The following is a 50,563-nucleotide window of genomic DNA, read 5'->3' on the forward strand; positions in this document are numbered from 1 at the left end:
TGTCTGCCGGTCTGCAGCGCTGAGGACTGCCGATGGCGTGGTGCTGCGGTCACGGTTGTGGCATCCAAGCGGCGAAGGCCCCTGGCCTGCCCTGCTGATGCGGCAGCCCTACGGGAGCCGCATCGCCTCAACCGTGACCTACGCCCACCCCAGTTGGTGGGCGTCCCATGGCTTCCTGGTGGTTGTTCAGGACGTCCGAGGACAAGGCGAGTCGGAGGGACGTTTCCGGGGGTTTGGTCAGGAAGCAGCCGACACCCCCGCCACCCATGCCTGGCTGCGGCAGCTGCCGGAATGCAATGGACGCCTGGGGGTCTACGGGTTTTCTTATCAGGGCCTGACCCAGCTCACCGCAGCTGAATCGGCCCCACCGCCGGAGTGCACAGCTCCGGCGATGACCGGCCTGGACGAACGACGCCATTGGAGTTGTGAAGGCGGTGCCCACTGGTGGCACCTCGGCCTGGGATGGGGGCTGCAGCTAGCGGCCCTCCAGGCCCAGCGACGCGGAGATGCAACGGCCTGGCTGGAGATCCGCCGAAGCCTTGAAGACAACCGCTATCTGCGGGACGGACCAACCCTGCTGGAGCGCCATGACCCCGAAGGCATGACCTGGAGCTGGTTGAACAACGACCCCAGCAACGATCAGCAGTGGACGGTTCATCACGCCCCGGAGAGCTGGCTCCAGCGGCCGATGCTGTTGATCGGTGGATGGTGGGATCCGCATCTGGTGGGTCTGCTGGACCTCTGGCATCGCAGCCAAGCGGCCGGCGGGCAGCCCTCCCTGCACATCGGGCCGGCCTCCCATCTGCAGTGGTGGCCGGAAACCCAGCAGCTGATGCTTCAGTTCTTCCAACAACATCTGCAGGATCGCCCCCCGCAGGAACCGCAGCCCAGTCACCAGCTCTGGAACATCACCCAGCATCAGTGGAACGCGATCCCCGCACCCGCCACGGGCAGGTCAGCGTCATGGGGACTGCGGAGCCATGGACTGGCCTGCATCGACCCAAGTGAAGGCGCCCTTGTGGCGGATGGAGAAGGAGAAGGAAGCGTGGTCATCGTTCACGACCCCTGGCGACCGGTTCCGGCCATCGGAGGACACCTCGGAACAAACCCTGGCCCCGCTGAGCGCACGGCCGTGGATCAACGCAGCGACGTCGCGACATTCACCACCGCACCCCTGGTCGATGAGCTGCTGCTGTCAGGTCAACCGCACCTCCTGTTGGACGCCGAAGCGGACCAGCCCGGGTTTGATCTCTGCATCAGCCTCTCGCGCCTGCCCGCGGAAACCAACAGCGTTGATCAACTGAGCACGGGAGTCGTCCGGATTCGCGGAGAGGAGGCGTTGCAGCCAGCCAGGCGCAGCGTGATCCTCCAGCCGCTGCACGCGAGCCTGGCTTGTGGCGATCGACTGAGGATCTCCGTTGCCGCAGCAGCGTGGCCCGCCATTGGCGTCAACCCTGGCCACGATGCCGTTGCCTGCGGAGCACCAAGCCCAGAGCATCGTGTGGTGACGCTGACACTGAAACTTGCTGGCTCCACCCTGCAGCTGAACCCCTTTGATTCCGGCAGGCTGAAGCTCGACTGACGTTTGTGCTTTGAAGCTCTCCGCTGCCCTGCTGGCCATCGCTCTGTCGGCTCCCATGGGGTTGATCAGTCCCGCAGCAGCGGAGCAACTCACCAGAACCGAACTCACCCCAGCCCAGGCAACGGCGGCGGCTGAACTGCTGCTGGAGGCGCTCAAAAATCGCCAGGAGACGTCATGCATGACGCTCTCGCAGCCCCGGTTCAGACCAGCGTTGATATGAACACCGTCCAGGCACGCCTGAACCAACGCGCGGCCATTGATGCAAGCCGCGTTGTCAGCGTGACCCCTGGCTACAACACAACAACCATCGATGCGGTGGTGACCACTGCATCCGGTGACGAAGGGGTGCTGATGGTGCTGGATGAGGACGGCAAACTGCTCGCCTGGAAGTGGAGCGACCGGATCCAGCCGATCGAGACAACGGCCCTCGACTTCACCCGCGACCTGGCAGCAGGACGCTGGATTGCCGCACGATCCAAGATGTCCCTCCAACTCCAGGAGGAGCTGGCCCCGGGAGATCTGGAACGCAAATGGACCAAGCTCAGCCAGGTGTCAGGTGGGTTCCGCAAGGTCAAGGACGCTGTGATCGCCCATCAAGGCGGCGATCAGCAGCTCGTGCTGGTGGCTGTCGCCTTCGGTCTGGCCACCACCAACCTGTTCGTGATCTTTGACGCAAACGGTCGGATCATCAACGTCGACATTTCCCAAGACTTCATCTGATCAACAGCGGATCTGTTTCGTAAATCGGGCTTAACATCTCGCCCAATTCACAGATCTCCCATGGGTGTCGCCGCAGTCCTCGACTGGATGGTGCAGGACGGCGAACGGTTGGCGAATTGTCGCCATGACCACCCGTTTGCGGTGCTTGGTCCTCAACCCTCGGATCAGGGTTGGACCGTGCGGATCTGGATGCCGGAAGCCCAAACAGTCACCCTGTTGCAGGCTGGCGACGAGATCGCCATGACAACGCCGAACCACCCCTGGGTGTTCGAGGCACAGCTCAACAGAGACCCCGGCTGCACTTACCGGGTCAGGGTTGAGCGGGGCGGGATCGTGCACGAACAACACGACCCCTGGGCCTTCCGCGGCGAATGGATGGGCGAAATGGATCGCCACCTGTTTGCTGAAGGCAACCATCACCACATCTGGCAAAAGATGGGTGCCCACCTCACCGAGCGTGACGGGGTCAGGGGTGTGATGTTCTGCCTGTGGGCGCCCAGCGCTCTCACGGTCTCCGTGATTGGAGATCTGAATTCATGGGATGGACGTGACCACCCCATGCAGCAGCGCGTCGGGGGCATCTGGGAACTATTCATCCCCGGCCTCGAGGAGGGACATCTCTACAAGTACGAAATCCGTACTCAAGAAGGCCACTGCTACCAAAAGGCTGATCCTTACGGCTTCCAGCACGAGGTTCGCCCGGACAACAGCTCCGTTGTGGCTCGCCTGGGCGGATACCAATGGTCCGATCAGGGCTGGATGCAGAAGCGCGACAGCAGCGACGCGCTCGATCAACCGATCTCGGTGTATGAAATGCACCTTGGCAGCTGGATCCACGCCTCAGCGGATGAGCCCTGGATTCAACCCGACGGCACCCCTCGGACGCCCGTTCCTGCCGCGGAGATGAAACCCGGCGCTCGCCTGCTCACCTACGCCGAACTCGCCGATCGCCTTATTCCCTACGTCAAGGAGAGGGGCTTCACCCACATCGAGGTGATGCCGATCACCGAGCATCCCTTCGACGGCTCCTGGGGCTATCAGGTGACGGGTTGGTATGCCCCCACCAGCCGTTACGGAACGCCCGATGAATTCCGGGCCTTCGTGGATCGCTGTCACGCCGAAGGCATCGGCGTGATCATCGACTGGGTTCCGGGCCACTTCCCGAAGGATGCCCACGGCCTGGCCTTCTTTGATGGAACCCATCTCTATGAACACAGTGATCCCCGGATCGGGGAACACAAGGAATGGGGAACGCTGATCTTCAACTACAGCCGAAACGAGGTTCGTAATTTCCTCGTCGCCAACCTGGTGTTCTGGTTCGAGCAGTTCCACATCGATGGCATTCGCGTGGATGCTGTGGCCTCGATGCTTTATCGCGACTACCTGCGTCCCGACGGGGAATGGCTCCCCAATGAGAACGGCGGTCGGGAGAACACCGAAGCCGTTCGCTTCCTGCAGCAGGCCAACCATGTGCTGTTCCAGCACTTCCCAGGGGCCCTTTCGATCGCGGAGGAATCAACCACCTGGCCGATGGTGACGCAGCCAACGGACAGCGGCGGGCTTGGATTCAACCTCAAATGGAACATGGGTTGGATGCACGACATGCTCGATTACTTCGAGCTGGACCCGTGGTTCCGCCAGTTCCACCAGAACAACATCACCTTCTCGATCTGGTACACCTACACCGAGAACTTCATGCTGGCCCTGAGCCACGATGAAGTGGTGCACGGGAAGAGCCATCTCCTGCACAAGATGCCGGGAGATGACTGGCAGAAGTACGCCAACACCCGGGCGTTGCTCTCCTACATGTGGACGCACCCCGGCAAGAAGACGATCTTCATGGGGATGGAATTCGGCCAGCGGGCTGAATGGAATGTGTGGGGCGATCTCCAGTGGGATCTGCTCAACTACGAACCCCACAAGGGCATCCAGCGGTTGGTGGATGACCTCAACGTTCTCTACAAGGCAGAACCGGCCCTCTGGCGGGACGACTTCGACCAGTTCGGCTTCCAGTGGATCGATTGCAACGACAACCGCCACTCCGTGATCAGCTTCATGCGTCGGGAAAGTGCCAGCGGCACCTGGCTGGTGGTGGTGGCGAACTTCACGCCCCAAAGTCACTCCCACTACCGCGTGGGCGTTCCTCTCTCTGGGTTCTACGAAGAGATCTTCAACTCTGATGCAGCCAAGTACGGCGGCAGCAACCTCGGCAACATGGGCGGCAAACCAACAGACGAATGGGGCATCCACGGCTACGAGAACTCCTTGGATCTCTGCCTGCCGCCGCTGAGCCTGATGGTGTTCAAGCACGACCCGAAACGCAGCCTGAGCAGCAGCGAGCCGGACAACATCGTGTGACGAACGTGATGACAAAGAGGGGGTAAAGCTCTAGCCAAGGCCTCGATTCGGGTAGGTTTCCGACTGACCTGACCGGGCTTGATGAGCGACTCTTTACCCCTGCTCCTGCGTGCTGCGCGCGGTGAATCGGTGGAGCGTCCTCCGGTGTGGATGATGCGCCAAGCCGGTCGCTACATGAAGATCTACCGGGACCTGCGGGACAAGTACCCCAGCTTCCGTGAGCGTTCCGAAAACCCTGATCTCTCCTATGAGATCTCGATGCAGCCGTTTCACGCCTTCAAGCCCGATGGCGTGATCCTGTTCTCCGACATCCTCACGCCCCTGCCGGGGATGGGAATCGATTTCGACATCATCGAGAGCAAAGGCCCCCAGATCGGCGATCCAATCCGGAGCATGGCCCAGGTGGATGCCCTGCGCCCCCTCAACCCCGCCGAGTCGATGCCCTTTGTGGGTGAAGTGCTGGGTCGTCTGCGCCAAAGCGTCGGCAACGAAGCAGCTGTTCTCGGCTTCGTTGGTGCCCCCTGGACCCTGGCCGCCTACGTGGTGGAGGGCAAGAGCAGCAAGAACTACGCGGTGATCAAGGCCATGGCCTTCCGCGAGCCCGAGATCCTGCACAAGCTGCTCGACCACTTCGCTGAGTCGATCGCCAATTACCTGCGCTATCAGATTGATTCCGGCGCCCAGGTGGTGCAGATGTTTGATTCCTGGGCGGGCCAGTTGAGCCCAGCGGACTACGACACCTTCGCTGCGCCTTATCAGAAGAAGGTGGTGGATCTGGTCAAGCAGACGCACCCCGACACCCCCTTCATCCTCTACATCTCTGGCAGCGCCGGCGTGATCGAGCGGATGGCCAACACCGGAGTTGACATCGTTTCGCTCGACTGGACGGTGGACATGGCCGAAGCCCTGGCACGCCTGCCGGAGCACGTTGGTGTTCAGGGCAACGTGGATCCCGGCCTGCTGTTCGGCACCCCGGAGGCAATTGAGGCCCGCATCGATGACTGCGTGCGCAAGGCCCGCGGCCGCAAGCACATCCTCAACCTCGGCCATGGAATCCTGCCGGGTACACCGGAAGAAAACGGTGAGGCCTTCTTCCAGGCCGGCAAGAGCGTGATGGACCGTCTCGGGGCTGTCGTTTGACCCGCATCCTGGTGACCGGCGCCAGCGGATGCGTCGGTCAGTACATCTCCCGCTGGCTTCTGGACCACTCAGATGCCGAGCTGCTGCTCTGGCTGAGGGACCCGGCCAAACTCACCGCTGTTCCAACAGACCATCCCCGCATCCGCCTCTTGGTGGGGGACCTGCGGGACACCGACCGTTTTGCCAAAGAACTGGCCTCGGTGAACCGGGTAATTCACACCGCCACGGCCTGGGGTGACCCCGAGCGGGCCGAACAGGTGAATGTGGTGGCGGTGAAACGGATGCTGACGCTTCTTGATCCCAGCAAGCTGGAGCAGATCATTTACTTCTCCACGGCCAGCGTGCTCGACCGGCACCTGCGTCCCCTGCCGGAAGCTCTGGCCTACGGCACGGAATACATCCAAACCAAGGCTCGCTGCCTCAGGGATTTGGAGCAGCACCCCCTGGCCAGCAAAATCGTGGCGGTGTTTCCCACCTTGGTGTTCGGTGGACGGGTCGACGGCACCAGTCCCTTCCCCACCAGCTACCTCACCGAAGGTTTGGCTGAAGTCAGCCGTTGGCTCTGGCTGGCCCGTTGGCTTCGGGTGGATGCGAGCTTCCACTTCATCCATGCGGAAGACATCGCCCGCATCTGTGGCCTGTTGGCCACACGCCCCCATGAACCGAACCGAGAACCAGGGCAAGGCGCCCTGCGTCGGTTGGTGATGGGACAAGCGGCCATCTCGGTGAACGACACCGTGAAAACCCTCTGCCGCTGGCGCGGTGTGGCCCGAACGCCCGGCATTCCGCTCTGGCCATGGCTGATAGAGACCCTGATCCGCGTTCTGCCGATCGAAGTGAATGCCTGGGACCGGTTCAGCATTCGCCAGCGCCACTTCATTCATGACCCGGTGACGCAGCCGGAACGTTTCGGTGGCAGCAGCCATGCCCCTGACTTGGCAACAGTTCTTAGCGATTCCGGCCTACCCAACCGCGGAACCCCCAGACCCGCGCGTAAGGTCAATGCATCGACCTAGCACTTTCATGCGCTCCGTCATCCGCACCATTGCAGCCGCCTGCTGCGCCTTCCTGATGCTGATCGGCCTCAACGTCGGCAGCGCTCAAGCCGCCACTGTTGAAGTGAAGCTCGGCACCGACGGCGGCATGCTCGCCTTCGAGCCCGCCACCGTGAACATCAAGGCCGGCGACACCGTCAAGTTCGTCAACAACAAACTGGCTCCTCACAACGCTGTTTTCGAAGGCCACGACGAGTACAGCCACTCTGACCTCGCCTTCAACCCCGGCGAATCCTGGGAGGAAACCTTCGCCACCGCTGGCACCTACGACTTCTACTGCGAGCCCCACCGCGGTGCTGGCATGGTCGGCAAGGTTATCGTTGAGTGATTCCTGGATTTCTGAGGAAATCTCCGAACATCTCAACCTGAACTGAAAGCCTCGGGCTGTGTATCAACCACAGCCCGGGGTTCTTTTTTTTGCCGGCAACGATGGATAGCTTGGGGCATTGAGGGGGGTTGCGATGGCACGCTTATCAGGCCTGATCCTGACGTTGCTGTTGATCGTTGGCGCAACAGGTCTGCTGTCTGCTCCGGCGATAGCGATCGACACGATCGAAAGCTCCGCCTTGGAGCGAGGTGAGCAGATTTTCAACAGCAACTGTGCGGCCTGTCACATGGGTGGCGGCAATGTGATCCGCGCCAACCGAACGCTGAAGATCAGCGACTTGAACGACCATGTGGAGGCCTACTCCAGCTCCCCGCTGGAGGCCCTGGAGCATGAGATCGAGGATGGGCTGAATGCCATGCCCAGCTATGCCGACAAACTGAGTGAAGAGGAGATCATGGCGGTGGCCACCTACGTGGAACAACGGGCCGAATTGGGCTGGTCCAGGCGATGAGTCGTGAAGCTCTTCGCGATTTTTTGCGGGCTGTGGAGCACCACCAGGGCTTGCGGCGTGATGCGGCCCAATGCCGTGATGACGATCAACTGTTGGCCCTGGCACGCCGCCACGGCTTCAATGTGATCCAGCGGGATCTCTGCGACGACGCCCGCGAATCAGCCATCACCTGTTGGTTCGAAACCAGCCGGATCCAGCGCTCGTTTCAATCCAATTCCTCCCAATCAAATCCCTCGCAATCACCACCCTCCCAATCAACAGCCCCACAACCACCAAAGACCTAATGGCCGTTGTCACCCTGCTCAGTGATTTCATCGACGGCACCAGCATGGCCCTGGCGGAAGACACCGACGCCGCGGATCTGAACGCCTTCATGACCGCCAATCAAGGCAGGCTCTGGGCGAGCGTGCAGCAGCGCCGCCGACAGCGGCAGCAAACCATCGAGCGGCGAGGTCCGGGAACGGTATATTTCGCTGCGGATGCCCCAGGGGCTGCGGCCGTGGAGCGCTACCTCGGCAGTGACACGGGCTCAGCCGAGGAAGCGGCAGCGCTGCAGGCCATGCGGAGCGCTGGGGTGGAGATCGCACCCCATGTGGGGGCAGACCGTGAACGCGATGTTCTGCTCAACGGCCGGTTGAAAGACCTGACGGCCCAGGCCAAGGCCAAGGGTTTTGGTTGAAGCCCATGGGCGATGCAGCGATGACACTTCCTGAGAACCCGCTTGGCCTGCAGAGTTTTGACGAGCTGGTGGAGTGGACCGTGTCTTACCTCCACTTCAAACACGCCCTGGAGGTGATTGCCTTCACCCCAGAGGCCGCAAGGTCGTATCTCGATCGCTTCAGCGCGTTCAGCAGCCGCTATGCCACGGAGATGAAAAAACAGGACATCCTTGAGGCCCGCCTGCCCAAAGAGATGCGGGAGAGCATCGAAGCCGAAAACGCTCACCGCGCGCTCCTACGGGAGCTGCTCAACGGCTGATCAAGCGGCGGACTGGGCCTGCTTGGCCGCCTGCAACACAGCCAGATAGAGATCCTCGTCGATTTCCCGGATGTCGTACTCCGTGGGTTTCACACCGTGGTGGTGCTCATGCACCACCATCCAACAGCTGCGTTCCAGCTCACCGCCAGCCGTTGCTGCGAGCGCCAGGCCCTGCTGCACGAGGGAGTCCACCAGCGGCTGATCGGGCATTGGCATCCAAGGGTTCGGCAAACTCTAAAAAGACACCCCGGTTTGCCGCTACCTGGCGTGGGGACCGATCCAAAGGCTTCGGTTTGCCCCCACTGAAAACGGAACAAGCCCCATACGGTGAACCCAGTTGAAACGCATCCGAGATGCAACCCACGGCGGAACAGTTCACCGAACAAGCCTGGGCCGCCATCGTCGCCGCCCAGCAACTGGCGCAGAGCGCCAGGCATCAGCAACTTGAAACGGAGCATCTGCTGCTTGCGCTGTTGCAGCAGAACGGTCTGGCTGGACGCATTCTCAGCAAAGCAGGGGTCGACGTTGGCACGTTCCAGACGGCCGTCGACAGCCATCTCAGGCAGCAGCCCAGTCTTGGCTCTCCACCGGAATCGGTGTTTCTTGGGCGCTCCCTCAACAGCTGCCTGGATCGCGCCGAAACAGCCCGCGATGGATTCAGTGACAGCTACATCGCCATCGAACATCTGTTGCTGGCCCTGGCCGACGATGAACGCTGCGGCAGGCAACTGCTCAGCCAAGCGGGCGTTGACACCAGCAAACTCAAAGAAGCCATTACAGCCGTGCGAGGCAACCAGACGGTGACCGATCAAAACCCGGAAGGGACCTATGAATCGCTTGAGAAGTACGGACGGGACCTGACGGCCGCCGCCCGTGACGGAAAGCTGGACCCGGTGATCGGCCGCGACGAGGAGATCCGGCGCACCATCCAGATCCTCAGCCGGCGGACCAAAAACAACCCCGTGCTGATCGGCGAACCCGGGGTCGGCAAGACCGCCATTGTTGAGGGATTGGCGCAGCGCATCGTGAATGGCGATGTGCCCCAGGCCTTGCAGAACCGTCAGCTCATCGCCCTCGACATGGGAGCCCTGATCGCCGGTGCGAAATACCGCGGTGAGTTCGAGGAACGGCTCAAAGCTGTGCTCAAGGAGGTCACCGCTTCAGAAGGCCAGATCGTGCTGTTCATCGATGAAATCCACACGGTGGTGGGCGCTGGCGCCACCGGTGGAGCCATGGATGCCAGCAATCTGCTCAAACCGATGCTGGCCCGGGGGGAACTGCGCTGCATTGGCGCCACCACCCTCGACGAGCACCGCCAGCACATCGAAAAGGACCCCGCCTTGGAGCGTCGCTTCCAGCAGGTGCTGGTGGATCAACCCAGCGTGGAAGACACCATCTCCATCCTGCGTGGTCTGAAGGAGCGCTATGAGGTGCACCATGGCGTCCGTATCGCCGACAGTGCCCTGGTGGCTGCTGCTGTGTTGAGCAGCCGCTACATCGCCGACCGCTTCCTGCCCGACAAGGCCATCGATCTGGTGGATGAGTCGGCCGCCCGCCTCAAGATGGAGATCACCTCCAAACCGGAGGAGATCGATGAAATCGATCGCAAGATCCTGCAGCTGGAGATGGAGAAGCTCTCCCTCGGCCGTGAATCCGACAGCGCCAGCCAGGAACGCTTGCAACGGATTGAACGAGAACTGGCGGAACTGGGCGAACAGCAAAGTTCCCTGAATGCCCAGTGGCAGCAGGAGAAAGGCGCGATCGATGAGCTGTCGTCGCTCAAGGAGGAGATCGAACGGGTGCAGCTGCAGGTGGAACAGGCCAAACGCAGCTACGACCTGAACAAAGCAGCGGAACTGGAATACGGCACCCTGGCCTCGCTGCAGAAGCAGTTGCTCGAACAGGAAGCCCAGATCGCCTCAGAGGAGCCTGACGAGAAAGGCTTGCTGCGGGAGGAGGTGAGTGAAGACGACATCGCCGAGGTGATCGCCAAGTGGACCGGAATCCCTGTGGCGCGGCTGGTGCAGAGCGAAATGGAGAAGCTGCTGCAACTCGAAGATGATCTGCATCAGCGGGTGATCGGCCAGCACCAAGCCGTCACCGCCGTCGCCGATGCGATTCAACGGTCCAGGGCGGGGCTGAGCGATCCGAACCGCCCCATCGCCAGCTTCCTGTTCCTCGGCCCCACGGGTGTGGGCAAGACGGAACTCTCCAAAGCCCTCGCCAACCGGCTGTTCGACAGCGATGACGCCATGGTTCGCATCGACATGTCGGAGTACATGGAGAAGCACACCGTGAGCCGTTTGATCGGGGCACCTCCCGGCTACGTGGGCTATGAGGCAGGTGGCCAGCTAACCGAAGCGGTGCGTCGTCGGCCTTACGCCGTGATCCTGTTCGACGAGGTGGAGAAAGCCCACCCGGATGTGTTCAACGTGATGCTGCAGATCCTCGATGATGGCCGTGTCACCGACGGGCAGGGCCGCACCGTGGACTTCACCAACACCGTGCTGATTCTCACCAGCAACATCGGCAGCCAGTCGATCCTGGAGCTGGCCGGCGATCCCGAGCAACATGAAGCGATGGAAAGCCGGGTGAATGAGGCTCTGCGGGCCCATTTCCGGCCGGAATTCCTCAATCGCCTCGATGATCAGATCATCTTCCACAGCCTCAGGCGGGAGGAACTGCGCCAGATCGTCACCCTTCAGGTGGAACGTCTGCGCCAGCGGCTGGCTGAGCGCAAGCTGGAGCTCAGCCTGAGCGATGGGGCCGCCGACTGGCTCGCCAATGCCGGATATGACCCCGTCTACGGGGCACGACCGCTGAAACGCGCTGTGCAGCGGGAACTGGAGACACCCATTGCCAAAGCGATCCTGGCGGGTCGTTACAGCGAGGGGCAGGCGATCAGCGTGGAGCTGGAAGCGGACGCGTTAGCCCTGCGCTGAAAACCAGGCGGGAACTGCGCTGTAGGTGGCGGCATTGCGGCTGTTCTCCCGCGCCTCCACGCCAAAGCAACAGGTGCGACCGCCGTCTCGCTCCCGCAGCAGCTCATTGGCCCAGGTCCAGATCAAGGCCGCCGTTGCCTCCATGCCCACGTTCTCCATCACGCGGAGATCAAGGGCCTGGAGGTCATGCAACCGCTGCCATTCCGCCAGCAGTGGATCGTCGGCATTGACCAGAAAGGTGTGGTCAAACTGCTGCCTCAGGCGTTCTTCGAAGGGGCGAAGGCTGGAAAAATCAACAACAAACCCGCAGGCATCCAGCTCCGTTGCGGCGAACCAGAGGTTGAAACTGCGGCTGTAGCCATGCACGAAGCGGCAATGGCCCTGGTGGCGCCACTGCCGGTGACAGCAGGGATAGCCGCTGAAAGCTTTGCTGCAGCTGTAGGGGGTCGGAGAAACGAGCAAGGGGTGAAAACGCGGAATGGAGCACGCTGCGGGAAGATTCAGGCGTTGCCCGAATGTCCGAGGCCTGATGCAGCCCCTCAGCCCCGCCTTCATTGACCAACTCCGTTTTAACGAAGCGGGGCTGATTCCAGCTGTGGCCCAGGACTGGCTGGACGGGGCGGTGCTGATGGTGGCCTGGATGAACCGGGACGCCATCGAAGCCACCCTGCGCAGCGGTGAAGTGCATTACTGGAGCCGCTCACGCCAGGAGCTTTGGCACAAGGGGGCCACCAGCGGTCACGTTCAGACGATGCGGGAGATCCGCTACGACTGCGATGCCGACGTGCTGCTGGTGACCGTGGAGCAGGCTGGGGATGTGGCCTGCCACACGGGCTCCCGCAGCTGTTTCTACGAAAACAGTGACGCGCGAACCACAGGTGGCGCCGAGGCCCTAGCGCCACCAACGGATGCTTGCACCGAACTGTTCCGGGTGATCGAAGGGCGACGCGAGAAACCGGAAGAGGGCAGCTACACCAACAAGCTGCTGGCGGGGGGAGACAACAGCATCCTCAAGAAAATCGGCGAGGAGAGTGCTGAATTCGTGATGGCCTGCAAAGACGACAATGCCGCCGAGATCTCCGGCGAAGCGGCGGACATCATCTTCCACATGCAGGTGGCCCTGGCCCATCACGGCGTGAGCTGGCGGCAGGTGCAGGAAGTGCTGGCCGCACGTCGTGGTGCCCCGCGCCGGCACTAAGGCAGACAGGGGCTGTCGCTGCTGATCACAACTTCATCGCCAAGCTCCACGGTGTCCAACAACACCCCCATGGCGAGCTTTCCTGCGTTGATGCAACCGCCAGTCACCGCCTTGCCGATCCGGGACTCGTCATTGGTGCCGTGAATGGCGAAGCTGTACCAGCGGAAGACGCCGTCGTAGGTGTTGAAACGGAAGGGCTGCTCTGAGGCAGGCACAGGAGCCAGGCTGATGTAGCCGACGCCGTATTCCCCGGTTTCCCCATCACCTTTGAAGTCGATGGAGTTCATGTTGGTGAAGAGGCTCTCGCGCAGCTCCTCTTCTGATTTGCCGGATTGCTCCACCAGTGCGGGATCCATCTCGAAGCGATCGTTGCTGAGGATGGCGTTGACCTGAAAGGTTCCAAGCGGAGTGATGCCCTCTTCAAAGGTGCTGCCTTCACAGGCAATGCCATGGCGACCATGGCCAACGGTGAAACGCAACGGCCCCTCAGCACGATCCAACACACCTTCACTGGCAGCTGGATTGCTGCCGTCCAGCTGAATCCGAATCGGAGCTCGAACCTCTGGGTTCTGCTGGGGCAGTCTGTTGTTGGAACGACAACCCACCAGACTCAGCAGCAGACCAGCCAGCGCCAGAGAACGGACCAGGTGCATCGATCAAGCACGACTGCCGGCAGCATGCCGCGCCCGCATGGTGACGTCACTCAAGTGATTCGGATTCGGCCGGTTCGATGGGCTTCCGAAGCGTTGAACCGAAACGGGTGGTCTGCTGCATGACCCAAGCCAGCGTGAGGCGATCCCGCTGCGATGGCACCAACACCGGACGCTCGCCCTGACTGATCGCCAGAACATCAGTGGGAACCGAACTGTGGCCCCAGAGGCCGAAGGCGTGACCCAGTTCATGCAGAGCGGTGGCCTGCAGTGCTTCAGATCGCAGCCCTGGTGACACCATCACCTTCACCAAGGGTTCAAGCCTTCGGCGGCCCTGGCGCTGCACGTCCACAACCTGAAGCTGTGTGCGTCCGTTGCTGGCGCGCCACACCCCAGCCACCTGCCGGCGGGCCGGACGCTGCCGATGAATCAACACGTTCGCCTGGTCCGGATTGTCCACCAACGTGAGCGGAACCAGTGCACCCCAGGTTGTCAGCGCCGATGACACCTGATCAAGCCAGCGTTGGTCCCAGCGGTTGACCGGCGTGGCGGCGGCGGGCTGAACCCACACGCACCAGTGCTTCAACACCGGAGGGCCCAGGGAGGTGGTGGCGATGGAGGAGGCATAGCCGGGCCTTTGGCCTGGAGGCTGGCGTTCCAAAGCCACCTGCAGGGTTCGAACCTGCTGTTGTGGAGGACAGAGCTCGGGCTGCATCAGGCGGCGGGAAGACCCACACCGCGGGCCATCAGGGTCGCCATCAACGGAATGCTGGCGAAGCCGACCAGTTCAATGTTGATGATCCAGGCCAGACGCTTGGCGAGGGCTTCGCTCACCTTCGGCAGCTCACCCTTGCGCAGGGGAATCGCCCAGAGGATGTAGGTGATCGTGGGATACAGCGACAGGCCTCCCACGGAGAGGTACAGACCAACCTTCCACCAGAACAGCGGGTTCTGGGTGTAGAACTCAGCCCCTTGGCCGAAGTGGATCACCCGCAGGATTCCACTGACAAGAAGAGCCAGGGCAGCGATGCCATAAACGATGTCGGTGATCACCATCGCCGTGGCTTCCTGGCGATTCGGATCCGCTTTGATCAGCTTCCGCTCCAGCACCAGAGCGCCAAAACAGAGCATGAAGCTGAGGTAGTGAACGTAGGCAACGCCGGCGTTTTTGGCGATGTCGGACGTGAGAGCGACGGCCAGGGGCATGGGCGTGGCGGCGGAAGGTGCGGCGACCTTAGCCACCCAATTGAATTAACAATGAAAGATTCACTTCAGTAACAGGAAGAAAGAGTGAAATAGCGCACAAAGCATTAATTCGGGAGTCTTTATTATGACCGCCAGAAAAGAACACTTTGGTTCTAGGTTCAATTCAGCCGTATCGTCATGATGACGAGTTCTCTGAGTGCTTTTCTCGGCGAAATTGGTCGCCATCAACTGCTCACTCCAGAGCAGGAACTCATGATGGGGAGGAAGGTTCAGGCGATGGTCGCCATCACAGAACGCTGTCATCTGGCTGGCGGGAGTGGCCCAGCCTGTGAGTACAGCGATGAAGAAAAAGGCGTGATTCGCCGTGGCGAACGGGCCAAGAATCAGATGATTACCTCCAACCTTCGTCTTGTCGTCAATCTGGCCAAGCGTTATCAGGGCAAGGGGCTGGATCTTCTCGATCTGATTCAAGAGGGCACCCTTGGCCTCACCCGTGCCGTCGAGAAATACGACCCCACCCGCGGCCATCGTTTCTCCACCTATGCCTACTGGTGGATTCGGCAGGGGCTGAATCGAGCGCTCTCCACCCAAAGCCGCACGATTCGCATTCCCGTGAATGTGAACGAAAAGCTCACCAAATTGCGGGCTGCCAAGGCACGCTTGATGCAGCGCAATGGCCTCAGCCCCAGCGGAGAGCAACTCGCAGAGTTCATGGAGATCCCCATCGCTGAGGTGGAAGATCTGCTGGCCTGTGAACTGCGCAGCGTCACCGTGAGCCTGCAGGGGGTTGTGAAATCGAAATCGGATCCTTCCGAGCTGGTGGATGTGCTGCCAAGCGAGGAGCTCCCGCCGCTGGAAAGGGCCGAGATCGCTGAACGCACCGCGTCCGTGTGGTCTTTGCTGGCCAAAGCCAATCTCACCCCGAAAGAACACACCGTTGTGACCCTGCGCTTTGGGCTGGATGGCACCAACGAATGGCGCACCCTTGCCGAGGTGGCACGCCACATGAACTGTTCACGGGAGTATTGCCGTCAGGTGGTGCAGCGGGCCCTGCGCAAACTGCGCAAGACGGGCATTCAAAGCGGACTCGTGGAATCCACACCCTGAAGATCGGCACGCCCCGCTGGCGTCTTGCGGAGGAACTGGGGAGAGTGGATCCAACCGGTTCCCTCCGCATGACTGACCAGGCTGCGCGAACCACCCTTGAAGCGGACGTGCTTGAACGGGAGGTGATCGACGAAAACCTGCTGCGGCGCCTGTTGCAGCGGGCCGGCAGAGGTCTTGCCGCCCCAGCCCTGGAAGCCCTGGAGTTGATGCTTGACCCCGGAACCCCCTCAGCCGCGCGGCTGACGATGCTCGCTGCCCTGAGTTATCTACTGATGCCCGCCGACCTGATTCCAGACCTGCTGCCGGTGGCCGGTTTCAGTGATGATCTGGTGGCACTTACGGCCATGGTGGGTCTGTGGAGCAATCACTTCACTCCAGCCATCCGGATGCGAGCTCGCCGCAAACTGGACCGCTGGTTTCCCCTGGCGCACTGAATCGCTGATCAATGTCTGGCTGGACCCCTGAATTTGAAGCGGATCTCACTCTGCTGCTGAAGGACTGGTTGAAGCAGCAAGGGCGCACCCAGGCCGACCTGCGTCGAAACCTGCGCGCTGTGTCGACCCGAATGCCCGCCCTGCTTGAGGTGCTGGAGCGCGAACACAACATGCGTGGACTGGCTGGACTGGCTGATCGGCTCTGCAGCGTTGAAGCCGAATGGCACGGCCAGCCTTCCAGCGAACCTGCCGGTGTGGCAACGGCCGACGACGATCCGTTCGGGCAACTTGATCTGCTTTTGCAGGAAATTCGAGACGACTGCACCGATTAACGGCCGACAAGGGCAAAGTGGTGGCTCAGACATCACACCGATGACGCGAAATCACCTCCTCAGCGCCTCCGTTCTGTTGATGATGTCGGCGGCGCCGCCGCCTCGGCCCATGCGCAAACCGAGGGGTGGCTGCGGGGACCGGGTAGCGCCACGGGCAAAGACAGCAAGATTGAAGCCGATTGCATCAAGGCAGAGGACGGCTCCGTCACCTGCGACACCAAGGTGGTCAACCCAGCCAGCGATACCAAGGCTCGCCCTTATTACAACCCCTTCAACGACTGAAGCCCGTGAGTGAACCCACGCGTTCCAAGAGAAGTTTTCTCGGTTTCGTTGATGCAGGTGAGCGCGAGGTCGCCCGACTGCTCACCCTGATCACGGCCGTGGTGATCAGCGCCGCCATCATCCAGCTGATTGTTTCCTTGGGCTCCAAATTGCTGACTGGGTCAGCGGCGACATGGTTGGGCGATGACCTGATCAAGATCCTTGGCGATCTGCTCACCGTGTTGATCGCGCTGGAGGTGCTGCAAAACATCACCAGTTACCTAAGGCGCCACGTGGTGCAGATCGAACTGGTTCTGGTCACCGCACTAACGGCGGTGGCTCGAAAGGTGATCGTGCTGCCCTCCGGTGCTGAAAACAAACCCCAGCTGCTGGTGGGCCTCGGGATCGCTGTCGTCTCACTTTCAGCGGCTTACTGGTTGGTGAAGCGTGCGAACGCCACTCCCTCCCGCACACGACTGGGCCGCGGAGGATCAGCCAACAAGCTTGATTTCCAGGACTGAGGCTTCACGAACAAAAGGAAGGCCGCCCTTCCCGATGGAAAGACGGCCTAACTCGCTCGTTTGCGCATGTCAATCGACCTCAACTTCAGTGTCTGATGCCTTGGAAAAACTCCTCCAGCAATGGAACTGAGACAGGAAGGTCGAAGCGTCTGGCTCAAGGCACCCTGGGGCCATCGGGTCCAGGTGTGAAGCGGCTCTCCTGCGGGGCACCTACGAACGATGCAGAGGGGAGTCGACTGGCTTGACGCTCTTCGTTGTCGCGCCAGACGAATCGCTTACGAATGGGTGGAAACTGTTGGAGCAGGGGCCAGAAAGTCAGTCTGCTTCTGGGGTTTGCTCAGGTGGAGTGTCGGCCGTCATGGGCTCCTCCGATCTCGATGCACTTACTCTCGTCAGAGATGCCACCGACGGCAATCAGCTGTCGTGCTCATTGCCTTTTGGGGGCTGCACGACCCATCGTGGAAGTGGCGTGCCTCGCCGGGCTTAAGCAGCATCCCAGTGCAAGGCGAGCCACAGGGTTCCTGGATCGGGATCGGTGCGCTCCACCCGGTGGCGTTGATGGGGCGAAAGCAGTAAATGATCTCCTGGACTGAGATCCACAATCCGATCGGGGTTCTGCAGCGCAACACAGGCACTCCCCCGCAGCACAAGCACCCACTCGTGATCGGACTGATCCATCCATTCGTCACGGGGGGAGCTGAAGCCGTTGGAGGCGATCAACAGCAATCTCCATGTTTCGGCAGACGCCACCACCTGGGTTGATTCCTCACCCGGTGGAGGGCATGGGGTCGCCAACAGGTTGGCCTCTCCCCCCGGCCGATGGTCACGCTCACCCCAGCGCCGACCGATGTCGAACCCCCAGGATCGGGCCAACTGAACAACCTGGTTGTGGTCCGCACAAGCCGCCAGCTGTTCGCGGCTGCTGGAGTCGTTCCGCACACGCTCCGCAAGGGCCTGAAGTTGGGAGATCTTGCTGAGGAAACGGATCAGATCCTGTTCCGCCACGGAGACCACCGCACAGCTTCAACAGTGATCCTGACAACAGACCAATCAGGGGATCGACGCAAAAGTCAGAAGATCCTGACCTTCTGTTTCATGCCGTCCGCAACCAAGGCACTCACCATCGGAGATCTGGAGGCTGGATTCTCGACCTACTGCCAGGCCCTGCGTCGCCTTGTGGCCGATGGACGCGACCTCAACGCCATTCGCCGGACGGTGTGCTGGGACTACCTCAACCGATTGCACACCTCGCTTCCGAAGGATTACCGCTCTCCCGATGAACTGATCCAGCGGTTCCAGAAGGAGGCATCGCCTGCTCAAGCAGACTGATCCAAGCCACATCATCCCTGTGCTGAGCCACCTCCTGCGCTGCTGCATTGGTGCGTTTCTTGTTCTGCTGCTGAGCCTTGGTTCAGCCGGCGCTTCGCTGGCTGCCGGGTCTGACGCCAGCCCCGGCGCCCTGTTGTTCGAACAGCACTGCGCGGGATGCCACATCAACGGCGGCAACATCATTCGCCGGGGGAAAAACCTGAAGCTGAAGACCCTCGAGCGTGAGCAGATCGCAACGGTGAACGCCATCGCAGCCATCGCCCGGGAAGGGCGAGGCCAGATGAGTGGTTACGCCGATGTTCTCGGGAGCGATGGAGATCAGCTCGTGGCTGAATGGGTGCTTATGCAGGCTCAGAACGCCTGGACCCAGGGATAAACCTCGAGCGCCGTCCAGATCCCCTGCTTCCAATAGATGTCGTCCTCAACCAGCCTGCGGACGACGTCGATGCCGTCGGCCTCGAAGATCCCGAAAACATGGGTGCTTCCCTCGGTGGGTCCGAGCGTGACCAGCGTTCCCTGCTCTTTCAGACTTTGGAGACGAGCAAGGTGCTCATCCCGATAGGGAGCACGCTTCTCAAGAGCATCCGCGCAGTAAGTGCCCCACAAAACGAAACGTGCCATAGCGAAGGATGAAATAACTGCGAACTTTTCAGTAGAAAATGATGGCATAGCCGCTTGAACCATGGCTATGTTGTGAAGGTTGATATCTCTCGAAAGCGATGCTCACTGGGGGCGACCTTCTCAATAAAGTCAAAGACCTGGGTGACATCAGCAAGTCTGACCTTGTTCGTGCCTGTGGCTATGTCTCCACGAAAAAAGATGGTGGAGAACGTCTGAATTTCACCGCTTTTTATGAAGCACTGCTGGAGGCCAAAGGCGTCAGTCTTGGCGTGGGTGGAGTTGGCGGCGTGGGCAAAGGCGGCCGCAAACTCAGCTATGTGGCCACTGTGCAAGGCAACGGCAATCTTCTCATCGGCAAGGCCTATACAGCGCTGCTTGATCTGAAACCTGGAGATGAATTTGAAATCAAACTTGGTCGCAAACAGATTCGTCTGACACCGGTGGGTGCCACCGACGAAGACGACGAGTGATTCAAAATCAAAAAGCAGTGCAACCCCGGCCAATGCCGGGGTTTTTGATGGCTTGAGCGGGATGGCAGCCCCTAGGGCTGATCGGCAGCGGCACGCAACTCAGCGCAAAAACGACCAGCTTCCTGAGCAATGTCCCCAGGCGATGCTGCCGCCATCCGTTTCACAAGTGCACTGCCCACAATCGCTCCATCGGCACCCCAACCCCGAACCTGACGCACCTGCTCTGCACCGGAGATCCCAAAACCAACTGCAACAGGAACCGGTGAGGTTTGTTTGAGTTGCTGCACCAAACCTTCAACCCTGCTTTCCATCTGAGCTCGCTCACCGGTGACACCGGTGACACTCACCAAGTAGGTGAAACCTCGGCTGCATGTAGCAATCCGACCCATCCGATCTTGGGGAGTGGTGGGTGCAACCAAGAGCACCAAATCCAAGCCATGACGCTCTGCGATTGTCGACAGCCGCTCCGCTTCCTCAAGGGGTAGATCAGGGACCACCAAACCCGCCGCACCAGCCTCCGCTGCGGACTGGCAAAACGCCTCCATCCCCACATTGAGCAGTGGATTGGAATACGTGAACAGGATCACGGGAATCTGCAGCTGGCCTTTCAACGAGCGCAGCATGTCCAGAACACCCTTTGGCGTGGTTCCGGCGGCGAGGGCCCGGGACGCAGCAGCCTGAATGACCGGCCCATCAGCGAGGGGGTCGCTGTAAGGCATTCCCAGTTCGACCATGTCAGCCCCTGCACGTTGCAGGCTGAGCAGCACATCAGCGGTGACAGAGAGATCCGGATCGCCGGCCATCAGGAATGGCATCAAGGCGAGGCGACCGTCCTGCTTCAGCTGCTCAAAGCGCTTGGCGATGGAAGAGGACTGCTGATTGGGCATCTCGGTCAACCGACCAGGAACAAACTTCGAAAGCCTATGAGTCGACGGGGGCATCGCCGTCCGCGGGAACCGAGGCATCCGCTCCAATCTTGCGCAACAGCGCCTGTTGCTCCTCCTCGGGGAGAGCATCAAAACGGGCTTGAAGCGCTTCAGCTTCCTGTTTGTCGTAAACCTCGCGGTAGCGACGCCGCTGGTCCATGTAGGTCATCTGGCCGGTGACCACACGGAACAGGTAAGAGCTTGTCCACACCACCACAATCACAACCAGCAGGGCCTCCGCAGCAATCCCTGCCGAAAACCCCTCAAAGCCTGCAGCCTGAAAGCCGACTTGCCCAAGCCCGCCCAGCAGGAGGACTGCAAGTCCGATCAGAAGAACCTTGCCACGCGTCAATTCAGACGTCTCCTTGCCCGCTCAGCCGGAAATTGAGGAAGGGGGCAAACAGAATCATCCCCGGGAAAAAGAGGAAGACCAGGCCATAGATCCCCAGACGCTCCAGCTTGCCCATGCGATGCCAACGCTGGTTCATCCACGCGTACAGGGCGAGGGGAACCACAACGAGATACAGGCCGCCCAGAACGGTGTAGGCCAACAGAACCAACAACGTGTCCTGTGGGACTTGAGAAAGCAGGGACGAAAGGTCCAAGGCCTGAGGACATCTGGGGGAAATCTAAGATGTCCGGGCGGGGGCATGGCGGAATCGGTAGACGCACGCGACTTAAAATCGCTTGGGCCGTAAGGCCTGTGGGGGTTCAAGTCCCCCTGCCCCCACCACCTGAGCTCAAGATGGCAACAACTCAGCCAGCTTGGTGCGGAAATCTCCCTTGGGCATGCCGCCCTTCAGTTCTCCCTCGATCGAAAAATCTCCATCGGGATCGTTCACCAGGAGGTAGGTGGGCCAACCCATCCCCTCCTTGTTGGGGTACTGCTTGAGCAGGATCTTCCGGTATTTCCGATACATCTCCGTGTCCTGCAGCATCACGGAGATGAAGCTGCAGCCGAGTTCCTCGGCCACCTTGCCGTCGTAGTGACTCATGCGGTGACAGGTGCCGCAGTCTTCAGAGCTGAACTTGATCAGGTGCATCGGCAACGGCCCAGGACAGGATCTCTCCAGCATGGAAAGGAACCAGTCCATTCACAAGTTCCGGCACGAGATGGTCACGGCGTTGCAACGTGATGCGACGCGTGTTGGCTGGACGGTTGTAGAAGGCCGGCCCATTCAGGCTGGTGAAGGCCTCGAGATGCTCCAGGGCGCCCTCCTCATCAAAAACCTGGGCGTAGCTCTCCAGGGCGAAGGGCGCATTGAAGATGCCGGCGCATCCGCAGGCACTTTCCTTGGATGCCCGTTCGTGCGGTGCCGTGTCGGTGCCGAGAAAGAAGCGTGGGTCACCGCTGGTGGCCGCCCGGCGCAGGGCCTGACGGTGACATTCCCGCTTGGCCACGGGGAGGCAATAAAAATCACTGCGCAACCCGCCGGCAAACATCGCGTTGCGGTTGATGTGCAGATGGTGGGGGGTGATGGTGGCGGCGAGATGACGATCCGCTGAGCTGACGTATTGCACCGCTTGCTCTGTGGTGATGTGCTCGAACACAACCTTCAGCTCGGGATGGCGGTCCCGCAGTGGTGCCAGATGGCGTTCGATGAACACCGCCTCTCGGTCGAAGATATCGATCTCGCTGTCCGTGACTTCACCATGGATCAGCAAGGGCATGCCGATCCGGGCCATCGTTTCCAGCACGGGATCGATCTGCAGCAGATCCGTCACCCCTGCGGCGGAATTGGTGGTGGCGTTGGCGGGATAAAGCTTGGCGGCAGCAAAAACGCCCTCTCGAAATCCTGTCTCCAACTCGGCAGGAGCGATCGAATCCGTGAGGTACGCCGTCATCAGGGGCGTGAACTCCAGATCAACGGGGCACGCCGCATGGATACGGTCGCGGTATGCCCGTGCAGCAGCCACCGTGGTCACCGGGGGACGCAGGTTGGGCATCACGATGGCCCGCTGAAAACGGCGGGCGGTATGGGCCACAACCTGGTTGAGCATCTCCCCGTCGCGGAGATGCACGTGCCAATCATCTGGGGCGATGATCGAGATCTGATCAGACATTCAGCTGCAGACCGTTCACGGCTAGGCGCAAGGCATCGAGGCGATCGCCAGTGATGTGGCTTTGGGGGAGCCGATCCAACAGCTTCAGCTTCTGCAGGCGCTTCTCCGTGCTGCCCGTTGCACCGACCAGGAACACCTGACGACTCTCTTCAATCGCTTCCTTGACGGCATTCTCGAGGGCGATCGCTGCGGTGACCCCCAGGTGGGACACCTCGGAGAGGTCGAAGACCACCGCCTGACAATTGCCGATGGCGTTGTGCTCACGCGAGATGGCCTTGGCCACGCCGAAGATCATCGGCCCAGCGAGCTGGAACAACAGAACCTTGCCGGAGGCCTGATCGAGCAACACCTGCTCTTCATCGGTCAGCTCCACATCGTCATCGGCGGTGCTGATCGTTTTCACTTTTCTGGACTGCAACGCGCTCATCCGATCAATGGTGAGCACGTTGGCCACGAAAACTCCGATGCCCACTGCAGTGATGAGATCCACCAGCACCGTGAGCGCAATCACGCCGTAGGTGATCACCGCAGCTTTCACCGAGAGGTGGTGGGCCCGTTGGAGGAAATCCCAATCGATGATGTCGATGCCCACCTTCAGGGCGATGCCCGCCAGCACAGCGAGGGGAATCGTGGACGCAAGGGGCGCGGCAGCCAGAACGACCACCATCAGAATCAGCGCACGGACAATGCCCGACAGGGCTGAACGTCCGCCGGCCTGAATGTTCACGACGGTGCCCATCGTGGCTCCCGCCCCAGGCAGTCCGCCAAAGACGCCCGACGCGATGTTGGCAAGTCCCTGACCCACCAATTCCTTGTTGGAGTTGTGCTCCGTGCGGGTGAGGCTGTCAGCCACAACGGAGGTGAGCAGCGCATCGATGCAGCCGAGCATGCCCAGCACTGCGGCATCCACGAACATCAAACGCAGCTGTCCGCCCGAAAAGGTGGGCACATGCAGGCTGGGGAGCTCAGCATTGAACGGAGGAATGGTCTTGAGACCGGCGTCGTGGAACAGGGTCATCGACAGCACCGTTCCCAGCACCAGCGCCAGCAGCTGCGGCGGGCAGAAACGCTTCAGGCTGGCTGGGGTGAACCAGAGGATCGCAACGGTGATCAACGCCAGCGCCAGCTCCATCGGCTGAATTCCGGCAATCAAACCCGGCAGGTTCGACAGGGTTCCCATCACCCCGCCCGATGCGGTCTGCCCCAGGAAAGCGGGCAGCTGGAGAATCACCAGGATGGCTCCAATCCCCGACATGAAGCCAGAGATCACGGTGTAAGGCATCTGGGTGACGTATCGACCCAGACGGAAGACGCCAAAAAGGATCTGAAACAGACCCGCCAGGATGACCACGGTGAAGGCCATGGCCATGGCCGTTTCCTTGTCCGGAGCTGTGGCGGTGAAGCTCAGGATCACTGACGTGAACACCACGGTCATGGGACCGGTGGGTTCAGAGATCAAGGTGGGCGTTCCGCCGAAGAGAGACGCCACCAAGCCGATGATCACGGCGCCCCAAAGCCCAGGGGCAGGGTCACCCGTTGCGGCGACCCCGAATGCCAGGGCCATCGGCAGAGCAATCACCGCGGCGGTCACGCCACCAAAGGCGTCACCCCGGAGGTTGCTGGTGCTGATCCGGTTCAACAAGGTTTCTTATCTATTACCCAGGTGAGTGACCTTAGGTTGATTCGCTTCAAAGCAGAATCCCCGTACAGCTGAGCTCGCCCCATGCCTGAATTTCTGCAGGCCTCGATCCAAGTGCTCCTGGGCATCGGACTGCTGTTCGGTGGCGGGGAACTGTTCGTTCAGGGGTCCGTCGCCATGGCGGTGATCTTCGGCATTCCCCAGCTCGTGATCGGCCTCACGGTGGTGTCGCTGGGCACCAGCGCCCCGGAACTGTTCGTGAGTCTGAGTTCGGTGCTGCAGGGAGCTGACGCCCTCGCAGTGAGCAATGTGGTGGGCAGCAACATCTTCAACGTGATGGTGGTGCTGGGCAGCAGCGCCCTTGTGCTGCCGCTGCGGGTTGAAAGCCGCCTGGTGAGGCGAGATGTGCCTCTGATGATTGCCATCTCGGCGGCGGTCTGGGGCATGGCCTCCGCAGGACGGGTGACCTGGCAAGCGGGCCTGGCCTTGCTGTTGGGGCTGGTGATCAACACCATCTGGGAGATCCGCACCGCCCGTGAAGAACCGGACGACAGCGGCAGCGCTGAACCCGAAATCAGTGACGAAGCAAACAAAGGTGGATTGATCCCAGCTTCGGTGCGATTGATTGCCGGCATCAGCGTTCTCTCGATCGGATCCAGGGTTCTGGTGAATGGCGCGGTCAGCGCCGCAACCCTTCTGGGGGTTAGTGAGGCAGTGATCGGTCTGACAATCGTTTCAGCCGGAACGTCGATGCCCGAATTGATCACGTCCCTGGTGGCAGCCCTGCGCGGGCGCACCGATCTGGCGATCGGCAACGTGGTGGGCAGCTGCCTGTTGAACCTGATGCTGGTGCTGGGCGGCGGAGCCATAGCGGCAGCTGGCAACGGACTTGAAGTCAGCCCGGAACTGATTCAGGACGACTTGCCGGTAATGCTGCTCACCAGCCTGGCCTGTATGCCAATTTTTTGGACGAAAGGTCGAATATCCCGCTTGGAAGGAGGGCTACTTCTCGGCCTCTATGTTCTGTATCTGGTCGACAATGTTTTGCCCCGAACGGCTATGGCCACCTGGGCCGATGAATTTCGCCTTGTGATGCTTTGCGCTGTAATTCCAATCGTGATGATTGTGATTTTCACCCAGGCAGTTTTTTATTGGCGGGACAACCAGAACAGTCCAACCACTTAAATCAATGACTAAAAAGCGATTGCCTTTTGGCTATTAGCAGCCACGTGGTCCAACTCATCTCTGGCAATTAATTCGATTACATCTCGAAGAGTTTTTGGCTCACATTCATCACGGGCAGCCCACATATTTCCCTCTTTTCTCCAATAGGCTGTTGCAATGGGAGTTACGGGCTGCTGCAACCATGCTTCTGGCTGCTCCAGAAGCATGCGCCGGTAAGTTTTGACAGCTTCGGCCTCAACAGCTTCTCCAAGCAAAGAGGCCAACTCGTGATCCAACAAGGTAGTAAAAGCAAATACCCAATAAACAAGGACAGCTACATGCCTTGCCACAAAGCGATCTACCCATAAAGACAATCCACCAAGATCACGAGAAAAAATGTCTTCATGCGTCTGCTCATTACTATCCTGCCGACGTGCCAGCTCCAGAGTTTTACGAATAGCACCGCTCTGATCGAGGCCAATCGTCTCAAGGTAATGACAAGCACTTTCCTCAGCTGTATAGGCCGTGCGAGCAATAATCTCTAAAGATGCTGCCCTGCGAGCGTCAGCTGCAGGCCAAAAAAGGCTGAGCAACTGCTCCCCTGATTCAATCAAAAAATGAGCAAAATCAGCCTTATGACCTCGAGTCTGCATGAATGATTCCACGTCATATATATCGATCTAAACGTAGTCTAGTTCGCCATATATGCATTGTCTTGCACCTTTCATACTGTCGAAAGGATTGCCGGATCACTACATCGTCACAAACTCCTCTGAAACAGAGGGGTGCAGTGCCATGGTGCGATCGAAATCGGCCTTGGTGGCGCCCATCCCCACGGCAATCGCCGCCATCTGAATGATCTCCGCGGCATGCTCGCCCACCATGTGGCAGCCCAACACCCGATCGGTGGCCTTCTCCACCACCAACTTGAGCAGACAACGGGGACCGGAGGCGGGCAGGGCCCGCGCCATGGATCGGAAGCGGGCGCGATGCACAACAACACCATCCACGCCACGGCGTTCGATGGCCTGTTCTTCCGATAGGCCCACGGTCGCCAGCTCTGGATCGCTGAACACGGCACTGGCCACCAGGTCGTGGTTCACCTGCCGCTGACGCGACCCGAAGACGCTGTCGGCGAAGGCACGACCTTCATCAATGGCCACAGGCGTGAGGTTGACCCGATCGGTGACATCACCGACGGCATGGATGTGGGGAACCGAGGTGCAAGAGTTGGCATCGACCCTGATGCGGCCGTTCTCGGTCGATACGCCGGCAGCATCCAGCCCAAGATCCGCAAGCCAGGGGCGACGCCCGGTGGCCATCAACACACCGCCGCAAGCCAAAGACTCACCATTGCCCAGCCGCGCCGTCAGCGCCCCGAACTCTCCCTCCACGGCCACCACCGTTTGCTCCAACAGCACCTCGATGCCCTGCTCACGCATGCCACCCAGCACGGCATCGGCCAACTCAGCATCAAAACCGCGCAACAAGCGCGGACCACGCACCACCTGGGTGACCGCAACACCAAGGCCCCGCAGGATGCAGGCAAACTCGCAGGCAATGAAGCCTGCGCCCACCACGACCACGGCTGAGGGGACATCCTCCAGAAGGAACATGTCGTCGCTGACCCAGGTGTGTTCAACCCCAGGGATCTCCGGCCGGGCCGGCCGGCCACCAACCGCCACCAGAAAGCGCGGGGCCGAGAGTTCCTCTCGCACGGGCCCACCGCGTTGATCGGAAATGCCAATGCGATCTGCTGCCGTGAAGCGTCCCCAACCGGAGATCAACTGAACGCCGGCCTTCTCCAGAAATCCGAGATGGAGGGCATTGAGCCGATCCACCTCGGCGCGCACCCGACGCAGGAGATCAGGCACATCCGAACGCACCGAACCGATCTCAAGGCCGTAGGCCGAGGCATCCGCCAATTGATGGCGGGCCTGGGCGCCGTACACCAAAAGCTTCTTGGGAACACAGCCGCGGATCACGCAGGTGCCGCCGACGCGATCACCCTCCACGATGGCAACGCGGGCTCCATGACGGGCCGCGCGTTTCGCAGCGGCCAGACCACCGGAGCCTGCTCCGAGCACAACCAGATCCAGATCAGCGCCCATAACAGAAGGGTGCTCGAGACGACGGGCGTCATCGTAAAGATGGCGTTATGGTCCGGGGAAGGAGGCCATAAAGGCCCAAGACGAGTCGGTCGGATTTCAACCGCGTCCTTAAACCATGAACCGTTCTTCCAAGCGCCGCAGGCAGCCGCCTGAACCTGAGCTCCGCCTCAAACGATCGCAACGCCGCGAGATCGTGATGATGATCACCAGCGACGACATGAAACTGCGGCTGAAGCAGTTGGCTGATCAGGGCCGCCAGCAGGACTGTCTGGCGCTGATGCACGAACTGGGCGACTGGCAGTCCTATGGACGGGCAACGCTTGAGCCGATCCTGCATGCCCCTTTCATCGGAATCAGCTGAACCCCTGAGCTGGTCGGAGCTGGCCAGCCTGGCGATGCCGGAACCGAATCGGATTGAAGGGCCGACTAGTGCCCAGGCCACGTTGCGCCTGTTCGGGCAGCCTGAATCCAACGTGATGGTCACGCTGTACCGCGACCACCACGCCTGGTGCCCCTACTGCCAAAAAATCTGGCTCTGGCTGGAGTTCAAGCGCATCCCCTACCGGATCCGCAAAGTCACCATGCGCTGCTACGGCCCGAAGGAGCCGTGGTTCCTGGAGAAAGTGCCCTCAGGGATGTTGCCGGCCCTGGAGCTCAACGGGCGGCTGATCACCGAAAGCGACGACATCCTGCTGGCCCTCGAACAGCAGTTCGGGCCCCTGGGCATGGCGATGACAGCGGCGGAAGCTCTGGAGCTGCGCCGTCTTGAACGGCTGCTGTTTCAGGCCTGGTGCATCTGGCTGTGTTCACCACGGCTGAGTCCGAGGCAACAGGTTCTGGCCCGAGAGCAGTTTCAAGACATCGCCCGGCGCTTCGAACGGGAGCTGAACCGGGAGGAAGGACCGTGGCTACGGGGCCCGGAGCCGCAGACCGTGGATCTGATCTTCGTTCCCTACGTGGAACGGATGAATGCCTCGCTGGCTTACTACAAGGGATACCGGCTGAGGGCTGAGCATCCAGCCATTGACCGCTGGTTCCGTGCCCTGGAGCAACTAGAGACCTACCGCGGCACCCAAAGCGACTTCCACACCCATGCCCATGACCTGCCGCCCCAGATGGGCGGCTGCTGGCCCGACGATGGAGCGGAAGCGAAGCGCCTGGCCGAACGGATCGACCGAGGCGATGGCCTCGGCGAGGACGAAGCCTGCTGGGATGTGGACCATCAAGCCGATCAGGCCGTCATCGCCCTGAGCCGGGTGCTGCGTCACCAGCAACGGCTGCGCGAGGTGAACCCCATGGGTGCTGCAGCCTTTGACCAGCCCCTGCGCTGTGCCCTCACCCGGTTGGTTCGCAACACACCCTGCCCGCCTCCAGCGGGGAGTGCCACCGGGCTGCGCTATCTGCGCGATCGCATTTCGGTACCAAGGGATATGCCGCTCCCGGCTGCTCGACTGCTGCGTCAAGCCCTTGAAGCCACCGCCCAGCTGGATGGCCCTGAGCAGGCCAAGCCCTTGCCGGTGAGGGATCGCTTTGATCAGGATCCCCGACCCTTTTTAATTGGGTCATAGTGCGGGGGCGCCAACGCTGAGTCGTGCCCCTGCGGCTGCCCGCTTACCAACCGATCCCCGCCCCCGATCGGGGGACCGATCTGATTGAGGTGTCAGCGGCGCAGCTGCAGCCGACCCAGTGGTGTGTGGGACTGGCGGAGATCTGGTCGCGCGAGAAGGATTTCGCCCAGGACACCCGTCAGCAGCGTCTTGACTACCTGCGCGGCAAACCGGTCCCATTGATCCGATCTGCCGATGGCGCCATGTGGATGCTGGACCGGCACCACCGGCTGCGAGGCCTGATCGGCATTGATCCTGGTGCCACCACCTGGGGTTACGTGGTGGAGGAGCTGCCAACCGCCGACCGAAACGCTGTGCTGGCCTATCTGCACAACCAGGGCTGGCTCTACCTCTACGACGGACGAGGCAACGGCCCGCGTCCGGCCGAGCAGCTGCCCACGAGCCTGCTGGGACTGGACGACGATCCCTACAGGAGCCTCGTGTGGAAGCTGAAGCAGGAGGGGTGGATCAAGCCTCAGCCCCTGATCCCGTATCACGAGTTTCGTTGGGGTGCCTGGCTGCGCAGCCGGCCCCTGCCCCCCTTCAGCTCCAGGCGCCTGGAGCCGGCACTCGCAGCAGCCCGCCAGCTGGTGTGCTCAGCCGCTGCTCAAGACATGCCGGGCTGGAAAGGTGACAAGAAAGCCTGCCGCTGATCAGCGCTTCTTGCGGGAATCGATCTGCAGCAGATCCTTCACCTTCTGCACCTGACCGGCGAGCTGGGGGTCGGAGGCCAGTTTCTTCTCCACCTGCTCGATCGCATACATCACCGTGGTGTGGTCTTTTCCGCCGAAGTTGTCGCCGATCCTCGGCAGGCTGAGGTCGGTGCCCTGGCGCATGAGGTACATCCCCACCTGACGGGCCTGGCTCACGGCGCGGCGACGGGTGCTGCTGCACATCTCCTCGGCCGTGACATCAAACACCTCAGACACCTTGTCGATCACCTGTTGCGGCGTGACCTCCACCCCCTGCCCTGTGGGGTCGAGCATCGGTGCCACGGATTCCACGGTCATCGGCAGCCCCGTGATGGAAGCGAAGGCCACAGCCCGGGTCAGGGCCCCTTCCAACTCGCGGATGTTCGAGGTGAAGCGACCGGCGATGTACTGGATCAGATCACGGGGCAGCGACATGCGCTCCTGCTCCGCTTTCTTCTGAAGAATCGCCATGCGTGTCTCCAGGTCAGGCGACTGAATGTCTGCGATCAGGCCCATCTGGAACCGGGAGATCAGGCGCTGCTGCAACCGGGGAATCTGGCTGGGGGGACGATCACTAGCGATCACCACCTGACGGCCTGCCTCATGCAGGGCATTGAAGGTGTGGAAGAACTCCTCCTGGGTGTACTCCTTGCCCTCGATGAATTGAATATCGTCCACCAGGATCAGATCGGCGGCGCGGTAGCGATCGCGGAAGGCCTGCATGCCGTCCTTGCGGATGGCCTGGATCAGGTCATTGGTGAAGGTTTCGGTGGAGACATAGGCCACCCGAGCCCCGGGGTCGATTTCCAGCCGGTAATGGCCAATGGCTTGCATCAGGTGGGTTTTGCCCAGGCCCACACCGCCGCAGATGAACAGGGGGTTGAACTCCCGGCCCGGTGCTTCGGCCACAGCCAAAGCCGCCGCATGGGCCATCCGGCTGTTGGGGCCGACCACAAAACGGCCGAACACGTAGCGGGGATTGAGCCCGGGCAGGTAGCGGCGTGGGGAGCCGTTCCGCGCTGGAGCCGATGCCGACTCCTGGGCCGCTGGAGGCGGCGCCGCATCTGCAGCGGCTGAGGCCTCATCGGTGGCATCCGGCAGCGGCAAGGCGGTTTCCGCCAGCACCGTCACCTGAACGGGCTGACCGCTGATGCTGCTGGCCATCTCGGCGATCGTGGGCAGCAGCTGCTCCCGCAGACGAACGCTGGCAAAAGGATTCGGGGCCAGAAGCTTCAGCTCTCCATTGGCAAAGCCGCTGCAACCCGTGGGGCGAATGAAGGTCTCGAAGGTGGGCTTGCTCAGCTTCGCCTGCAACCCATCCCGCACCTTGATCCAGAGCTCTTCGCCCGTCTGCGCCAAAACCACCCATCGCCCGAGCGCTGAATCTACGCATGCCGATCCGCTCAGGCCGTCTTAAATGCATCAGCACACAACTCGTCGTGATGCCCAACGCCCAGCATTGGCTCGCCATCGCCCTGGCCGGGAGCGCACTCTCCGGTTGCAGCCTGGTGAGAGACCAGCTGGGTCTGACCCCCAAGCCACCGATGACGGCGCCACCGGTGGTGCACGATCAACCCCGCAGCGCGCCTCTGCAACCGGGGGACAACGTGATCGTGAAGGCGGTGGATCGCGTCGGTCCGGCGGTGGTGCGCATCGATGTGGTGAAGGAGATCTCCAACCCCTTCGGAGGGATTTTTGGGATGGGTCCCTCCAGCCAGCGGCAGCAGGGCCAGGGCTCCGGCTTCATCACCCGGGCCAGCGGCCTGATCTTCACCAATGAGCACGTGGTGCGTGGTGCCGATCAGGTGACGGTAACCCTGCCGGACGGACGCAATTTCAAGGGCAAGGTTCTCGGGACCGACCCCCTCACCGACGTGGCGGTGGTGAAAGTGGTGGCCGACAACCTGCCGGTGGCGGCCCTGGGCAACTCCGACCAGCTCAAGCCGGGGGAATGGGCCATTGCCATCGGCAATCCCTTCGGCCTGAACAACACCGTGACAGCCGGCATCATCAGCGCCGTCGGCCGCCTCAATGCGATCGGTGACGGCCAGCGGGTTCCCTACATCCAGACCGATGCAGCGGTGAACCCCGGCAACAGCGGCGGCCCGTTGATCAATGCCGCCGGTCAGGTGATCGGCATCAACACAGCGATCCGCACGGCCCCAGGTGGCGGCTTGAGTTTTGCGGTTCCGATCAACCTGGCCAAGCGGATCGCGCAACAGATCGTCAGCACCGGCCAGGCATCCCATCCCTTCATCGGCGTGCAGCTGATGAACCTCACGCCGCAGCTGGCGCGGGAAATCAACGCCACCAACAGCGCCTGCACGGTGCCCGAGCTGAATGGCGTGTTGGTGAAGGAGGTGGTGAAAGGCACACCGGCCGCTGCTGCCGGCATCCGCCAGTGCGATCTGATCCTCAAGGTGGAGAACAACCCCGTGCAAACCCCCACCGAAGTGCAACTCGCCGTGGACCGCGGCCAAGTGGGGGAACCGATGCAGCTCACCCTTCAACGCAATGGGAAAAAGCTGATCGTGCAGGTGCGCCCGCGGGAACTGCCCCTCAACAACTGAGATGGTGCAGATCGTTGTGATGGCCCGCTGGCCATCACCGGGCCGATGCAAACGCCGCTTGAGCCGCGATCTCATCCATGAGCTGGGCTTGGCCAACAGCAGCGAACGCGCCACAAGGATCCAACGGCGGCTCACGCAGCACACCGCAGCGGTGGTGCGGGGCCTCGCCGCCGCCATGGAGATCGAGCCGGTGCTGGCGGTGAGCGGACTCGGCACCCGTGCGGCCACTCGCTGGGGGCAACAGCTGGGGCTTAAGCAGGTGCGGCTGCAGGGAAAGGGGCAACTCGGCACCCGATTGCGACGGCAATTGATGCACGGCCATCGCCAGAACAGACCCTGCCTCGTGATCGGCACGGATCTGCCCGAACTCAATCCCGATGACTTGAGGCAGGCCGTTGAGCGGTTGAAGCAGCATGACCTGGTGCTGGGGCCAGCCTCCGATGGGGGCTACTGGCTGCTGGGGATCGGCGCATCCCTGATCCGCAGCCCGCAGCACTGGCCACTGATCGGCATTCCCTGGGGCGGCCCCAGCGTGCTGGAGGCAACGCTGGAAGCGGCGCGCAGGCAGCAGCTCTCATCGGCCCTCGTGCCCCAACGGAATGATCTGGATCACTGGAGCGATCTGATGCCATGGCAGGGCTGAGCGTTGTGATTCCAACCCTGGAGGAAGCCAGCAGGCTGCCGCTGCTGCTGGCGGATCTGCAGCGATGGCCGGGGGAGTTGCAGGTGATCGTCTCGGATGGCGGCAGCAGGGATCACACCCGGGCGGTGGCTCAGCTGGCCGGCGCCACCGTGCTCGACAGCCCCAGCGCCGGACGGGGTCCACAGCTGCGCTGGGGCGTTGGCCACAGCTCCCATGCCTGGGTGCTGGTGCTGCACGCGGACAGCCGCCTGCCGGACACCTGGCACCAGAAGGTGGGAGCGATTCTGAACAGGCCGGAGGCGCACCTGAGCGCCTGGTGCTTCGACTTCAAGGTGGAGGCGCATGGGCGGCCAATGCTGTGGCTGCTGGAACGGATGGTGAACCTGCGCAGCCGTTGGCTGCAACGCCCTTACGGCGATCAGGGCCTGTTGATTCAGCGCCAGCTGTATGAGCGCGTGGGCGGCTACCGGCCTCTGGCGCTGATGGAAGACCTAGACCTGGTGGAACGCCTGAGCCAGGTCGCTCCCCTCCGTTCACTGAACTGTGCCCTGCTCACCAGCGCAGAGCGCTGGCAGAAGCGAAGCGTGCTGGTGCAAGCCTGGCGCAATGCCCGACTGCGCTGGCTGTGGCGGCAGGGGCGATCAACGGAGCAGCTGTGGCGGCTCTACCGGCGCTGAAGGATCCGATCAGTTGGCGTACCAGAAGGCACAGCGATGGCCCTGGGGCTCGAGATCCCAGCCCTGGCCCTGATAGAAGCTGACGACACCCGGATCGGCGAACAGGCTGACCCGCTCGGTTCCCATCTGATCAAGGGCCTCGAGGATGTAAGCCATCATCTGCTTGCCCAGACCATTGCCCTGGTACAGGGGATGCACGGCCACGTCCCAGACGGTGGCTTCGAAAACACCGTCACCGGTGCAGCGCGCAAACCCCACCAAACGAGGCACCCGTGGATCGTGCCGCCAGAGACCCACTTTGAGAAGGCTGTGGCTGAGGGCCTTACGCACCCGGCGAATCGGCCGGCGGCTCCAGCCCACCGCTTCCAGCAATTGCTCGAGTTCCACCAGATCGAAGGGGTACTCCTGGCTGAACACCAATGTGATCTGATCATTGGCGCAGGGGCAGAGACGCGCCCCCTGGCCGTACTGCTCCAACAGAGGATCAGCAGGCATGGGCAGAGGAGCGATCACAGACGCGCCAACCCCCGCTCCTGCAGATCAGCCAGCTGGGCGTAGAGCCCGCCACGGGCCCTGAGCTCGCGATGGGTTCCCTGTTCAATCAGTTCACCGCGGCGCAGCACAAGGATGCGGTCCGAGGCTTCCACCGTGGCCAGGCGGTGGGCAATGACGATGGCGGTGCGCTTTTGCAGCAGGCGATCGAGATCAGCCTGCAGCGTCGCCTCCGTTGAAGGGTCCATGAAGGCGGTGGCTTCATCCATCACCAACACCGTTGGCTTGCGGATCGCCACCCGGGCCACCGCCAGCAGTTGGCGCTCGCCTGAAGAGAGGTTGCCGCCCCGCTCGCGCAGCTCCGTCTCCAGACCGTTGGGAAGATTGGCCAGCAGCTCGTTGAGACCAAGCTCAGCGCAGACCTGAGCCAGCTCTCGATCGCTCACCGACGCATTGAGCCGAAGGTTGTCGGCCACATTGCCGCTGAACAGGAACGTGTCTTGAAGCACGACGCCCAGCTCACGCCGGAGATCCGCCATCGGGATCGTGCGGATGTCCCGTCCATCCAGAAGGATGCGTCCCTGCTGGGGTTCATACAGGCGGCAGAGCAGGCGGATGATCGTGCTTTTACCCGAACCCGTGGGGCCCACCAGGGCGACATGTTCTCCGGGGGCGATGCGGAAGGAGAGGTTGCGGAGGATCGGATCGTCCGGCCGGTAGGCAAAGCTCACGTTCTCGAAGATCACCTCACCGCCACCGCCACTCTCGTGGGGGAGAACCCCTTTGGCCTCAGCGATCTCGAGGGGCTCCTCCATCAACTCACCGATGCGTTCGACCGCCGTCAGCCCACCCTGGATCTGGGTGAAACGCTCCGCCAGCTGACGCAGCGGATCGAACAGGCGTTGGGAGGCAAGGATGAAGGTGGTGAGGGTGCCTAGACCCATGGCGCCATTGGTCACCATCAAGCCGCCAAGGGCCAGAACCAGGGCAATGGCGGCCAGAGCCACCCATTCCAGGAAGGCTGAAATGCTGCTGTCGAAAAAGATCGTTCCGTTCACAGCGCTGCGGTAGTGCATGCCGGTGCGCAGGAAACGGGCGCTGTTGACCGTTTCACGGCCATACATCTGAACCACCTCGAGGCCCTGGAGGTTCTCCTGGAAATCGGCATTGAGCTGGGAGAGCTCCTCACGCACGCGGTAGTTGGCCTTGCGGTAACGGCGCTGCAGCCAAAGCACGGCCAGGGTGACGGGCACCTGCGTGAACAACAGCAGCAGCCCCAGCCTCCACTCGATGAACAACATCGTTGAGGCCAGCACCAGCAGGCTCACCAGATCATTGAGCACCCCCACGGCACCACTGCCAAACACCTCAGCCAGGGCATCCACATCGCTGGTGAGCCGTGTGAGCAACTTGCCCACCGGCATGCGGTCGTGAAACCGCAGGGACAGCGACAACGCATGCTCAAACAGGTCGTCGCGGATGCGCGCGGTGAGCCGTTGTCCAACGGCCAGGATGCTGAATTGCTGCACCCCCTGCAGGCCGAGCCGCAGCAGCACGGAAACGAAATAGAGCCCGATGATCACGCGGATCGAGGCAGAGAGGCTCATCCACGAAAGGAAGGGAAGACTGGGCTCTCCGCGCAGGACGCTGACGGCCTGACCGAGCAGAACGGGTTGCAGTGCTCCGGCAAAGGCCAAAGGCAGCAGCAACAGCAGAGCCACCAGCAGCCGCCGGCGATCCCGCACGAGATAACGACCCAGGCGACGGACCCGGCGCCAGTCGGCGACGGCTCCCATCAGCTGGAGCTCCCGACGGGTGTTGCGGCGCGGATCGCATCAACGATGGAGGCCAAGGGGCCGTGATCGAGGCGAACCGACAGGGGGTGCCCCACCAGTCGAGCTGTGGAGTGGAACAGGTCTTCGATGGCGATCAGGCCGTTCTCCCGCAGGGTGCGACCGGTGGCCACCAGGTCGACAATCGCTTCCGACATTCCGGTGATGGGCCCCAGCTCCACGGAGCCATTGAGGTGAACCAACTCAACGGGAAGGTCGAGGGCATCGAAATATTCCCGGGCGCAGTGGGTGAATTTGCTGGCGACGCGGCAATGGGCGGGCAGATCAGCGGCCCGGGTGTAACCACTGCTCTCCTGAACCGCCACCGCCATGCGGCAGCCGCCAAAGCCCAGGTCCACCAGTTGAGCAACGGGGAGTTGATGCTCCTTGAGCACGTCATAACCCACCACCCCCAGCTGAGCCTGGCCATAGGCCACGTAGGTGGGCACATCGCCGTTGCGAACCAGCAGGGCCCGGGCGCGCCCGCAGGGGGTGGGCACCATCAACTGGCGGTTGTTCTTGTCCAGAACAGCGGAGAAATCAAGACCAGCCGCCTCAAAGCGGGCCACCGAGTCTTTGAGCAGCGCTCCTTTGGCCAACGCGACGGTGATCATGGGTCCAGCGCTGACCGGTTAACCAGGCAGGACTTTAACGATGCATTCCTCACTTCATGCCTTGCCGGTGCTCCAGGACAACGTGATCTGGATCTGGGTGAGGGGTGCGGAGGCCCTGGTGATCGACCCCGCCGTGGCGCCACCGGTGCGCGAGTGGCTGGACGAACGGCACTTGAGCCTGGCCGCCGTGCTGCAGACCCATCACCACGCCGACCACATCGGCGGCACACCGGAGTTGCTGAAACGCTGGCCCGAGGCTGCGGTGATTGCCTCCGCTGAGGACCGGGAGCGGATCCCATTTCAGACGATGCCGGTGCGGGATGGCGACCTGATCACTGTTCTTGGCCATGAGGTGGAGGTGCTGGATGTGGCGGCCCACACCCGGGCCCACATCGCCTTTTTCATCCCGAACCCGGAGGGCGGCGAGATCGGGCCCCTGTTGTTCTGCGGCGACACCCTGTTCAGCGGGGGCTGTGGCCGACTGTTTGAAGGCAGCGCTGAACAGATGCATCAGGCCCTGCAGAAGCTGGCAGAACTGCCCGAGGCCACAAGGGTTTGTTGTGCCCACGAGTACACCGAGGCCAACCTGCAATGGGCCGTTGAGCAACGCCCCAGCGACGCAGTTCTGGCTGAGCGCTACCGGGAGGTGCGGAGGCTCCGTGCCCAAGGAGAGCTCAGCCTGCCCAGCAGCATCGCCATGGAACGCCGCACCAACCTGTTCATGCAGGCCCATACAGCCGCGGAGTTGGCCGTGCTGCGTCAGCACAAGGACCAGTGGCGGCCGGCATGAGCGATGGCGAAGCAGGGGATCACCAACGGCGATGATCGTGATGACTGCTGTTGAGAACCAGCCCATGAGCGCCAAGGCCATCACCACTCAAGACGCACCTGCACCGGTTGGGCCTTACAACCAGGCTGTGCTGGCCGGCGAGTGGCTCTATTGCTCCGGGCAGATTCCACTGGATCCAGCCACCGGCGAAATGGTGGGGAACGGTGATGTGGCGGCGGAAACACATCAGGTGCTGAAAAACCTCTGTGCTGTGCTGAAGGAAGCTGGCGCCACCCCGGCTCAGGTGGTGCGCACCACGGTGTTCCTGGCGGACCTGGGCGATTTCGCAACCGTGAATGGCATCTATGCCGAGGTGTTCGGCGAGGGGGTCAGCCCAGCGCGCGCCTGCGTTCAGGTGGCAGCCCTCCCCAAGGGAGCACGGGTGGAAATCGACTGCGTCGCCTGGCTCGGCAGCTGAGCCTGGCCCGCGGGGGCATAGGTTGGAACTGGCTTCAGTGGTCCTATGCCTCAGGCGAAACTCACCATCGGTGAATTAGAGGCGGGCTATCCGATGTATTGCAAGGCGCTGCGGCGTCTCCTCCAGCAGGGAAAAACCGTTCAAGACATTGAACGCACCGTCTGCTGGGGGCATCTGGAAACGCTGAACCGCTGCCTGCCCACCCGCTACAAATCCCCCTCCTACCTGCTGGCCCTGATCCGCCGCGACCTGGAAAACCCAAAAGAGGATTGAGAGCCGTTGTCTCAGCGTTTTCCCAGCGTTCTCGTGGCCAACGCTTCAATTTGAACTGAAAACAAGCGTTAAACCAGGCTGAGAAGCAAGGGCCTGGTATGACCCGCTGTATTTTCCGCAAGCCCAGAAGGCGACTCAAGCTGAACCAGGGACTAGGCGTAGTCACGGTGATGCTGGGAGCTGCCCTTTGCCTGGAACTGCAGAGCGAGCTGAATCCCAAGCCGTCGACGATGCAGGGGACACCCCTGCTGGGAGAACGCGGGACAATGCAGGGATGGAGATCGAACAGCTCGAGCAGATTGCCGCAGTGATCGTGACGGCAGGTCTGGTGGCCGGAAATTTCCTGATGTTCACCCCCTGGCGCAATGGGGAGGATCCAAGGCGACGGCAACCGCAGAGCCTGATGCCTCAGAACGAGTCTGTTGTTTCACATCGCCCAGGGGGATTAACCATGCACGTATGCCAGCGCTTGGATTCGTGATCTCCTTAGGGTGATCGGATGCACCCCCTCGAGCTGTTCGACCGTTTTCGTCGCTGGTTTGGCTGGGTCGCACCAGGACACCAGCTGTGGAAACGCAAGCCTGAGCAAGTGGCCCCGGATCGCTCTGATGACTGGCTCTTGGAGCCGCCAAGCCTGGAAGAGGCCCGTTTGCTGTTTCCTCAGCTGGATGAAGAGCGGGCCTTGCTTCGCTATCAGCAACTCCGCCTGGAAATGCGGGAACGTGACGGCCGCGGTTTTTGATCAGCCAGACCACGGTGCCGCCGGTGCCCTAAGTCAATGCGCCAGCTAGCTCATGTATCGAGCTGAACAGTTGAGCCATAACTGAGGTCCAACGGGACGGACTAAGACCAGCTACATAAACGGTGAATGCGACAGCCGGGTTGCGAGGGGATAGCTGCACCCGGCTTTTTTGTGCCTCTTGTGGCTCAGGCTTCTACTTCAGCCTTCCCGTCAGCTTTACGAGGGGCGTCTGTCGAGGTTTGCTCGGCTGTCTCGGCGTTGTGATGGCACGCGTTGGCCACATTGGCGAAAGCAGCCATAACCATGAGCGCGATGATCACGGTGCCACCGAAGAAGGCAATGTTCGGATGACGGTTCACGAGAGGCAGGCCTAAGAGTCCGCGGCCCCTACCCACTCAATTCAGACTCTGCGGATCCCTCAGTGGTGGCCTTTTGCAGCAGGGAGGAATGGTTTCGTATCACCAGAGCCATCATGGCCGGTGTCATCGCCGATATGGCCGAGGACCTCGATGATGCAGAGCTGTCCCTGGTCGAGGAGCACTTCATTGCTGCAGGGCTCCTATGACCTCACCTGTACGTCGCACAGAACGCATAAACGTCGTTGCCTCGTATGGATGGCACCTCGAGACGGTCAGCCATTTTTTTCAACGCGGCCTGGCGTTGTGGATCATCTCGATCGCGACCGATAAAAGCCATGTAACGAGCGCACATTTCTCTGTTCTCGGCCTCCCTTGCCGTCGTGGCGCCCACACTCATCACGGCCAGAGCCAACACCAACGTGCAGATCGGTTGCAGGTAACCGTTCGGCGGGTGCAGCACAAAGGCGAAAAATCCCCGTATCTCCTGGAGCTTTTTCATCTGCGTCCAGCTGTTGCCACCCAGATGTAGCCATGACCACCCAGACCGAAAACAAGATCCGCATCCGCAACGCAGCTGGATGGATCCTGCAGGGGCACTCCGTGAGCCACGTTGTGGCCAGGTTGGCCGAATCTGAGGGGGTCAGCAGGCGCACGGCGCGGCGGATCGCAGGCAAAGCAATGGATCTGGTCCACAAGGACCTTGAGGCAACGAACGTAGAGAACCCTCAAATGGCCACGGTTTTGATCCACAACCTGCAGGAGTGCATGGCCCGCGGGATGGAATCGAACAACATCGGTACCGCTGTTGCCGCTGCTCGTGAACTGAGCGCGATGTTGGGCATCGGGGTGCACAACCGGCGCCCCCCGAACCAGTACTACCGACGCTGAAAAGTCTCCTATCCCTCCACTATTCCAAAACTGCTCCTTGCTTGAGTCGCTCTTTCTCCGCCCGTGATTTTGCAGCTGACTACTGCTGTTGCTGCTTCTGCTTCTGAGGCTTGTTGCGCGATGCCTGGTGATTGGCGCTCGCCTTCTCATAGACCTTATGACCCGGCTTTCCTTCGGAGTTCATCGAGATCAACCTGTTGAGGCGGAAGCTTGTAGGAGCGTGCATAAGCCCTTCTAACAATCCTCCTAAGAAGCAGGAAGGTCATTCCCATCAACAGCAGTAGAAGAGCCTCCACGACAACAGTGTGGCGCTAAACGTCGTAATCCCTGATCAGGCAGATGGCGCTGTAAGCATCACTCATGCGATGAGGGGGCTGCCGTGACGAACGATCGAGGTCACTTCATTAGTGGTCGCATCAACCACCATGTAAGTGCACATCAGCGCCTTCGACTTTGTGCGGGCACACAGGTAAGCCCTGAATTCCGTTTGGAAGTAGAGCTCCTTGACCCAACGGTCGGGAGCTTCTTGCTTGACGACGTTGTACATGGCTATTGCCTGGACCCTTGCTCTAGCAATGCCTTTGATGCGCTAGCCCAAACCACGGAATTTCCGTTGTTTAGGCACCAACACTTATCCAACGAGTCGGTCATCCTCAGCCAGGATCGCTTTCCCTTTTGAAATCCTCAGCACCTCACCTGAGTTGCCGGGACTTTCGTACATGACTCGATAGAGCCCGAAAGTATTCAGCGATTTGGCCCGGGCGTTGGTGAAAGCCTTGAACTCAGTCTCGAAGCACTGCTCCTGAAACCAAATGTCGGGCCCATCGCTTCGTTCAACACAGAACATCATCTGTTTCCCTTGAGGTTCTCAGCTTGGAGAAGGCAGAGCTGCTCGCTTGCTATCTCCAAATGAGCTTCGGGATCATGTCTTCAGTTGACGACCAGTCAGCAAGGGAGCCATTCAGCCTTACGAGCCCCGCTCGTCAATGGCACATGATGTTCTTTGGCTGAGCATTCGCAGTGATCACCCTCACGAAATCGCTGTTCACATGGAAGACAGCAGGAATCCTGACGGGAGTGAAGCTGGCAACACTGGCAGTCGTACTTGGCCTTGCTCGTGCGGGGCTTCTCCCAGCCTGGTTTCCCCACTGGGGCTAGCCAGCTTCGGAGCCCAGCCCATCTCCTTCTGGGAAGTCGGTGCTTAGATGCAGGCAAAAAGAAACCCCTGCCGTGGGCAGGGGCTTGAGATCTCCTGCTTAAGCCTTGATCACTTGGCGTAGGAAACACCGCGGTAGGTCAGGCTTGGATGAGCATTGTGAGCGACTTCTTCGCGGCAGGTGTTGTAAGTCTCGCGGCGGTAGGTCAGCTCAATACAAGCTTTGGGCGAGGCTGCTGGAGCCTCGTAGGAGTGACCTCTGTAGAGAAGAGCAGTCATGGTTAGTTCCTCAGAAAATTCCAAGTCCCCGTTCCGTGGCTTGGAGTGTCTGCGCCCCTTCAAAAGGGGTGAACGTTGTGTAGCGGTTGCTACAGATCTTTTATACAGGGCCGTCACCCCCCCCTGTCGTTCATATGGATACACAGCACTTTTCTGGCTGGATCCAGCTCAGTGCCATCATCCAATTCCAGGCAAGCGGAGCCCCGAGCGATTGAAGCTCCGCTGCACCGCCAGCTCTGCCAGTTGCGGTGCAATTCCGTCGTAACCGCACTGACTTCAGCTAAATCGCGTTAATTACTACGGAATCGCAGACAGGGTGATCCGCTGCAGCTCTATAGAGCAGATCACCTGAGCCAAGCCCACCACCCTCTCGTGGGGACGTGTCTCTATTGAGGTCATAGCTCTAATGGTCTGGGCTTTGCCACAGCCAGACAGGAGTTCAGTCCACGAGTTCAGTGTCTTTGCGGACAAACCAGTCGTTCTCATCCGCGAATCTCTTTTCGATGCGGCGACGAGTCTCAACAACGTGTCGGCGTTGTGCCCACAATTCGCTAACGAACTTTGCGAGTCGTTCGCGGTGATCCCCAGGCTGGATTGGCGCCGATGGATCCTGCTCCGTTGTTTCTGGATATCCAGAGGTCATTTAGATCGGGATGGTTGAACTCAACCCTTAGCCAGATCTTTGGTTGGAGGCCATTTCCCAAAAAGAAACCCCGGAGGTGTCTCCGAGGTCGCTAATCCTTTCGGTTGATCCCCATCACCCGACCGGACTGGACAAAACTAGCCTTGTTGGACTGAGAAGTGCCAACAAATCCACATTCCGGACATAGTGCGGTGAAGTTCTGTACCGACTCTTAAGACACCAGATGTGGGGCTAGGCAGTGGCTAAGAGCTGGGCCATATTGTCAGTTCCCCCATCACCTGGCCCGATGTGCACGTCACAGCGGGTTTTTTTATGGCTTGAAGCACTAGTAGTAGTGCTTGCGAGGCGTTTTGAGGCTTGAAGCGGTAGTTAGGGCCACTTGGTCTGTGGATAACGCGAGGCAAAAAGAAACCCCCGCCGAAGGCAGGGGCTCCAAAACGTCTCTCAGGAGTGTGACCTTGTTTCCACCCCGTGAGGCGTTTTCCTCACACATTCACTATCTCTACCCAACTGGCACTGTGACAGTTGTTGGTGGACGGCTTGTCGCTTGTCCTTATTCAGTTTCTTGAGCTCAGCCATCTCCATAACTCCTCCCGTGGCTGGTTTCGTGCTCCAGCCACTACCCAATCGGGGCCTCGGCTGAGAACGGGGCCTCAAACCATTTCCAGACAAGCGGAGCCCCGAGCGACCGTGACTCCGCCGCACCACCAGCTCATGCGCGATCCAACGGTGCAGCTCAGTTGTAATCCTCTTGGCTACGACTACTTCGCGTCACTTACTACCGAATTGCAGGCAAGGTGACCTGCCGAGCGAAGCAGATCACCCGAGACCCCCTCTCTCATTGCCGAGGTCTCATTTTTATTCAACCGTCAATCTTTCTCTTCGCGTGTCTCCTGCGTCACGCTCACAAGTTCAGGACAGGGTGATCCGCCCCGCACTTCACAGGCAGATCACCCGAGCCAAGCCCACCACCTCAGCGAGCAAGTCTCTGCAGAGGTCATAACCCTCCTGACCTTAACTGCGCCACAACTGATGGATCGCGCCTACTTCAACTGGCTTGAATCTTTGCCCTGCAACCGCAAGCCGCAGAAGGTGAATGTGTGGATGGGGAGCTGGGCGCCTCTGCCTGAAGAGATTGATCTCGCTGATTGCGAGGCTTGGCAGGAGCGCGAGATTCAGCGGAATCATAATGGCCTTGTCGCTCGCCTTTGGCGTTGGGTCAATGGCCAATAAGGCCTCATACGCCGATTATCTGTAGCTCTCGCTACGGGCTTATAAGACTTTCATGGAAGAAATCCTTGATCCCAAAGCTCTCCGAAAAATGGTGTGCAGCACCACTGGAGATTCCCTATCAATGGGTCCTGCGACATCTCCTCGTACGGCTGAGTGAGATACCGCGGCAGCACGGGAGAGCGACCCGTTAGCTGGCAGACAATCCAGCCCCCATCCCACGGCAACTGTGGATGGGGCTGGCTTTCTGCGCTTAACCCCGTCTTCCAATAACGGGAAAGATTCAGTGCATTGCACTTGATTGCAGAACTCGTCGGCAGCGTTAGGGAGCGGACCGCATCGCTCGGGGCGAACAAGTTTCTCCTCGCGGTTCCGCAGTCCCGCATCTTTGATTCGGTAAGGCTGTTGGAAGTCAGCCCAACCGATAGAAGGGGCTGCAGAGCCGAGTGCTGATTGCTATCTGGTTTGGTTGCGATTTATTGGGTCAGCTGCTTTGTGGCGATGACTCGCGTTCTTCGTGACCAGTGGGCACCGATGGCGATTGCAGGAGCGTCACTTGTGGCGTTGGTGTGGCTTGAAGCCTTTGTTTGGTGAGTCGGCGGGGCAGCCTGAAGAAAACAGAGGGCTTAAGTAGACCGCTCAAGTGGCAGGCGCATCTTGAACCTGCAGCCCGAGGGGGTCTGCACTTGGGAGTCGAGGACCACTTGGCCTCCTCCCTATTAACCGGGGAATCGAGGACCGTAAGGACTCTTCCCCACACCATTCCAAGCCGTCAGCTCAAAAGCTGGTGGAAATTCACCGCACGTAGCGGGCATAACTGGGCAGTCGTTTCAATCGAATCTGAGTCGAATAACCCGTCGGCGTGATGATGTTCACCACTTCAGGGGCAGGGCTATTCAGCGTGTAGCCACGTTGAGGCAACTTCTCCCAGGATTGTTTGAGTAATTCAGTGTCCATAAGTTTTCGATAACACATCTCATCAAGCTTCCGCCAGTTTTGATCAGTATGTGCCACTTGATGCAATTTTGAACCTCAAGGGTTTTTAGCTTTGTGATGCCCCTGGCTACTGGTTTTGGCATTCGACGAACTCGATAGGACAACCAGGTATATCCGTGATGCAAAGGCTCGCGCGCTGGAAGTGCTGAATGAAGCCTCCCCCAAGCTCACCGCACTTGAGAAGGCCATGTGGATGAAGTTGAAGCGAGGGGAACGCCCCTGCAAAAACAGCAATGGCCAATATCCCCGAAGAAAGCATTGACGCAGAGGCTGCCAGTTGTCTGCAATTTGTGGCACTTGATGCATTTAAGGACAAGGAATTAACGGACCATCAGGAAAAGCAGAAGAGAGATGATCCAAGAATTCAGCATGATTTCTCGGCCGCCGCCGATGGTGCATCAGCTTGGCGACAAACGCTTTGTTGTCTGTGTGTCGAGTGGGCTGTGCTTGGAATTTGCTGACCGATGGGATGCCGAGTGCTGCCTGAAGAGCCTTCAGGTTGCCAGTGTTTTGCCTAAGTAGTGAGGCTGCACGACGCCTCGGATACAAGTCCAGATCTCAGCTCTACAGACTTATCAACGACGGCTACCTGCACGAGCATGTCCATGTGCAGCAGCACACGGGACAGCGTTTGGTTGACATAGAGGGGCTGAGGGAGAAGCTGCAGTGCATCTGCCAGTGGCGCCCCGACAGCGTGTTTCTAAGGAAGCCTCGTTAACGCCTGGCAGCTCAACTGGGAGATTTAGAAATCACAGCGAACTGACCGGCGTTACGCGCAATCTCTACCTCGATTTCCTCCGGTGTTGCATACGGAGGGCCAAAGAAAGCAGGCCGAGAGAAAGGCACGGTGAGACCGGTACTAAAGGACGGACGCTGGTGGAGCATCTCGATCCAGGCGAGCAGATGGCTCATCGCCGAGATATCGACATTTGCCCAATAAGCACTAGCGCAGTAAGGGAAACAGGCGACATCCACGAGTGTGCAACGCTGACCGAGCACAAACTGGCCGCTCGATGACGCGAGCTGGTCGTCGAGCATGCGCAAACAGCGCTCCGCTTCGGCAATGAAGCGACCAATCGCGAAGGGATCGTTTTGGCCGCGAACCTTGGCGATTCGCTGAAAGTACATGGCCTGCCCCATCGAAGGGCCGAGGGCGCTGACCTGCCAATGGAGCCATTGCTTCGTCTGCAAGTGCAGCTGCAGGTCCTCATCGGCAGGGGGCAGCAAAGGGCTGACGAAGCGAGCCGCGCTGTACTCCAAGATGGCTGCCGACTCGGCGACTGTTACTCCGCGCGCACGATCAATCAGTGCCGGAATCCGACCATTTGGGTTGATGGAAAGAAAACCTTCACTGCGCTGTTCACTCTTCTCAAAGTTCACCAGTGCCCAGTCATAAGGCACACCCATTTCTTCAAAAAGGATTGGGAGCTTCCAGCCGTTTTGGGTGGCATATATCAGACAGCAAATTTCACTGTGTTCTGAAGACGACCACGCTTCGTCAAGCGTCACCTGCCTGGCGAGCCTTGATTTTTGGCTCATGTCATCGCCTCTCTAAGTCCTCCATCTCTGATCAACGCTAGGGATCCGATCCGATCGTTCAACTGAGTGCTCCAGGGCTTCCTTGCGGCCTAAATTGCTCAGTCAGCAGAAGATGAAGTTCCAGCCTAGTCGGCGCAAAGCAAGGAGTGGAGTTGGCTACCCACAGATGACGGGTCAATCCCACTAGAACTTGCGAAAGGACGCTCTTATGAGGGGTCTCCTCAATGGAGGGAGCTCCAATGTCTGAACGTTCAATGCGAAGTCGGCTCACCTACAGCGGTGCAGGAAGTCGTACTTATGCAGAGTCTTTGCATTGGGGCATCAGGTGGGAAGGGCTACGCAGCAAATGGTTCAGCCGCTATGGGCGCTGGGCGGAAGCGGAAGAGTGCCTGGCCCGCCTTGACTACCTGGAGCGGGAATACGCGGGGGAGGTAAAGCAGGGCTGCTGGTAGCGATTAGCAACCTCAGTCAGCGATAGCAGTGGTTAACGTTTCTTAACATCGCATCGAAGAGGCAGTGATCGCAGGTCTTTTTCCACTCGCCTACGCAGCTATCTTCACGTGCTTGCTTTGGCAAGCTTTTCGGATGATGCGCCCATCGTCGGCTTCTACAGCCAACGCGTCGAGCGACCGAACAGGTCTCAAAACCACACATCCAGAACTGCTTGATGAGAACGGTGCGGTGACCAGCGAAGAGCTTTGGGCTGTTCGCTTCTCGGACGAAGGCTTAGTTCACCCTGAGGCTTGAGCGTCGAATTCTGGATTCAGCCAGTAGGGTCCGCTGAATCTAAGGTCAGCCCCAAGTGAACCGTCACCCGAATCTGGCCTTTTTTGGCGGTACAGTTGTCATCGCGATCATGGTCTTGGCCGCCTTCGCCAGCGTCTCCAATGCTGGCGGCTGCTCTTACAGCAAGTCCAAATCAGCCGAAGCAACAACTGAAGAGATTAAAGGCACAGACGATAAAAAAGCTGAGCTTGAAGCCTGATGACCGACTATTCATCAGCCATCACTGCGCTCGTCATCGTCACCGTGGTGATCTCTGCGGCAGTCGTTTACGTCCTGGCTCAGCCCACTGACCTGCCGAGATACAAGGAGAACGATCCGAGATCTAAGGAGGACGACCGCTGAACGTCGACCACGTTGGGCGGCCCAAGGTTCTGATACTGGCAGCCCCTTCTATCGGTTGGGCTGACTAACAGCCTCTAACCGAATCAAGGACGTGGGGCCACGGACCCGCGAGGAGAACGCTGCTCTCCCCGAGCGATGCGGTGTCCGCTGCAAAGATGTTCGTTGTTATACACAGCCTTAGTGCGAATGCACCAACTCTTTTCAGAGACCTGAAGAGCGCAGAAAGCTCCCTCTGGCAATCGCTCGTGCCAAGGGAGCTATTTCTGCCAGTTACCAGGTCGCTCTCCCGGTACTGCCTGGACAGTGACACGTGATACGCGTCTGCTGCCTGGGGACCAAATATGGGGGCTAACGCCGGGGTTTGCAGCGACTTTTTGGACAGGTTTTAGTTTCCAGAAAATCTTCCGTGAACGTCTGTTCAGTGGTATCGCGGCCTACCGAAGAGACGTCTACAGGCCAGTCTGCGAAGAGCGTTCAAACGTCGATCAAGTTGGGCGTTCCATCTCACGTCCCAAAGGGGGGCGGCTCGTCGAACTCCTCAAGGATTGAGTTTGCATCGAGCTCTTGACCGAGCTCGAGCAAAATCATGATCCTTTCCCATGCATAACGACTCAGGAGTTCTGCCTCTCTCCCTTCGTGTCCAGTCTCGAACCTCAGGGGCGGGATATCGCCGGGGTCTTCATTGGAGACTGTCGTTTTAGACACAAGTTGAGATTCAATTGCCTCTGTCGGAACTCTCCTGAGATGAATCATGGCGTATCAACGCACTCTTCCAGCAAGGCCAACACCTAAAGAAGAAGTACAAGCTCTTGGCTCCCATGTGGCAAAAGGACATGGGCTGGGCTCCTGAGGTGGGCTGGAATTTTTTTTCTACGACCTAAGAAATCTCATAGGGTGCAGCCATGGTCATTCATCCAGCCGATCAACCGATCCTTGAACAGCAAGACGAGGACAGCTATGGGGCTTGGCGGAAGCGCAGAGCAAAAGAAGCTGAAGAACCTTGGGCGTTACCCGACGATGGCGCTGAATCTGTAAAAGCTGTCTGAGGCTGCCCCCCTAGGGAAATTTCAAGCCTGACGTAGGCGACGTCATTCGGCTGAATTAAAGGGGAATCCTTTGAGCCAGTTGTGACTACCGCACAGATGGGGGCTTGATGCAAGCAAATCTACGGAGAAATCTGGGGGCTTTCACCTCCTTGCAGAAAAACCTGCAACGATCATTGGAACAAAGGTCGACTTATGGACTCTTTCGGCGACTATTTGCAGGAGATCGGACGGGTCCCTCTCCTGACGGACCAAGAGGAGATCTACTGCTCCCGTCAAATCCAGGCATGGCTCCAATACGTTGGCGGACCTGAAGCCGCACCCGCACAAGTTCAGCGGCGCGGGAAGCGGGCTAAGGAACGATTGATGGCAGGCAATCTCCGCTTGGTTGTCTCCGTCTGCAAGAAAAAGATGGGGAGTGGCCTTGAGTTACAGGACATGGTCCAAGAGGGTTCGCTTGGTCTGAGCCGAGCCGCCGAAAAGTTTGATGCAACCAGGGGGTATAAGTTTTCGACCTACGCCTACTGGTGGATCCGTCAGGGGCTCAACCGAGCGATCAGCCAGCAGAGCAGAACGATCCGAATTCCCTCAAACCGGAGGGAGGTGCTCTCAAAAATCAAACAAGTGAGTTCGCGGCTGACCTTGCAGCATGGGGAACAGCCGACGCTGCAACAAATCTCTGATCAGTTGGCCATAACAGTGGAGGAAGTAACGAAGACCCTTGCAGACGATCAGCGAACCCGCTGCTGCTCACTTGATGCAGCACTAATAGAAGGCGGCATAAGCCTTCTGGATCGGATCGCTTCCCCTGGTGACGAGCCCGAGGTGACTGAGACGGAGGAAGTAGTCCAAGCCGCGCTTGGTCGACTCAATAAGCAAGATGCCCAAGTTATTCGTATGCGCTTCTTTGAGGGACAAACCCTTGCCGAGATCGGCAAGGCAATGGATGTTTCCCGAGAATGGGTTCGTCGGTTGGAGACCAAGGCTCTGATCAATCTACGCATTCAGCTGCGAATGTCGCTAGCAATAATTTCACGCTGAATCACGGCGACGTGACACCTTCTTTCGTCGAAGTTGGTCTACTGATTAGGATCATTTGCAAATTCAAGGTCAGCCCAACTCAGCTCAACCCAATTGAGACCCTCCTCAATTTCCTGCTTTAGAAGCGCAGCCTCATCGTTGGCACCATCGGCGACGAGGATTAAATACTTTCTGTATTCAGCCAGCCAAGCGATGAGGTTCGGAGTGCTGTTCGTCATGCTCTGCCCTTCGTGCTGCATGCTAAGCAGCATCGCAACTTTGGCTGCTTAGCCGTGGTGCGATGAGGGCAGGTTGCGCAAACCCAACTGTTCCCTCATCCCGTCGCCTCAGTTTGACCACCGACCTAGAGGAGGTCTGCACGAGCACGACACCCACATACTGATAACAGCCGAACGAGATGGCATCAGTATCAATAATGGATATTTACTCACCTCAGCCATGGCTATCACCCAATGGTCCACTGTGGAGGTGAACCCTGGACCGAGGACTCATCGACAAATCTCAACGACGCAATATCGGAGCTTGAGGCCAGAATCGCCAATCCACGTCATTGGAGCAAAGAAGAGAATGAGCAGAACATCGAAAAGCTGCGTCAGCTCAACTTCCAAAAGCAACTTTTGATCGACTACGCCCAGAAGTAGACAACGCACCTGCGGATCGAGGCTGGTCAACCGCAGCTGACAGGCCAACCCCACTAGAAGGTAGGCATGGATACCCACACCACGGGTCTCCTTCATGGAGGAGGCTCCAATGGCTGAACGATCAACGCGAAGTCGGCTCACATACAGCGGTAAAGCAGGCCGGACCTACGCAGAGTCACTGCATTGGGGCATGAGGTGGGAAGGGCTACGCAGCCGTTGGTTCAGCCGCTTTGGGCGCTGGGCTGACGCAGAAGAGTGCTTGGCCCGCTTTGATCACCTCGAGCGGGAATACGCCGAAGAGGTCAAGCAGAACTGACCTTTGGCTACTAGAAGCTCACGGCCGCAACTGCAGCTGCCGTGAGTCAGAAGGAGCAGCCGCGTCAAATGAAGGATGGCCCGGGAGGATCCACCGGGAGTTATTAGGGAGATTCACTCCCCCCCCCTGCCAGTAGGGGTTGCGATAGTCCACAGTTGGGAATACCCATAGTCCGACGACCCAGTGAGAGCACTCAACAACCAAATCTCATAGCTTCAAGCCCGGGTTGCCTACCCACAGCACTGGAGCAGCGGAGAGCATGAGCAGC

General features: G+C 60.1%; 67 protein-coding genes and 1 tRNA gene (1 of these 68 running past the window's edge). 41 read left to right on the forward strand and 27 right to left on the reverse strand.

The window, feature by feature from the left end; all coding sequences use genetic code 11:
- The 11 genes from DXY04_RS01370 to DXY04_RS01415 all read left to right on the forward strand — a co-directional run.
- Positions 1–1,582, forward strand: partial view of a CocE/NonD family hydrolase gene (locus DXY04_RS01370; RefSeq protein WP_115160671.1) — the 3' portion only. Its footprint begins 23 nt before the window's first position; only the last 1,582 of its 1,605 coding nucleotides appear in the window; its start codon lies off the left edge, out of view; it ends in the stop codon at positions 1,580–1,582.
- A gap of 10 nt (positions 1,583–1,592) precedes the next feature.
- Positions 1,593–1,802: a hypothetical protein gene (locus DXY04_RS12405; RefSeq protein ID WP_244278538.1), complete on the forward strand. Its 210-nt coding sequence runs from the start codon at positions 1,593–1,595 to the stop codon at positions 1,800–1,802.
- Positions 1,757–2,302 carry a DUF3887 domain-containing protein gene (locus DXY04_RS01375; RefSeq protein WP_244278539.1) on the forward strand — a complete coding sequence of 182 codons (546 nt, stop codon included), beginning with the start codon at positions 1,757–1,759 and terminating at the stop codon, positions 2,300–2,302. The genes DXY04_RS12405 and DXY04_RS01375 overlap by 46 nt, the downstream gene beginning before the upstream one ends.
- Before the next feature lie 60 nt (positions 2,303–2,362).
- Complete coding sequence (glgB, locus tag DXY04_RS01380; RefSeq protein ID WP_115160672.1) at positions 2,363–4,660, forward strand: 1,4-alpha-glucan branching protein GlgB; 2,298 nt, start codon at positions 2,363–2,365, stop codon at positions 4,658–4,660.
- Between the two features lie 81 nt (positions 4,661–4,741).
- A complete protein-coding gene (gene hemE, locus DXY04_RS01385) occupies positions 4,742–5,800 on the forward strand; it encodes a uroporphyrinogen decarboxylase (RefSeq protein WP_115160673.1) in 1,059 nt (352 codons plus the stop codon).
- A complete protein-coding gene (locus tag DXY04_RS01390) occupies positions 5,797–6,816 on the forward strand; it encodes an NAD(P)-dependent oxidoreductase (RefSeq protein ID WP_115160674.1) in 1,020 nt (339 codons plus the stop codon). Before hemE ends, DXY04_RS01390 begins: the two co-directional genes overlap by 4 nt.
- A 7-nt stretch (positions 6,817–6,823) precedes the next feature.
- Positions 6,824–7,183 (forward strand): plastocyanin, encoded by a 360-nt coding sequence (gene petE, locus DXY04_RS01395; protein WP_038555756.1) that lies wholly within the window; start codon positions 6,824–6,826, stop codon positions 7,181–7,183.
- 133 nt (positions 7,184–7,316) lie between these two features.
- Positions 7,317–7,694, forward strand: a complete 378-nt coding sequence (locus DXY04_RS01400) for a c-type cytochrome (RefSeq protein ID WP_115160675.1) — start codon at positions 7,317–7,319, stop codon at positions 7,692–7,694.
- Positions 7,691–7,978: a Nif11-like leader peptide family natural product precursor gene (locus DXY04_RS01405; protein WP_170951304.1), complete on the forward strand. Its 288-nt coding sequence runs from the start codon at positions 7,691–7,693 to the stop codon at positions 7,976–7,978. The genes DXY04_RS01400 and DXY04_RS01405 overlap by 4 nt, the downstream gene beginning before the upstream one ends.
- Positions 7,978–8,373 carry a hypothetical protein gene (locus DXY04_RS01410; protein WP_115160677.1) on the forward strand — a complete coding sequence of 132 codons (396 nt, stop codon included), beginning with the start codon at positions 7,978–7,980 and terminating at the stop codon, positions 8,371–8,373. Before DXY04_RS01405 ends, DXY04_RS01410 begins: the two co-directional genes overlap by 1 nt.
- 20 nt (positions 8,374–8,393) lie before the next feature.
- Entirely contained in the window at positions 8,394–8,672 is a 279-nt protein-coding gene (locus DXY04_RS01415) for a hypothetical protein (protein ID WP_244278540.1), read from the forward strand.
- On the opposite strand, the gene DXY04_RS01420 is transcribed toward DXY04_RS01415, so the two are convergent.
- On the reverse strand, positions 8,673–8,882 hold the full coding sequence (locus tag DXY04_RS01420; protein ID WP_115008839.1) for a hypothetical protein: 210 nt from the start codon (positions 8,880–8,882) through the stop codon (positions 8,673–8,675). It lies immediately after the preceding gene.
- A 143-nt stretch (positions 8,883–9,025) separates the two neighbouring features.
- Here DXY04_RS01420 and clpB point away from each other — a divergent pair, with 143 nt between their 5' ends.
- Positions 9,026–11,614, forward strand: a complete 2,589-nt coding sequence (gene clpB, locus DXY04_RS01425; protein WP_115160679.1) for an ATP-dependent chaperone ClpB — start codon at positions 9,026–9,028, stop codon at positions 11,612–11,614.
- Here the strand turns inward: clpB and DXY04_RS01430 are convergent.
- Positions 11,600–12,076, reverse strand: coding sequence for a 6-carboxytetrahydropterin synthase (locus tag DXY04_RS01430; protein ID WP_115160680.1), 477 nt, complete (start codon positions 12,074–12,076; stop codon positions 11,600–11,602). The two genes, clpB and DXY04_RS01430, sit on opposite strands and share 15 nt — an antisense overlap.
- A 67-nt stretch (positions 12,077–12,143) precedes the next feature.
- Here DXY04_RS01430 and hisIE point away from each other — a divergent pair, with 67 nt between their 5' ends.
- Positions 12,144–12,812 carry a bifunctional phosphoribosyl-AMP cyclohydrolase/phosphoribosyl-ATP diphosphatase HisIE gene (gene hisIE / locus DXY04_RS01435; protein ID WP_115160681.1) on the forward strand — a complete coding sequence of 223 codons (669 nt, stop codon included), beginning with the start codon at positions 12,144–12,146 and terminating at the stop codon, positions 12,810–12,812.
- Here hisIE and DXY04_RS01440 read toward each other — a convergent pair.
- Genes DXY04_RS01440 through DXY04_RS01450 form a run of 3 tightly spaced genes read right to left on the reverse strand, consistent with a single transcriptional unit; the run spans position 12,809 to position 14,668 of the window.
- Entirely contained in the window at positions 12,809–13,465 is a 657-nt protein-coding gene (locus tag DXY04_RS01440; protein ID WP_115160682.1) for a L,D-transpeptidase, read from the reverse strand. The genes hisIE and DXY04_RS01440 overlap by 4 nt on opposite strands.
- A gap of 46 nt (positions 13,466–13,511) precedes the next feature.
- Entirely contained in the window at positions 13,512–14,177 is a 666-nt protein-coding gene (locus DXY04_RS01445) for a peptidase (protein WP_115160683.1), read from the reverse strand.
- A complete protein-coding gene (locus DXY04_RS01450) occupies positions 14,177–14,668 on the reverse strand; it encodes a DUF2214 family protein (protein WP_011363983.1) in 492 nt (163 codons plus the stop codon). The genes DXY04_RS01445 and DXY04_RS01450 overlap by 1 nt, the downstream gene beginning before the upstream one ends.
- A 180-nt stretch (positions 14,669–14,848) precedes the next feature.
- Here DXY04_RS01450 and DXY04_RS01455 point away from each other — a divergent pair, with 180 nt between their 5' ends.
- The 4 genes from DXY04_RS01455 to DXY04_RS01470 all read left to right on the forward strand — a co-directional run bounded on the left by DXY04_RS01455 (position 14,849) and on the right by DXY04_RS01470 (position 17,323).
- Positions 14,849–15,775 carry a sigma-70 family RNA polymerase sigma factor gene (locus DXY04_RS01455; protein WP_115160726.1) on the forward strand — a complete coding sequence of 309 codons (927 nt, stop codon included), beginning with the start codon at positions 14,849–14,851 and terminating at the stop codon, positions 15,773–15,775.
- A 68-nt stretch (positions 15,776–15,843) separates the two neighbouring features.
- Complete coding sequence (locus tag DXY04_RS01460) at positions 15,844–16,209, forward strand: YkvA family protein (RefSeq protein WP_115160684.1); 366 nt, start codon at positions 15,844–15,846, stop codon at positions 16,207–16,209.
- Between the two features lie 11 nt (positions 16,210–16,220).
- A complete protein-coding gene (locus tag DXY04_RS01465; RefSeq protein ID WP_114988339.1) occupies positions 16,221–16,541 on the forward strand; it encodes a hypothetical protein in 321 nt (106 codons plus the stop codon).
- A gap of 287 nt (positions 16,542–16,828) precedes the next feature.
- The gene (locus DXY04_RS01470) at positions 16,829–17,323 is read left to right on the forward strand and encodes a phosphate-starvation-inducible PsiE family protein (RefSeq protein ID WP_115160685.1); all 495 of its coding nucleotides are present in this window, start codon (positions 16,829–16,831) and stop codon (positions 17,321–17,323) included.
- A gap of 483 nt (positions 17,324–17,806) precedes the next feature.
- Here DXY04_RS01470 and DXY04_RS01480 read toward each other — a convergent pair whose 3' ends face one another.
- Complete coding sequence (locus tag DXY04_RS01480; protein WP_115160687.1) at positions 17,807–18,328, reverse strand: Nif11 domain/cupin domain-containing protein; 522 nt, start codon at positions 18,326–18,328, stop codon at positions 17,807–17,809.
- 90 nt (positions 18,329–18,418) lie between these two features.
- On the opposite strand from DXY04_RS01480, the gene DXY04_RS01485 reads away from it, so the two are divergent.
- Both DXY04_RS01485 and DXY04_RS01490 read left to right on the forward strand, forming a co-directional pair.
- A complete protein-coding gene (locus tag DXY04_RS01485; RefSeq protein WP_114988622.1) occupies positions 18,419–18,652 on the forward strand; it encodes a DUF3136 domain-containing protein in 234 nt (77 codons plus the stop codon).
- 19 nt (positions 18,653–18,671) lie between these two features.
- Positions 18,672–19,028 carry a c-type cytochrome gene (locus tag DXY04_RS01490; protein ID WP_115160688.1) on the forward strand — a complete coding sequence of 119 codons (357 nt, stop codon included), beginning with the start codon at positions 18,672–18,674 and terminating at the stop codon, positions 19,026–19,028.
- Here DXY04_RS01490 and DXY04_RS01495 read toward each other — a convergent pair.
- Entirely contained in the window at positions 19,004–19,273 is a 270-nt protein-coding gene (locus DXY04_RS01495) for a YciI family protein (RefSeq protein WP_115160689.1), read from the reverse strand. The genes DXY04_RS01490 and DXY04_RS01495 overlap by 25 nt on opposite strands.
- 98 nt (positions 19,274–19,371) lie before the next feature.
- Here DXY04_RS01495 and DXY04_RS01500 point away from each other — a divergent pair, with 98 nt between their 5' ends.
- Positions 19,372–19,743 carry an AbrB family transcriptional regulator gene (locus tag DXY04_RS01500; protein WP_115160690.1) on the forward strand — a complete coding sequence of 124 codons (372 nt, stop codon included), beginning with the start codon at positions 19,372–19,374 and terminating at the stop codon, positions 19,741–19,743.
- Between the two features lie 71 nt (positions 19,744–19,814).
- Here the strand turns inward: DXY04_RS01500 and trpA are convergent, their stop codons facing one another.
- From trpA to DXY04_RS01515, 3 genes are read right to left on the reverse strand one after another with little or no spacing between them, the layout of a single operon-like run.
- Positions 19,815–20,630 carry a tryptophan synthase subunit alpha gene (gene trpA, locus DXY04_RS01505; protein ID WP_115160727.1) on the reverse strand — a complete coding sequence of 272 codons (816 nt, stop codon included), beginning with the start codon at positions 20,628–20,630 and terminating at the stop codon, positions 19,815–19,817.
- Positions 20,631–20,664: 34 nt separating this feature from the next.
- Complete coding sequence (locus DXY04_RS01510) at positions 20,665–21,021, reverse strand: DUF3007 family protein (RefSeq protein WP_115008825.1); 357 nt, start codon at positions 21,019–21,021, stop codon at positions 20,665–20,667.
- A 1-nt stretch (position 21,022) separates the two neighbouring features.
- A complete protein-coding gene (locus tag DXY04_RS01515) occupies positions 21,023–21,274 on the reverse strand; it encodes an NAD(P)H-quinone oxidoreductase subunit L (RefSeq protein ID WP_115008824.1) in 252 nt (83 codons plus the stop codon).
- Between the two features lie 39 nt (positions 21,275–21,313).
- Here DXY04_RS01515 and DXY04_RS01520 point away from each other — a divergent pair.
- Positions 21,314–21,402, forward strand: a tRNA-Leu gene (locus tag DXY04_RS01520).
- A 7-nt stretch (positions 21,403–21,409) separates the two neighbouring features.
- Here DXY04_RS01520 and DXY04_RS01525 read toward each other — a convergent pair.
- Genes DXY04_RS01525 through DXY04_RS01535 form a run of 3 tightly spaced genes read right to left on the reverse strand, consistent with a single transcriptional unit; the run spans position 21,410 to position 24,375 of the window.
- Entirely contained in the window at positions 21,410–21,712 is a 303-nt protein-coding gene (locus tag DXY04_RS01525; protein WP_025362365.1) for a thioredoxin family protein, read from the reverse strand.
- Entirely contained in the window at positions 21,687–22,733 is a 1,047-nt protein-coding gene (pyrC, locus tag DXY04_RS01530) for a dihydroorotase (RefSeq protein ID WP_115160691.1), read from the reverse strand. The genes DXY04_RS01525 and pyrC overlap by 26 nt, the downstream gene beginning before the upstream one ends.
- A complete protein-coding gene (locus tag DXY04_RS01535) occupies positions 22,726–24,375 on the reverse strand; it encodes a SulP family inorganic anion transporter (RefSeq protein WP_115160692.1) in 1,650 nt (549 codons plus the stop codon). The genes pyrC and DXY04_RS01535 overlap by 8 nt, the downstream gene beginning before the upstream one ends.
- An 81-nt stretch (positions 24,376–24,456) precedes the next feature.
- On the opposite strand from DXY04_RS01535, the gene DXY04_RS01540 reads away from it, so the two are divergent.
- Positions 24,457–25,557, forward strand: a complete 1,101-nt coding sequence (locus DXY04_RS01540) for a calcium/sodium antiporter (RefSeq protein ID WP_115160693.1) — start codon at positions 24,457–24,459, stop codon at positions 25,555–25,557.
- Between the two features lie 8 nt (positions 25,558–25,565).
- Here the strand turns inward: DXY04_RS01540 and DXY04_RS01545 are convergent, their stop codons facing one another.
- Together DXY04_RS01545 and gorA are read right to left on the reverse strand one after the other, a co-directional pair.
- Positions 25,566–26,189 (reverse strand): alternative oxidase, encoded by a 624-nt coding sequence (locus tag DXY04_RS01545; RefSeq protein WP_170951305.1) that lies wholly within the window; start codon positions 26,187–26,189, stop codon positions 25,566–25,568.
- A 99-nt stretch (positions 26,190–26,288) separates the two neighbouring features.
- Positions 26,289–27,647, reverse strand: coding sequence for a glutathione-disulfide reductase (gene gorA, locus DXY04_RS01550; RefSeq protein WP_115160695.1), 1,359 nt, complete (start codon positions 27,645–27,647; stop codon positions 26,289–26,291).
- A gap of 115 nt (positions 27,648–27,762) precedes the next feature.
- Between gorA and DXY04_RS01555 the strand changes: the two genes are divergently transcribed.
- From DXY04_RS01555 to DXY04_RS01565, 3 genes are read left to right on the forward strand one after another with little or no spacing between them, the layout of a single operon-like run.
- Positions 27,763–28,008 carry a hypothetical protein gene (locus DXY04_RS01555; RefSeq protein WP_115008818.1) on the forward strand — a complete coding sequence of 82 codons (246 nt, stop codon included), beginning with the start codon at positions 27,763–27,765 and terminating at the stop codon, positions 28,006–28,008.
- Complete coding sequence (locus DXY04_RS01560) at positions 27,983–29,215, forward strand: glutathione S-transferase family protein (protein WP_115160696.1); 1,233 nt, start codon at positions 27,983–27,985, stop codon at positions 29,213–29,215. The genes DXY04_RS01555 and DXY04_RS01560 overlap by 26 nt, the downstream gene beginning before the upstream one ends.
- A gap of 23 nt (positions 29,216–29,238) precedes the next feature.
- The gene (locus tag DXY04_RS01565) at positions 29,239–29,907 is read left to right on the forward strand and encodes a ParB-like protein (protein WP_115160697.1); all 669 of its coding nucleotides are present in this window, start codon (positions 29,239–29,241) and stop codon (positions 29,905–29,907) included.
- On the opposite strand, the gene dnaA is transcribed toward DXY04_RS01565, so the two are convergent.
- The gene (gene dnaA / locus DXY04_RS01570; RefSeq protein ID WP_115160728.1) at positions 29,908–31,305 is read right to left on the reverse strand and encodes a chromosomal replication initiator protein DnaA; all 1,398 of its coding nucleotides are present in this window, start codon (positions 31,303–31,305) and stop codon (positions 29,908–29,910) included.
- A gap of 83 nt (positions 31,306–31,388) precedes the next feature.
- Between dnaA and DXY04_RS01575 the strand changes: the two genes are divergently transcribed.
- From DXY04_RS01575 to DXY04_RS01585, 3 genes are read left to right on the forward strand one after another with little or no spacing between them, the layout of a single operon-like run.
- Entirely contained in the window at positions 31,389–32,516 is a 1,128-nt protein-coding gene (locus DXY04_RS01575; protein ID WP_244278545.1) for a trypsin-like peptidase domain-containing protein, read from the forward strand.
- Between the two features lies 1 nt (position 32,517).
- Positions 32,518–33,159, forward strand: coding sequence for a TIGR04282 family arsenosugar biosynthesis glycosyltransferase (locus tag DXY04_RS01580; RefSeq protein ID WP_115160699.1), 642 nt, complete (start codon positions 32,518–32,520; stop codon positions 33,157–33,159).
- A complete protein-coding gene (locus DXY04_RS01585) occupies positions 33,147–33,836 on the forward strand; it encodes a TIGR04283 family arsenosugar biosynthesis glycosyltransferase (RefSeq protein ID WP_115160700.1) in 690 nt (229 codons plus the stop codon). Before DXY04_RS01580 ends, DXY04_RS01585 begins: the two co-directional genes overlap by 13 nt.
- A 9-nt stretch (positions 33,837–33,845) precedes the next feature.
- On the opposite strand, the gene DXY04_RS01590 is transcribed toward DXY04_RS01585, so the two are convergent.
- The 3 genes from DXY04_RS01590 to hisG are packed head-to-tail and all read right to left on the reverse strand — an operon-like array spanning position 33,846 to position 36,774.
- The gene (locus DXY04_RS01590) at positions 33,846–34,331 is read right to left on the reverse strand and encodes a GNAT family N-acetyltransferase (protein ID WP_115009240.1); all 486 of its coding nucleotides are present in this window, start codon (positions 34,329–34,331) and stop codon (positions 33,846–33,848) included.
- 14 nt (positions 34,332–34,345) lie between these two features.
- Positions 34,346–36,124 carry an ABC transporter ATP-binding protein gene (locus tag DXY04_RS01595; protein ID WP_115160701.1) on the reverse strand — a complete coding sequence of 593 codons (1,779 nt, stop codon included), beginning with the start codon at positions 36,122–36,124 and terminating at the stop codon, positions 34,346–34,348.
- Positions 36,124–36,774, reverse strand: a complete 651-nt coding sequence (hisG, locus tag DXY04_RS01600; RefSeq protein ID WP_115160702.1) for an ATP phosphoribosyltransferase — start codon at positions 36,772–36,774, stop codon at positions 36,124–36,126. The genes DXY04_RS01595 and hisG overlap by 1 nt, the downstream gene beginning before the upstream one ends.
- Positions 36,775–36,814: 40 nt before the next feature.
- Between hisG and gloB the strand changes: the two genes are divergently transcribed.
- The 5 genes from gloB to DXY04_RS01625 all read left to right on the forward strand — a co-directional run bounded on the left by gloB (position 36,815) and on the right by DXY04_RS01625 (position 39,036).
- Positions 36,815–37,564: a hydroxyacylglutathione hydrolase gene (gloB, locus tag DXY04_RS01605; RefSeq protein ID WP_115160703.1), complete on the forward strand. Its 750-nt coding sequence runs from the start codon at positions 36,815–36,817 to the stop codon at positions 37,562–37,564.
- Between the two features lie 64 nt (positions 37,565–37,628).
- Entirely contained in the window at positions 37,629–38,021 is a 393-nt protein-coding gene (locus DXY04_RS01610) for a RidA family protein (protein ID WP_114988626.1), read from the forward strand.
- 45 nt (positions 38,022–38,066) lie between these two features.
- On the forward strand, positions 38,067–38,294 hold the full coding sequence (locus DXY04_RS01615) for a DUF3136 domain-containing protein (protein WP_006850228.1): 228 nt from the start codon (positions 38,067–38,069) through the stop codon (positions 38,292–38,294).
- 187 nt (positions 38,295–38,481) lie between these two features.
- Complete coding sequence (locus tag DXY04_RS01620; protein WP_244278542.1) at positions 38,482–38,775, forward strand: hypothetical protein; 294 nt, start codon at positions 38,482–38,484, stop codon at positions 38,773–38,775.
- A gap of 18 nt (positions 38,776–38,793) precedes the next feature.
- A complete protein-coding gene (locus DXY04_RS01625) occupies positions 38,794–39,036 on the forward strand; it encodes a hypothetical protein (RefSeq protein WP_115160705.1) in 243 nt (80 codons plus the stop codon).
- 185 nt (positions 39,037–39,221) lie between these two features.
- Here DXY04_RS01625 and DXY04_RS11990 read toward each other — a convergent pair whose 3' ends face one another.
- Positions 39,222–39,395, reverse strand: a complete 174-nt coding sequence (locus DXY04_RS11990; RefSeq protein ID WP_170951306.1) for a hypothetical protein — start codon at positions 39,393–39,395, stop codon at positions 39,222–39,224.
- Between the two features lie 208 nt (positions 39,396–39,603).
- Entirely contained in the window at positions 39,604–39,894 is a 291-nt protein-coding gene (locus DXY04_RS01630; RefSeq protein WP_115160706.1) for a hypothetical protein, read from the reverse strand.
- 32 nt (positions 39,895–39,926) lie between these two features.
- Here DXY04_RS01630 and DXY04_RS01635 point away from each other — a divergent pair, with 32 nt between their 5' ends.
- On the forward strand, positions 39,927–40,283 hold the full coding sequence (locus tag DXY04_RS01635; RefSeq protein ID WP_115160707.1) for a hypothetical protein: 357 nt from the start codon (positions 39,927–39,929) through the stop codon (positions 40,281–40,283).
- A 358-nt stretch (positions 40,284–40,641) separates the two neighbouring features.
- Here DXY04_RS01635 and DXY04_RS01640 read toward each other — a convergent pair whose 3' ends face one another.
- Together DXY04_RS01640 and DXY04_RS01650 are read right to left on the reverse strand one after the other, a co-directional pair.
- On the reverse strand, positions 40,642–40,830 hold the full coding sequence (locus DXY04_RS01640) for a hypothetical protein (protein WP_115160708.1): 189 nt from the start codon (positions 40,828–40,830) through the stop codon (positions 40,642–40,644).
- 720 nt (positions 40,831–41,550) lie between these two features.
- Positions 41,551–41,718 (reverse strand): DUF4278 domain-containing protein, encoded by a 168-nt coding sequence (locus DXY04_RS01650; protein ID WP_115160729.1) that lies wholly within the window; start codon positions 41,716–41,718, stop codon positions 41,551–41,553.
- A gap of 3,102 nt (positions 41,719–44,820) precedes the next feature.
- On the opposite strand from DXY04_RS01650, the gene DXY04_RS11735 reads away from it, so the two are divergent.
- Entirely contained in the window at positions 44,821–45,048 is a 228-nt protein-coding gene (locus DXY04_RS11735) for a hypothetical protein (RefSeq protein ID WP_136975350.1), read from the forward strand.
- Between the two features lie 268 nt (positions 45,049–45,316).
- On the opposite strand, the gene DXY04_RS01670 is transcribed toward DXY04_RS11735, so the two are convergent.
- Complete coding sequence (locus tag DXY04_RS01670; RefSeq protein ID WP_115160711.1) at positions 45,317–46,126, reverse strand: glutathione S-transferase family protein; 810 nt, start codon at positions 46,124–46,126, stop codon at positions 45,317–45,319.
- 239 nt (positions 46,127–46,365) lie between these two features.
- Between DXY04_RS01670 and DXY04_RS11740 the strand changes: the two genes are divergently transcribed.
- The 4 genes from DXY04_RS11740 (at position 46,366) to DXY04_RS11995 (ending at position 47,254) form a co-directional block, all read left to right on the forward strand.
- A complete protein-coding gene (locus DXY04_RS11740) occupies positions 46,366–46,578 on the forward strand; it encodes a hypothetical protein (protein ID WP_136975351.1) in 213 nt (70 codons plus the stop codon).
- A 64-nt stretch (positions 46,579–46,642) separates the two neighbouring features.
- Positions 46,643–46,873 carry a DUF2973 domain-containing protein gene (locus tag DXY04_RS01675; protein ID WP_115160712.1) on the forward strand — a complete coding sequence of 77 codons (231 nt, stop codon included), beginning with the start codon at positions 46,643–46,645 and terminating at the stop codon, positions 46,871–46,873.
- Between the two features lie 55 nt (positions 46,874–46,928).
- Positions 46,929–47,111, forward strand: a complete 183-nt coding sequence (locus tag DXY04_RS01680; RefSeq protein WP_115160713.1) for a hypothetical protein — start codon at positions 46,929–46,931, stop codon at positions 47,109–47,111.
- Positions 47,111–47,254 carry a hypothetical protein gene (locus DXY04_RS11995; RefSeq protein ID WP_170951307.1) on the forward strand — a complete coding sequence of 48 codons (144 nt, stop codon included), beginning with the start codon at positions 47,111–47,113 and terminating at the stop codon, positions 47,252–47,254. Before DXY04_RS01680 ends, DXY04_RS11995 begins: the two co-directional genes overlap by 1 nt.
- A 504-nt stretch (positions 47,255–47,758) precedes the next feature.
- Here DXY04_RS11995 and DXY04_RS01685 read toward each other — a convergent pair.
- A complete protein-coding gene (locus DXY04_RS01685; protein WP_115160714.1) occupies positions 47,759–48,007 on the reverse strand; it encodes a hypothetical protein in 249 nt (82 codons plus the stop codon).
- A gap of 485 nt (positions 48,008–48,492) precedes the next feature.
- On the opposite strand from DXY04_RS01685, the gene DXY04_RS01690 reads away from it, so the two are divergent.
- Complete coding sequence (locus DXY04_RS01690; protein WP_115160730.1) at positions 48,493–49,338, forward strand: sigma-70 family RNA polymerase sigma factor; 846 nt, start codon at positions 48,493–48,495, stop codon at positions 49,336–49,338.
- Positions 49,339–49,376: 38 nt separating this feature from the next.
- Here the strand turns inward: DXY04_RS01690 and DXY04_RS01695 are convergent, their stop codons facing one another.
- Together DXY04_RS01695 and DXY04_RS01700 are read right to left on the reverse strand one after the other, a co-directional pair.
- Positions 49,377–49,556 carry a hypothetical protein gene (locus tag DXY04_RS01695; protein WP_244278543.1) on the reverse strand — a complete coding sequence of 60 codons (180 nt, stop codon included), beginning with the start codon at positions 49,554–49,556 and terminating at the stop codon, positions 49,377–49,379.
- A 270-nt stretch (positions 49,557–49,826) separates the two neighbouring features.
- The gene (locus DXY04_RS01700; protein WP_115160716.1) at positions 49,827–50,075 is read right to left on the reverse strand and encodes a hypothetical protein; all 249 of its coding nucleotides are present in this window, start codon (positions 50,073–50,075) and stop codon (positions 49,827–49,829) included.
- A gap of 94 nt (positions 50,076–50,169) precedes the next feature.
- On the opposite strand from DXY04_RS01700, the gene DXY04_RS12510 reads away from it, so the two are divergent.
- Positions 50,170–50,295, forward strand: coding sequence for a hypothetical protein (locus tag DXY04_RS12510; RefSeq protein ID WP_255441954.1), 126 nt, complete (start codon positions 50,170–50,172; stop codon positions 50,293–50,295).
- Positions 50,296–50,563 lie beyond the last annotated feature (268 nt).

The sequence above is a fragment of the Synechococcus sp. UW86 genome (assembly GCF_900474085.1).
In the GTDB taxonomy this organism is placed as follows: Bacteria; Cyanobacteriota; Cyanobacteriia; order PCC-6307; family Cyanobiaceae; genus Parasynechococcus.

Bases quoted from the DNA above. Each gene is read 5' to 3' on its own strand.
- DXY04_RS01375 (WP_244278539.1), top strand. From the start codon at position 1,757: ATGCATGACGCTCTCGCAGCCCCGGTTCAGACCAGCGTTGATATGAAC.
- glgB (WP_115160672.1), top strand. From the start codon at position 2,363: ATGGGTGTCGCCGCAGTCCTCGACTGGATGGTGCAGGACGGCGAACGG.
- hemE (WP_115160673.1), top strand. From the start codon at position 4,742: ATGAGCGACTCTTTACCCCTGCTCCTGCGTGCTGCGCGCGGTGAATCG.
- petE (WP_038555756.1), top strand. From the start codon at position 6,824: ATGCGCTCCGTCATCCGCACCATTGCAGCCGCCTGCTGCGCCTTCCTG.
- DXY04_RS01400 (WP_115160675.1), top strand. From the start codon at position 7,317: ATGGCACGCTTATCAGGCCTGATCCTGACGTTGCTGTTGATCGTTGGC.
- DXY04_RS01405 (WP_170951304.1), top strand. From the start codon at position 7,691: ATGAGTCGTGAAGCTCTTCGCGATTTTTTGCGGGCTGTGGAGCACCAC.
- DXY04_RS01410 (WP_115160677.1), top strand. From the start codon at position 7,978: ATGGCCGTTGTCACCCTGCTCAGTGATTTCATCGACGGCACCAGCATG.
- DXY04_RS01415 (WP_244278540.1), top strand. From the start codon at position 8,394: ATGACACTTCCTGAGAACCCGCTTGGCCTGCAGAGTTTTGACGAGCTG.
- DXY04_RS01420 (WP_115008839.1), bottom strand. From the start codon at position 8,882: ATGCCCGATCAGCCGCTGGTGGACTCCCTCGTGCAGCAGGGCCTGGCG.
- clpB (WP_115160679.1), top strand. From the start codon at position 9,026: ATGCAACCCACGGCGGAACAGTTCACCGAACAAGCCTGGGCCGCCATC.
- hisIE (WP_115160681.1), top strand. From the start codon at position 12,144: ATGCAGCCCCTCAGCCCCGCCTTCATTGACCAACTCCGTTTTAACGAA.
- DXY04_RS01440 (WP_115160682.1), bottom strand. From the start codon at position 13,465: ATGCACCTGGTCCGTTCTCTGGCGCTGGCTGGTCTGCTGCTGAGTCTG.
- DXY04_RS01445 (WP_115160683.1), bottom strand. From the start codon at position 14,177: ATGCAGCCCGAGCTCTGTCCTCCACAACAGCAGGTTCGAACCCTGCAG.
- DXY04_RS01450 (WP_011363983.1), bottom strand. From the start codon at position 14,668: ATGCCCCTGGCCGTCGCTCTCACGTCCGACATCGCCAAAAACGCCGGC.
- DXY04_RS01455 (WP_115160726.1), top strand. From the start codon at position 14,849: ATGACGAGTTCTCTGAGTGCTTTTCTCGGCGAAATTGGTCGCCATCAA.
- DXY04_RS01460 (WP_115160684.1), top strand. From the start codon at position 15,844: ATGACTGACCAGGCTGCGCGAACCACCCTTGAAGCGGACGTGCTTGAA.
- DXY04_RS01465 (WP_114988339.1), top strand. From the start codon at position 16,221: ATGTCTGGCTGGACCCCTGAATTTGAAGCGGATCTCACTCTGCTGCTG.
- DXY04_RS01485 (WP_114988622.1), top strand. From the start codon at position 18,419: ATGCCGTCCGCAACCAAGGCACTCACCATCGGAGATCTGGAGGCTGGA.
- DXY04_RS01495 (WP_115160689.1), bottom strand. From the start codon at position 19,273: ATGGCACGTTTCGTTTTGTGGGGCACTTACTGCGCGGATGCTCTTGAG.
- DXY04_RS01500 (WP_115160690.1), top strand. From the start codon at position 19,372: ATGCTCACTGGGGGCGACCTTCTCAATAAAGTCAAAGACCTGGGTGAC.
- trpA (WP_115160727.1), bottom strand. From the start codon at position 20,630: ATGCCCAATCAGCAGTCCTCTTCCATCGCCAAGCGCTTTGAGCAGCTG.
- DXY04_RS01525 (WP_025362365.1), bottom strand. From the start codon at position 21,712: ATGCACCTGATCAAGTTCAGCTCTGAAGACTGCGGCACCTGTCACCGC.
- pyrC (WP_115160691.1), bottom strand. From the start codon at position 22,733: ATGTCTGATCAGATCTCGATCATCGCCCCAGATGATTGGCACGTGCAT.
- DXY04_RS01540 (WP_115160693.1), top strand. From the start codon at position 24,457: ATGCCTGAATTTCTGCAGGCCTCGATCCAAGTGCTCCTGGGCATCGGA.
- DXY04_RS01545 (WP_170951305.1), bottom strand. From the start codon at position 26,189: ATGCAGACTCGAGGTCATAAGGCTGATTTTGCTCATTTTTTGATTGAA.
- gorA (WP_115160695.1), bottom strand. From the start codon at position 27,647: ATGGGCGCTGATCTGGATCTGGTTGTGCTCGGAGCAGGCTCCGGTGGT.
- DXY04_RS01555 (WP_115008818.1), top strand. From the start codon at position 27,763: ATGAACCGTTCTTCCAAGCGCCGCAGGCAGCCGCCTGAACCTGAGCTC.
- DXY04_RS01560 (WP_115160696.1), top strand. From the start codon at position 27,983: ATGCCCCTTTCATCGGAATCAGCTGAACCCCTGAGCTGGTCGGAGCTG.
- DXY04_RS01575 (WP_244278545.1), top strand. From the start codon at position 31,389: ATGCCCAACGCCCAGCATTGGCTCGCCATCGCCCTGGCCGGGAGCGCA.
- DXY04_RS01580 (WP_115160699.1), top strand. From the start codon at position 32,518: ATGGTGCAGATCGTTGTGATGGCCCGCTGGCCATCACCGGGCCGATGC.
- DXY04_RS01585 (WP_115160700.1), top strand. From the start codon at position 33,147: ATGGCAGGGCTGAGCGTTGTGATTCCAACCCTGGAGGAAGCCAGCAGG.
- DXY04_RS01590 (WP_115009240.1), bottom strand. From the start codon at position 34,331: ATGCCTGCTGATCCTCTGTTGGAGCAGTACGGCCAGGGGGCGCGTCTC.
- DXY04_RS01595 (WP_115160701.1), bottom strand. From the start codon at position 36,124: ATGGGAGCCGTCGCCGACTGGCGCCGGGTCCGTCGCCTGGGTCGTTAT.
- hisG (WP_115160702.1), bottom strand. From the start codon at position 36,774: ATGATCACCGTCGCGTTGGCCAAAGGAGCGCTGCTCAAAGACTCGGTG.
- gloB (WP_115160703.1), top strand. From the start codon at position 36,815: ATGCATTCCTCACTTCATGCCTTGCCGGTGCTCCAGGACAACGTGATC.
- DXY04_RS01610 (WP_114988626.1), top strand. From the start codon at position 37,629: ATGAGCGCCAAGGCCATCACCACTCAAGACGCACCTGCACCGGTTGGG.
- DXY04_RS01615 (WP_006850228.1), top strand. From the start codon at position 38,067: ATGCCTCAGGCGAAACTCACCATCGGTGAATTAGAGGCGGGCTATCCG.
- DXY04_RS01625 (WP_115160705.1), top strand. From the start codon at position 38,794: ATGCACCCCCTCGAGCTGTTCGACCGTTTTCGTCGCTGGTTTGGCTGG.
- DXY04_RS01630 (WP_115160706.1), bottom strand. From the start codon at position 39,894: ATGAAAAAGCTCCAGGAGATACGGGGATTTTTCGCCTTTGTGCTGCAC.
- DXY04_RS01635 (WP_115160707.1), top strand. From the start codon at position 39,927: ATGACCACCCAGACCGAAAACAAGATCCGCATCCGCAACGCAGCTGGA.
- DXY04_RS01640 (WP_115160708.1), bottom strand. From the start codon at position 40,830: ATGTACAACGTCGTCAAGCAAGAAGCTCCCGACCGTTGGGTCAAGGAG.
- DXY04_RS01650 (WP_115160729.1), bottom strand. From the start codon at position 41,718: ATGACTGCTCTTCTCTACAGAGGTCACTCCTACGAGGCTCCAGCAGCC.
- DXY04_RS11735 (WP_136975350.1), top strand. From the start codon at position 44,821: ATGGCCAATATCCCCGAAGAAAGCATTGACGCAGAGGCTGCCAGTTGT.
- DXY04_RS01670 (WP_115160711.1), bottom strand. From the start codon at position 46,126: ATGAGCCAAAAATCAAGGCTCGCCAGGCAGGTGACGCTTGACGAAGCG.
- DXY04_RS11740 (WP_136975351.1), top strand. From the start codon at position 46,366: ATGTCTGAACGTTCAATGCGAAGTCGGCTCACCTACAGCGGTGCAGGA.
- DXY04_RS11995 (WP_170951307.1), top strand. From the start codon at position 47,111: ATGACCGACTATTCATCAGCCATCACTGCGCTCGTCATCGTCACCGTG.
- DXY04_RS01685 (WP_115160714.1), bottom strand. From the start codon at position 48,007: ATGATTCATCTCAGGAGAGTTCCGACAGAGGCAATTGAATCTCAACTT.
- DXY04_RS01690 (WP_115160730.1), top strand. From the start codon at position 48,493: ATGGACTCTTTCGGCGACTATTTGCAGGAGATCGGACGGGTCCCTCTC.
- DXY04_RS01695 (WP_244278543.1), bottom strand. From the start codon at position 49,556: ATGACGAACAGCACTCCGAACCTCATCGCTTGGCTGGCTGAATACAGA.
- DXY04_RS01700 (WP_115160716.1), bottom strand. From the start codon at position 50,075: ATGAAGGAGACCCGTGGTGTGGGTATCCATGCCTACCTTCTAGTGGGG.
- DXY04_RS12510 (WP_255441954.1), top strand. From the start codon at position 50,170: ATGAGGTGGGAAGGGCTACGCAGCCGTTGGTTCAGCCGCTTTGGGCGC.